General features: G+C 64.4%; 42 protein-coding genes and 6 pseudogenes (1 of these 48 running past the window's edge). 34 read left to right on the forward strand and 14 right to left on the reverse strand.

The genetic code is table 11. The features are described from left to right. The first annotated feature begins 177 nt into the window (after positions 1-177). Positions 178-1,143 (forward strand): diacylglycerol/lipid kinase family protein, encoded by a 966-nt coding sequence (locus CNO20_RS15990; RefSeq protein ID WP_101297114.1) that lies wholly within the window; start codon positions 178-180, stop codon positions 1,141-1,143. Positions 1,144-1,831: 688 nt separating this feature from the next. On the opposite strand, the gene CNO20_RS15995 is transcribed toward CNO20_RS15990, so the two are convergent. Together CNO20_RS15995 and CNO20_RS24530 are read right to left on the reverse strand one after the other, a co-directional pair. Then, positions 1,832-2,914 carry a S8 family peptidase gene (locus tag CNO20_RS15995; RefSeq protein ID WP_101297115.1) on the reverse strand — a complete coding sequence of 361 codons (1,083 nt, stop codon included), beginning with the start codon at positions 2,912-2,914 and terminating at the stop codon, positions 1,832-1,834. A 313-nt stretch (positions 2,915-3,227) separates the two neighbouring features. After that, complete coding sequence (locus tag CNO20_RS24530) at positions 3,228-3,611, reverse strand: DUF7556 family protein (protein WP_449405046.1); 384 nt, start codon at positions 3,609-3,611, stop codon at positions 3,228-3,230. Here CNO20_RS24530 and CNO20_RS23890 point away from each other — a divergent pair. The 3 genes and pseudogenes from CNO20_RS23890 to CNO20_RS16005 form a co-directional block, all read left to right on the forward strand. Continuing rightward, positions 3,598-4,083 (forward strand): annotated as a pseudogene (locus CNO20_RS23890) (hypothetical protein); the annotation flags it as partial. The gene CNO20_RS24530 and the pseudogene CNO20_RS23890 overlap by 14 nt on opposite strands. Positions 4,084-4,151: 68 nt before the next feature. Next, a pseudogene (locus CNO20_RS24425) lies at positions 4,152-4,946 on the forward strand (right-handed parallel beta-helix repeat-containing protein); the annotation flags it as partial. 146 nt (positions 4,947-5,092) lie between these two features. Then, complete coding sequence (locus CNO20_RS16005) at positions 5,093-6,748, forward strand: right-handed parallel beta-helix repeat-containing protein (RefSeq protein ID WP_101297117.1); 1,656 nt, start codon at positions 5,093-5,095, stop codon at positions 6,746-6,748. A 446-nt stretch (positions 6,749-7,194) separates the two neighbouring features. On the opposite strand, the gene CNO20_RS16010 is transcribed toward CNO20_RS16005, so the two are convergent. Beyond that, a complete protein-coding gene (locus CNO20_RS16010) occupies positions 7,195-7,497 on the reverse strand; it encodes a DUF7344 domain-containing protein (protein WP_101297118.1) in 303 nt (100 codons plus the stop codon). Between the two features lie 828 nt (positions 7,498-8,325). Then, entirely contained in the window at positions 8,326-11,958 is a 3,633-nt protein-coding gene (locus CNO20_RS16015) for a PAS domain S-box protein (protein WP_101297119.1), read from the reverse strand. A gap of 816 nt (positions 11,959-12,774) precedes the next feature. Between CNO20_RS16015 and CNO20_RS16020 the strand changes: the two genes are divergently transcribed. The 5 genes and pseudogenes from CNO20_RS16020 to CNO20_RS24535 all read left to right on the forward strand — a co-directional run. After that, entirely contained in the window at positions 12,775-14,349 is a 1,575-nt protein-coding gene (locus tag CNO20_RS16020) for an alkaline phosphatase D family protein (RefSeq protein WP_199174874.1), read from the forward strand. 221 nt (positions 14,350-14,570) lie between these two features. Then, positions 14,571-15,917, forward strand: a complete 1,347-nt coding sequence (locus tag CNO20_RS16025; protein ID WP_101297120.1) for a hemolysin family protein — start codon at positions 14,571-14,573, stop codon at positions 15,915-15,917. Positions 15,918-16,019: 102 nt separating this feature from the next. Then, entirely contained in the window at positions 16,020-17,078 is a 1,059-nt protein-coding gene (locus CNO20_RS16030; protein WP_101297121.1) for a CNNM domain-containing protein, read from the forward strand. A 107-nt stretch (positions 17,079-17,185) separates the two neighbouring features. After that, positions 17,186-17,635 carry a universal stress protein gene (locus tag CNO20_RS16035; RefSeq protein ID WP_101297178.1) on the forward strand — a complete coding sequence of 150 codons (450 nt, stop codon included), beginning with the start codon at positions 17,186-17,188 and terminating at the stop codon, positions 17,633-17,635. 54 nt (positions 17,636-17,689) lie between these two features. Further along, positions 17,690-17,797 (forward strand): annotated as a pseudogene (locus CNO20_RS24535) (transposase); the annotation flags it as partial. Positions 17,798-17,924: 127 nt separating this feature from the next. Here CNO20_RS24535 and CNO20_RS24435 read toward each other — a convergent pair. Then, positions 17,925-19,228 (reverse strand): annotated as a pseudogene (locus CNO20_RS24435) (RNA-guided endonuclease TnpB family protein). A 35-nt stretch (positions 19,229-19,263) separates the two neighbouring features. Here CNO20_RS24435 and tnpA point away from each other — a divergent pair. Continuing rightward, complete coding sequence (gene tnpA, locus CNO20_RS16050) at positions 19,264-19,722, forward strand: IS200/IS605 family transposase (protein ID WP_101297123.1); 459 nt, start codon at positions 19,264-19,266, stop codon at positions 19,720-19,722. A gap of 195 nt (positions 19,723-19,917) precedes the next feature. On the opposite strand, the gene CNO20_RS16055 is transcribed toward tnpA, so the two are convergent. Next, positions 19,918-21,576 (reverse strand): potassium channel family protein, encoded by a 1,659-nt coding sequence (locus tag CNO20_RS16055; protein WP_101297124.1) that lies wholly within the window; start codon positions 21,574-21,576, stop codon positions 19,918-19,920. Positions 21,577-22,002: 426 nt separating this feature from the next. Here CNO20_RS16055 and CNO20_RS16060 point away from each other — a divergent pair, with 426 nt between their 5' ends. From CNO20_RS16060 to CNO20_RS16090, 7 genes are all read left to right on the forward strand, one after another. Further along, on the forward strand, positions 22,003-23,766 hold the full coding sequence (locus CNO20_RS16060) for an alkaline phosphatase D family protein (RefSeq protein WP_158237436.1): 1,764 nt from the start codon (positions 22,003-22,005) through the stop codon (positions 23,764-23,766). Between the two features lie 221 nt (positions 23,767-23,987). Then, positions 23,988-25,118, forward strand: coding sequence for a Gfo/Idh/MocA family protein (locus CNO20_RS16065; RefSeq protein ID WP_101297126.1), 1,131 nt, complete (start codon positions 23,988-23,990; stop codon positions 25,116-25,118). A 714-nt stretch (positions 25,119-25,832) separates the two neighbouring features. Further along, the gene (locus CNO20_RS16070; RefSeq protein ID WP_101297127.1) at positions 25,833-26,609 is read left to right on the forward strand and encodes an NAD(P)H-hydrate dehydratase; all 777 of its coding nucleotides are present in this window, start codon (positions 25,833-25,835) and stop codon (positions 26,607-26,609) included. Between the two features lie 186 nt (positions 26,610-26,795). Then, positions 26,796-27,245: a universal stress protein gene (locus CNO20_RS16075; protein ID WP_101297128.1), complete on the forward strand. Its 450-nt coding sequence runs from the start codon at positions 26,796-26,798 to the stop codon at positions 27,243-27,245. 506 nt (positions 27,246-27,751) lie between these two features. Then, on the forward strand, positions 27,752-28,063 hold the full coding sequence (locus tag CNO20_RS16080; protein ID WP_101297129.1) for a DUF4212 domain-containing protein: 312 nt from the start codon (positions 27,752-27,754) through the stop codon (positions 28,061-28,063). A 51-nt stretch (positions 28,064-28,114) separates the two neighbouring features. Further along, positions 28,115-29,860 carry a sodium:solute symporter family protein gene (locus CNO20_RS16085; RefSeq protein ID WP_199174876.1) on the forward strand — a complete coding sequence of 582 codons (1,746 nt, stop codon included), beginning with the start codon at positions 28,115-28,117 and terminating at the stop codon, positions 29,858-29,860. A 26-nt stretch (positions 29,861-29,886) separates the two neighbouring features. After that, complete coding sequence (locus CNO20_RS16090; protein ID WP_101297130.1) at positions 29,887-30,300, forward strand: hypothetical protein; 414 nt, start codon at positions 29,887-29,889, stop codon at positions 30,298-30,300. 260 nt (positions 30,301-30,560) lie between these two features. Here CNO20_RS16090 and CNO20_RS16095 read toward each other — a convergent pair whose 3' ends face one another. From CNO20_RS16095 to CNO20_RS16105, 3 genes are all read right to left on the reverse strand, one after another. Further along, positions 30,561-31,520, reverse strand: a complete 960-nt coding sequence (locus CNO20_RS16095) for an ROK family protein (RefSeq protein ID WP_101297131.1) — start codon at positions 31,518-31,520, stop codon at positions 30,561-30,563. A gap of 365 nt (positions 31,521-31,885) precedes the next feature. Continuing rightward, positions 31,886-32,383, reverse strand: a complete 498-nt coding sequence (locus CNO20_RS16100) for an Lrp/AsnC family transcriptional regulator (RefSeq protein WP_101297180.1) — start codon at positions 32,381-32,383, stop codon at positions 31,886-31,888. A gap of 115 nt (positions 32,384-32,498) precedes the next feature. After that, positions 32,499-33,758 carry a Zn-dependent hydrolase gene (locus CNO20_RS16105; RefSeq protein WP_101297132.1) on the reverse strand — a complete coding sequence of 420 codons (1,260 nt, stop codon included), beginning with the start codon at positions 33,756-33,758 and terminating at the stop codon, positions 32,499-32,501. Between the two features lie 143 nt (positions 33,759-33,901). On the opposite strand from CNO20_RS16105, the gene CNO20_RS16110 reads away from it, so the two are divergent. From CNO20_RS16110 to CNO20_RS16170, 14 genes are all read left to right on the forward strand, one after another. After that, positions 33,902-35,197, forward strand: coding sequence for an ABC transporter substrate-binding protein (locus tag CNO20_RS16110; RefSeq protein ID WP_101297133.1), 1,296 nt, complete (start codon positions 33,902-33,904; stop codon positions 35,195-35,197). 48 nt (positions 35,198-35,245) lie between these two features. Then, on the forward strand, positions 35,246-35,671 hold the full coding sequence (locus CNO20_RS16115) for a GNAT family N-acetyltransferase (protein WP_101297134.1): 426 nt from the start codon (positions 35,246-35,248) through the stop codon (positions 35,669-35,671). A gap of 159 nt (positions 35,672-35,830) precedes the next feature. Then, positions 35,831-37,294 carry an amidase gene (locus tag CNO20_RS16120; RefSeq protein ID WP_101297135.1) on the forward strand — a complete coding sequence of 488 codons (1,464 nt, stop codon included), beginning with the start codon at positions 35,831-35,833 and terminating at the stop codon, positions 37,292-37,294. Continuing rightward, on the forward strand, positions 37,291-38,001 hold the full coding sequence (locus CNO20_RS16125) for an ABC transporter ATP-binding protein (protein WP_101297181.1): 711 nt from the start codon (positions 37,291-37,293) through the stop codon (positions 37,999-38,001). The genes CNO20_RS16120 and CNO20_RS16125 overlap by 4 nt, the downstream gene beginning before the upstream one ends. A gap of 1 nt (position 38,002) precedes the next feature. After that, a complete protein-coding gene (locus CNO20_RS16130; protein WP_101297136.1) occupies positions 38,003-38,722 on the forward strand; it encodes an ABC transporter ATP-binding protein in 720 nt (239 codons plus the stop codon). Positions 38,723-38,779: 57 nt separating this feature from the next. Then, complete coding sequence (locus CNO20_RS16135; protein ID WP_101297137.1) at positions 38,780-39,655, forward strand: branched-chain amino acid ABC transporter permease; 876 nt, start codon at positions 38,780-38,782, stop codon at positions 39,653-39,655. After that, positions 39,652-40,644 carry a branched-chain amino acid ABC transporter permease gene (locus tag CNO20_RS16140; RefSeq protein ID WP_101297138.1) on the forward strand — a complete coding sequence of 331 codons (993 nt, stop codon included), beginning with the start codon at positions 39,652-39,654 and terminating at the stop codon, positions 40,642-40,644. The genes CNO20_RS16135 and CNO20_RS16140 overlap by 4 nt, the downstream gene beginning before the upstream one ends. Positions 40,645-40,806: 162 nt before the next feature. Next, on the forward strand, positions 40,807-42,096 hold the full coding sequence (locus tag CNO20_RS16145) for an ArgE/DapE family deacylase (protein WP_101297139.1): 1,290 nt from the start codon (positions 40,807-40,809) through the stop codon (positions 42,094-42,096). 158 nt (positions 42,097-42,254) lie between these two features. Continuing rightward, complete coding sequence (locus tag CNO20_RS16150; protein ID WP_101297182.1) at positions 42,255-43,346, forward strand: arginase family protein; 1,092 nt, start codon at positions 42,255-42,257, stop codon at positions 43,344-43,346. A gap of 170 nt (positions 43,347-43,516) precedes the next feature. Next, on the forward strand, positions 43,517-43,810 hold the full coding sequence (locus CNO20_RS16155) for a PadR family transcriptional regulator (protein ID WP_101297140.1): 294 nt from the start codon (positions 43,517-43,519) through the stop codon (positions 43,808-43,810). Positions 43,811-44,056: 246 nt separating this feature from the next. Continuing rightward, positions 44,057-44,185 (forward strand): hypothetical protein, encoded by a 129-nt coding sequence (locus CNO20_RS24130; RefSeq protein WP_269844150.1) that lies wholly within the window; start codon positions 44,057-44,059, stop codon positions 44,183-44,185. 481 nt (positions 44,186-44,666) lie between these two features. Next, positions 44,667-45,983 carry an RNA-guided endonuclease InsQ/TnpB family protein gene (locus tag CNO20_RS16160; RefSeq protein ID WP_101297141.1) on the forward strand — a complete coding sequence of 439 codons (1,317 nt, stop codon included), beginning with the start codon at positions 44,667-44,669 and terminating at the stop codon, positions 45,981-45,983. Between the two features lie 96 nt (positions 45,984-46,079). Next, a complete protein-coding gene (locus CNO20_RS16165) occupies positions 46,080-46,574 on the forward strand; it encodes a YciE/YciF ferroxidase family protein (protein WP_101297142.1) in 495 nt (164 codons plus the stop codon). A gap of 155 nt (positions 46,575-46,729) precedes the next feature. After that, on the forward strand, positions 46,730-46,939 hold the full coding sequence (locus tag CNO20_RS16170; protein ID WP_101297143.1) for a hypothetical protein: 210 nt from the start codon (positions 46,730-46,732) through the stop codon (positions 46,937-46,939). Between the two features lie 36 nt (positions 46,940-46,975). On the opposite strand, the gene CNO20_RS16175 is transcribed toward CNO20_RS16170, so the two are convergent. Beyond that, positions 46,976-47,386, reverse strand: coding sequence for a helix-turn-helix domain-containing protein (locus CNO20_RS16175; protein WP_101297144.1), 411 nt, complete (start codon positions 47,384-47,386; stop codon positions 46,976-46,978). Positions 47,387-47,506: 120 nt separating this feature from the next. On the opposite strand from CNO20_RS16175, the gene CNO20_RS16180 reads away from it, so the two are divergent. Then, on the forward strand, positions 47,507-48,085 hold the full coding sequence (locus CNO20_RS16180; RefSeq protein WP_101297183.1) for a DUF8170 family protein: 579 nt from the start codon (positions 47,507-47,509) through the stop codon (positions 48,083-48,085). Positions 48,086-48,163: 78 nt separating this feature from the next. Here the strand turns inward: CNO20_RS16180 and CNO20_RS16185 are convergent, their stop codons facing one another. The 4 genes from CNO20_RS16185 to CNO20_RS16200 form a co-directional block, all read right to left on the reverse strand. Continuing rightward, positions 48,164-51,253, reverse strand: a complete 3,090-nt coding sequence (locus CNO20_RS16185; RefSeq protein ID WP_101297145.1) for an ABC transporter permease — start codon at positions 51,251-51,253, stop codon at positions 48,164-48,166. A gap of 112 nt (positions 51,254-51,365) precedes the next feature. Then, positions 51,366-52,073, reverse strand: a complete 708-nt coding sequence (locus CNO20_RS16190) for an ABC transporter ATP-binding protein (protein ID WP_101297146.1) — start codon at positions 52,071-52,073, stop codon at positions 51,366-51,368. A gap of 39 nt (positions 52,074-52,112) precedes the next feature. Further along, positions 52,113-53,825 carry a hypothetical protein gene (locus tag CNO20_RS16195; protein ID WP_199174878.1) on the reverse strand — a complete coding sequence of 571 codons (1,713 nt, stop codon included), beginning with the start codon at positions 53,823-53,825 and terminating at the stop codon, positions 52,113-52,115. Continuing rightward, on the reverse strand, positions 53,822-56,857 hold the full coding sequence (locus CNO20_RS16200; protein ID WP_101297147.1) for an FtsX-like permease family protein: 3,036 nt from the start codon (positions 56,855-56,857) through the stop codon (positions 53,822-53,824). Before CNO20_RS16200 ends, CNO20_RS16195 begins: the two co-directional genes overlap by 4 nt. A 260-nt stretch (positions 56,858-57,117) precedes the next feature. Here CNO20_RS16200 and CNO20_RS16205 point away from each other — a divergent pair. Together CNO20_RS16205 and CNO20_RS24440 are read left to right on the forward strand one after the other, a co-directional pair. Continuing rightward, positions 57,118-57,534 (forward strand): annotated as a pseudogene (locus CNO20_RS16205) (RNA-guided endonuclease TnpB family protein); the annotation flags it as partial. Between the two features lie 131 nt (positions 57,535-57,665). Continuing rightward, positions 57,666-57,671 (forward strand): annotated as a pseudogene (locus CNO20_RS24440) (RNA-guided endonuclease InsQ/TnpB family protein) (it continues 1,412 nt past the right edge of the window).

The raw sequence follows: 57,671 nt of genomic DNA on the forward strand, positions 1-57,671 counted from the left end.
GCATCGTTTCACCTGATGGCAGACAGCGCGTGATCTCTTTCTCTCCGAGCACCGAAGGCGGCGAGTGGGCCGGGGGAGGTCCCCGATCTCCACCGCTGATGATCTCGCCCCCGTAACGCGATACCATTCCAAGCGATGCGACGATAACGGTTTCCGTCGCTGCTACCACTAGTCCCCATGAGCCCTGACAGACCTCTGGTACCGCCTTCTCGAACAGATGGCGGCACCTCTTCCACCACTACACACAAACGGTTGATCCTGAACCCGACTAGTGGGACGGCCGACCACATCGAGGAGGTACGCCGGCTGGCCACCATCCTGGGATACCGAATCGAGAAGACGGAGGCGGAAGCGCACGCCGTCGAGCTCGCGAAGGCTGCCGCGGCGGAAAACGTGGAGTTGCTCGCCGTCGCCGGCGGGGACGGGACGATCCACGAAGTTGTGCAGGGACTCGTGGAGGCGGAAGCGCTGGGGGATGTGACGCTGGGCGTCATTCCGGTAGGGACGGCGAACCTCTTCGCGACGAACATCGGGATCCGGAGCATCGAGCAGGGATTCGACGCGCTCGAAACGGGTGAGCGTCGACGTATCGACGTCGGGATGGCAAAAGGCGAGCCGTTTGTGATGTCCTGTATCGCCGGACTGCCGGCGACCGCGAGCGTGGCGACGACTTCGGAGCTGAAACGACGCTTCGGGACGTTCGCGTTCGTCATCGCCGGCGTCCAGGAGGCCACGGCGTTCGTCGGTCTCCACATCGAACTCACCGCGGTCTCGAACGGAGAGGCGATCACGTGGGATGGAGAAGCCCTATGTGCGCTCGTCGGGAACGTCCGTCGGTTTACGAAGCAAGGGGGGCAGGCGAACGTCGAGGACGGCCTCTTCGAGGTGGTGATCATCGAGCAAATGCCGGCGAGCGATCTCGTCGTTGAGGCGACTGCCCAGCGGTTACTCGGCCAGGATACTGAGCACGTCCTCCACGTGCAGGCGAGTCAATTGGAAATCAAGAGCTTAGATAGCGAACCGATCGAGTTCAGCCTCGACGGCGAACGGCGCACACACGAACGACTTGCACTGCACACGCGTCCACAGGCACTCACTGTCTGTGTCGGTCCGGGATACGAGTCGGCTCCAAGCGAGGACTAGTAGTGAACTACCCTGCCCTACCGCGCTCGGGCTACTCGCCCCTCGCTTGTAGAGGACAGGGCTTCCTGTTTCTGCGTCGGCACGTGCACCCGACGTGGGCACAGTGGTTCCAGACTCCGCAAGCGACTTCCCTTTACGGGTGGTTCGGAGTGTCCCACTCCTACCAGATGGACACTCGGCCACAACCGACGGTGCGCGCTTCGTGTCGTCGTTCGAAAGGTGCGTAGCACCTTTCGTGATGACGAAACGGCGAAGCCGTTTCGAACCACGCGTGAACACCATCGGAAGCGTGGTGAGCATCGAACTATCCCTATCAACCGCACAGATAGTAACTGTAACGGAGATGGTGTCTGAGAACCGTGCGGGCGTCGCCAGAACGCGGAGCGTTCTGGCTGCCAACCAGAAGCCTGCGGCTTCTGATGACGTTGACGAGACGCTTTGCGTCTCGTTCGCGCACAAGAGCAAAGCTCTTGTGCACGCTGTCTCCCCTCCCTGCTCGCTCCCGTTGGTCGCTCAATGAGGAAGGGGGCGTAGCGCCTCACTTCAGCTAACCGGCAGACCAACTCATTTGGACTAATGGACCTCAACGAACGTGAACCACCTCTGGACTTGATTTCGAGGTACTCAGCCAGTCTGCCGCAGCGTACAGAGTGGAGCCACCAGCCCTGGTGAAATAACGTAAGTTATTTCACATGGGCGTGCTCGCAGAGTCCACTTCCCTCGTTTTGACAACGGCTCTGTAATCCACAATACCTTCCCCATCGCGAGGCTGGCATTCGATGTTTCGAGCACCGCTCTCGAATGCGGTCAGAATTGATTCGGGCGTCTGGTTACCCTGGCTGCTCAGATGCTTCGCTACCATTCCAGCGACCTCCGGAGCGGCGAACGAGGTTCCGGATGCTTTCACCCACCGACCCTCGAGCTGCTTTCCCATCACCGTCCCTGACGCTTGCGCCAATCGGTTATCCTTGCCAATGGCAGTCACGTCGGGGTTGTCATCCTGTGGATTGTACGAGGAAAATTCAGTCATCGCTCCGCGTTTCGTACAAGCACCGACACTGAACGCCCTTTTTGCTGTCGCTGGACTTCCGCCTTCCTCACCCGAATTGCCGGCGGCAACGACGTCTCGGACGCCTTTATCGATTAGCTGGGTGTGGATTCGGTCGAGTTGTTCGGACTGCCGTTGTGACCCCCAGGACATGTTCACAACGTCGTACTCCTCGACGTTTTTGTGAAGCCACTCATAGGCACGAAGGACGACGTTCATCGTCGTCTGTCCTTTGTCGCCGAATATTCGAAGCGAAACGAGTTCGGTCTCAGGAGCGAGGCGGATGACTTGACCCGCGACCGCCGTCCCATGTCCGAGGGCGTCTTCATCCCCGGTAGAGTCCGTGACGTCGACCTGCGTGATCGAGGCCTCATCGAATACTGGGTGAGCCGTATCAATTCCAGAGTCCATGATCACTACCGTTTGTCGTTCACCTGCCCCGCCCGCGCGCGGGACGGAGTGTAGTCGACGCACGTCCTCGAGCGTTGCGACGGCCGATGGTGCATCGGTCACGAAAGCGGGCTGATATCGAACTGTGGCGAGCTGATTGTCCTCGACGTTGATAACGTGATCGTCGGCGTGTAATGGGTCCTCTTCCTCGGCGTCGTACTCGACGTACGCAGCCGAGCAAAGACCCTCACCGAAGGAATACGTTTCGTGGACTGTGCACTCGGTTTCAGTCAGCGCTTCTGGCTGGTCGTTATAGAAGACGATTTTGTCCATTTTTATCAGTAGTGTTATCTGTTTTCTTCACCTGATCGCTTTTAGCACTCATTCGAGGGAATTCGAGCAGGTTCCCCGGCGTTAAACCGTGGAGTGGGGAATCCGGCAACCCCGAACGGCAGTACTTCGATACCTTCTCGATTTGGGTTCGTACCCATAAAGGAACGATTGTATCCTGTTAACTTAACCAAGACAGAGTCGTTTCCGAAAGTTCCGAAAAGGACGGGATCAGTCAGTGCTGCCCCCTCTCTGAGATGAAGCACTAGGCACCCTTCTCGATGAGACCGCGAGGTCACGCCGGAAATAACGGAGCTCACCGCCACAAAGCCAGCTCCGCAGCCACATCGGCGCACACAGAGAGCCACACGTCACCGCGTGTGATATCCGCGACGCAAGCACGAGACCCCGTTTTATCGCCGTACCCGTCGACTGCGAACGTGATTTCGGCGGTTGTCCACTCAGTGCTCTGGTTCGTATCAGATTTCGAGGTAAATGTTCGTTCATCCGTCCACAGTCCACAATCAGCGGCAGATGACATAGCCAAGACTGAGTTGATTCCGATAGTTCCGATAAGCGAGCTCGGCGTCACTTCTCCTACCATACCCGACCGGGCGTCCGCATTGAAATTCCGCAGACTTGTATGAGTGCTTAGGTATAACCGACCTGCACCCGTACACACCGCGATGCTACGTGCCATCGTTAACGGCCTACCAGTGGTTATCCTGATTTCGGTGCTTCTCGGAGGCGTAACGCCGTATACGCCCGGTGTCGACAAACCTCATCACGGCCAGCCGGAGAGAATCGACTCGTGCACCGCTATCACCGAGCCCGGTCGATACGAGTTAGTCCGCGATATCGCAGGAAACAACGCCGGCACGTGCGTCCAGGTCCGCGCGAGCAACGTGACTCTCGACGGGCGGGGATTCGAACTGCGGGGGAGATCCGCGTTCGACGGATCGACGGGAATCGCCGTGTCGGCATCCCGTTCGCTCACGAACGTCACGGTCCAAAATGTGGTGCTCACGCAGTGGACGCGCGGAGTGTACGCCGAGAACGGCACCGACGTCGTCGTCCGGGATATCGTGACGGCGTTCACCGTCGACGGTGTCGTCCTCTCCGACACCACGAACAACACGGTCCGGGACGCGCGTCTGTCGAACAGCGTCACCGGGCTCTCGCTGATCCGGACGCGGACACGACGGTCACCGAGACGACGGCCCAGTGGAGTAGTTTCGAAGGGATCTACCTCGTCAACGCGGGCCGAACGACGCTGTCGTCGGTCTCCGCGCCAGACAACGCGATCGGCATCTACGTCGCGGGCTCTTCCGGCACTCGTCTCGACGACAGCGTCGTCCGTGAGAACACGCAAGTCGGACTCTACGTCGTCGACTCCGAAACGGTCAGAGTGAATCGAACCGTTGCCAGCGGCAACACGGGCACGTACACGGCCGAACGGACACCGGGTTCGGTCACCTACGCGAATGCGACCGACATCGTCCTCGAAAACGTGCGCGACAGCCGCCTCACACGGGTAGCGACGCCGAGCGACCAGTGGTCGGTCACCTTTACGGGCGGAACGGAGAACACGACGGTTCGCGACTTCCGAACCGACGACGCGCGGCTCTCCTTTTCGGGGAGCGAGTTCACCCTCAGTTCGTCCCCGCCGGTCCGCTCCCCTCCGGACGGGTTCGACCGCGTCGACGAACCCGTCGAAGTGCGCGGAGTGCGAGACACACAGCAGGCACCTCGGGTTCGGTTGGCTGTGGCATACACGAACCGGGATGCCGAAACGGTCGACGAGAGCTCGATTCGAGCCTGGACGTATCGCGACGGACGGTGGACCGTCGCCGACGAAACCTGGGTCGACGAACGGCAAAATCGGGTCCACGTGAACGCGACCGAGTCGGGAGTAGTAGCGCCTCACGGTAGAGTCGAGGAGTGTCGGCGCGACGCAATCGTCGTCCTGTGGCCCGGCGGAGACGAACGGTGCGAGTGCACCACCGTCGCCGGAGTCGCCGTGTGTCGTCAGTGAACCCACCCGTCGGAATCGACGGGAGTCGGCAGAAACGTTAGACACACTAGAAACGACCGCCTACCGCCCGCTCGCCACGAGAAGCGACTGTCTACTAATCGGTAGGTCGCGAATAGAAATAATCGACACGCTGAAAGTGCGTTCCGATGTCAGATGACAACGGAGCCAACCTCCGGAGGCGGCAGTTCCTGAAGGGAGCCGCCGCGGCAGGCGCGGGGTCGCTCGCCGGCTGTTCGACCAGAGAAGTACCGAACCTGCTCGGTTCGAACGCCGAGTCCGCACAGCGGGATCCCGCCCCGATGGTGAAAAACGCCCCTCGGGGGAAGGGACCGCTGGCGAGCCGCCCGGAACGGGGGGAGACGGAGGGGTTCGAGTATCTCGTCGACAGGGGGCCGAAGGAGGGGGCGCTCTACGTCTGGCAGGACGGCGAGTGGAAGTTGCTCGACGTCCACACCGAACCAGGGACGGTCCGACAACTGTCGAGCGTCCAGTTCGCGTCGGCGCACGCGACCGCCGGCCGAGGGACGGCGGACGATCCGTGGGTCGTCGACGACGCGATCGTGAACGCGCCGGGGCTCGTGTTCCTCGACGAGGGCGAGTTCGTCTCGGAGGGGCTGCGGACGACCGCCGACATCGACTACGAGGAGACGTCGATCTGGCTCACCGGAGTCGGCACCCGGACCACGTCGCTCACGAAGGACCCCTCGTCGGACCGCCACCTCATCGAGTTCGACAACGACGGCGACAGCGGGAACTTCGGTGGCGTGCGGAACATGGGGGTGTACGGCGAATTCCCGCACGACGGAACCCGGTCGAAAGGCCACCTGATATACTCGTCCGGCGACATCTTCGATCTGACCTTCGAGAACCTCATCGTCCGGTACGGGTGGGAAGACGGGGTTCATATCGCCCCGTCGGCCTCGGGAACGAGGATGCACAACTGCTGGGTCGAGAACAACGGCGGCTGGGCGGTCTGGATCGACGGCGGAACCCGAGCGAAGCTCTCGGACCTCCACATCATCAACAGCAAGGACGGCGGTCTCCACTTCGAGCCGAGTCAGAGCCACGTCACCGGCCTCTCGGTATTCCACTGCTGGCCAGGCGTCGAAATCGACTGCAGCGGCACCGAAGTATCCGACTGCTGGATCGGGAGGTCCTACATCACTGAAGAGGGTGAAGGAGGCGTCGCGCTTCACGAGCTCAGCGGCGCCGGAAACAACAGGTTCGCTAACCTCGCCGTCGTCGAGGCGGACGTCGGCATTCTGGCGGAGGGGCGGAACTCCCAGTACGCGAACGTCGGCGTCCGCGACACGCAGCAGCAGGCCGTCCGCGTCGCGAGCGACGGCGTCTCCGTGACGGGCCTCCGGATCACCGACTTCGGAAAGCGCGGTCAGAATGTTCCCGCGCTCGACGTGCAGGCCGACGACTGCCAGGTAAACACCCTCGCCGTCGCCCAGCGGTCGAAGGAGTACGCGGGCGAGGTCGTCGCCAGGGTCGAGGGGCGCGGGAACGTGCTCTCGAACGTCAAGGCCGAGGGGAACCGACCGTGGAGGATCCGCGTGAGCGGGAAGGAGAACGTCCTCCAGAACGTCCACGGAGTCGCCCGGTCGAACGTCGTCGACGACGGCGTGCGGACGATCGTGAACGGCGAGGGGACGAACCGGGGGAACCCGAACTCGACGGGCGAGTGGGCCGGACACGGCGATTACGCGCGCGACACCGGCGCGACCGTGTGGGACACCACGACCGCGCCCTGGACGCCCTACAAGGCCGATGGGCAGGGAAACTGGCGCGAACTCTGACCGTCCGATGAAGCCGTCGAACGTGACCGTGTCTATACCGCCTTTGAGAACGTGCTGGACGTCTACGAACAGACGGCGAACGCGCGTAAGGTCTACGGACGGACGTTCCGGCGTCTGTTCGACTGTCCAGCATACACGGCCGGCGAGCGCGGCAGGGCGTGAAACGTAGCGATAGACGGCATGCTTCGTACTGTCGGTGTACCGACGGGATATTAAAACGGAATACCCACGAGACGCAGAAGAGAAGGAGCATCCGACGGCATCCAAGTCTCCGAATCAGTCCCGACGGAACGTCTCGGCGAGGACGGTTCGACAGATCTCGAAGAGCGCGTTACGGGCGTTCTCCCTCCGTAGATTCACTCGACGGCTTGCCGAGCGAACTACCGAACGGTCACGAGTGTGGGTGGACCGGCGAGTTCCTTGGGTAATCAACGATGAAGAATGGACTACGGATCGACGAGTTCATCCTCATACTCGTTAAGTGAGCGGAGGACCGAATCGATCTCGTCGAAATTGGGTCCTTTGGTGATTGTCCCCGTCTCTCGGTCGTAACGAATGTAGCCGCGTTTCTCTAATTTCGGGAGGTGAACGTGGTGAAGTTGAAGACAGAGGTCCTCTGCGTGCCCCTCTGCGAGTTCCTCGCGCTCGCTGAGGCTCGAAATGTCGTGCGGCGCGTTTTCACTCACTTGGCGGAGAACAGCCCTGCGGGCAGGTTTGGCAAGCGACAGCAGGTGTTCACTGAGCGTCACGTGGCGACCTCCTCAAACCCGAACAGATGGGCACCTGTATCGTGTCCGTCAGCTCGACCGTTTTCAGTTCGAAGCCGCCCTTGATCATTCCGGCGTCTCCATCGAGAATAAGCGCGTATGGCGTGCTTCACGGCTGTCACCGGTCCAAGGATGGGCTGATGAGCTCGTCTGAGAGTACGGAAAAGGGGGTATCCATCGAGGCACCAGTCGGTCTCTCGGGGTTTGTCATCCATTGCGCCCGAGCGTACTGGGTCGACGAGCAAAGTTTGGATGCCTAAAGTATTTTTACTGGCTGGATCGGTACTGCGGGCGACTCCCGCTGACACCGAATCGAGGGAATCAGGCGGCGATCGTCGAAAATCCACCTAAGTGGATCTTCCTATATGACGTCGCGGAAGACGGTGAACCACATCCCGGGAAAACCGGACCGTGCTCGTACCGGGACGAAACCGATAGATATTGGGTTCGAGTTACCGATTATCGGCGTCAGTTTAGGCGGTCGACGGCGGGCGGGGTCTGCGGACCGAAAGCGGTTGAAAGGCCGAATAACGGGTTCACAGGGTCTTTTTCCGACGAGGGGAGCGACGATGCCGCCGGAACACCGGCAGAAATTAGTGGCGCCTTGAATGAGCCATCGAGTTTGGACCCGATAGAATTTGGGTCAGCCGCTAACCGCCTGGTCGTTCGATCAGCGCCGGCCGAACTATCCAAATATGATGGGAGACGAGAGAGATGCTACGTTTGCAAGCACTCGGTGGTCGGAGTAGCTTTCACGCTGGAGTACTCCGGGCGAACCGTCGAAGACGAAAGGAAATACTCCGAAATGGCTCATGCGATATCGGCGTCCTCGACGAGGATTTCGACGAGCTTCTGTAGACCCGTACGGACGTGTTGATGGAACGTAGCCGGTGCAATGCCGAGCGATTCTGCCATGTCTTCGCCTGAACTATCACGAGGCCATTCGAAGAACCCAGCGTAGTACGCGGTCTCGAGGGTTGCTCTCTGACGTTCCGTGAGCGCCTCTTCGAGTTCCAACTTGAACTCTCGATCCGTTTGGACTGGTCGCTCGCGCTCGCGCTTACCGACGAATTCGGAGCGGGTGAATGTTGACTGAACCGCTTCGACGGCGACCCTGACATCGGCCCGCTGAGACACGGCCGCTTCGACCGTCCCCCTTCCATCCGCGAACGCGGCTTCACGAACGGTTGCACCGTACTCTGCGAGGAGCGTGGCTGGTGACGCCTCGGAGATGATGAACTCGATTAGCGCCTCGTTCTCGTGATCGTTGATGAGTCGTGCGCGCTCGATGGAGTCGTCAGCGGCGGCACGTTCGAGCACCCGCTTCGGAGATACGTCGGTTACGGTGAAGTATTGGAGGTACGATCCGTCGGACTGCGAGACGATGCTCTCCATCTCGAACACGGCGCCGGTCTCGGCCGACGCGGTCACGAAGAACACGTCCGGATCCGCAATTTCGAATTCGATCTCTACGACCGTGTCGGTGAGAAGCGCCTTCTTCCGCTCGACCGCGTTAATCGCCAGCCCGATGGTCTTTCCCAGTTCGTGGAGAACGGCTTGCTCTCGAACGCCGAACGCGTTTGCCCGTGACGAGTAGGCAACGAGTACGCTGTAAACCGTATCTTTGTAGACGAGCGGAATCACCGCGGCGAACGACCGACCGCTTACGAACTCACTTCGGTCGGTAGGGCGATCAATAGCGATCCCCGCCGGAAGGTCATCGAAGTCACGCATGATCTGCACATCACCGGATTCGACGGCCATAGCGATCGGAGGTACCTTTTCGGCGTTAACTGACGTGTCGAGGATATCTGCCCCGATTCCGGTTTCGGTCTTCGGCTCGACTCTGTGGACGCCACTTGTAACCTCGCCGATCCACGCGGCGTGGTACAGCTTCGAATCGGTCAGTTTCTGACACACCTGGGTTTCGATCTCTCTACGGGTCGTCGCCTGCACTAAGCCCTGGTTCACCTGCCGGATGACTGTATTGATCTGGTTGAGCGTCTCGAGCTCGTCACGCTGACGGCCGAGTTCGAGTTGCTGTTCTTTCACTTCCGTGATATCGTCGATGACACCGACGAACCGATAGATGTCGCCGTCGTCGTTTCGCAACGGAAACGCGAAGCTATTGACCCACCGAATTGAACCGTCGGGCCGGATGATACGATACTTTTCCTGGAATCTCCGTGCTCCAGTTTCGTTCTGCGACGCCTGCGGGGCCTGTTTCATCGCCTCCGTGACTCGTTGCTGGTCCTGGGGATGGACAGCGTCAAGGTGGTTCAGGAGATTATCGTACACCGAATCGCGTGATCGGCCCGTGATGGCCTCGTACGCGGGATTAATGTACAGTATCTCGCTCATGTCGGCGTCGGCCATCCAGATGGCGCTGTTGATATTTTCGGCGATCTGGCGGAGTCGAGCTTCGCTCTCGCGCATCCGCCGCTCGCGCTCTTTGCGGTCGGAGATGTCCGTCGCGATAACGACCGCTTTTTCGATGTCGCCTGCCTGGCCCCGGATGGGTGCGATACTAATTGCCACCCAGACGCGATCGCCATCGGGGCGCTCGAGAGTGAACTCGGAGTTGAGCACCTGCTCACCGTGGTCGAACACGCGACGCAGCAAGTCCTCGGGCGGAACCCGTTGCCCTCCGGCGCTGTAGAACTGACGTTGGGAGACATCAAGCGTCCGGCTGGTGATCTCCTCGATAGTCAGACCCAGGAGTTCCTCGGCCTGGTCGTTGACCCGCGAGATGTCACCGTTGGAACTTATCACCCCGATACCGACGGGGCTGGTTTCGAGAATGTGTTCGATGACGTCCCGTTCTTCCTGGAGAGTTCTCTCGCGCCCTTTGCGGTCGGTGATGTCCGTCGCGATGACGACCGCTTTTTCGACGCTGCCCGCCTGGCTTCGGATGGGTGCGATGCTGATTGAAAGCCAGACGCGGCTGCCATCTGGTTGACCGAGTTCGAATTCCGTGTCGAGGACGCGATCCCCGTGGTCGAACACCCGCTCCAGCAGGTCTTCGGGGGAGAGTTGGTACCCGGCCGAGTCGTAGAGTTTTCGCTGTGAGACGTCGAGCGTCTGGTTCGTCAGTTCGTAGTCGGTGAGACCGAACAGTTCCTCCGCGCGGTCGTTCACCCGGGAGATGTCCCCGTCGGGTGTGATGACACCGATACCGACGGGGCTGGTTTCGAGGATGTGTTCGATGACGTCCCGTTCTTCTCTGAGTGTCTCCTCGCGCTCCTTGCGATTGGTGATGTCTGTCGCGATGATGACCGCTTTCTCAACCGTCCCGTTGTCGTCTGTCATCGGTGCGATGCTGATGGCAGCCCAGACGCGATCGCCATCGGGGTGTTCGAGGGTGAACTCGGAGTTGAGCACCTGCTCACCGTGGTCGAACACCTTGCACAGTAAATTCTCGGGCGGAATCGACTCGCCATCGGAATCGTATAGTTTGCGCCGGGAGACGTCGAAGGTCTGATTGCTAATCTCCTCCATGGTGAGACCCAAAAGCTCTTCGGCGCGGTCGTTCACCCGGGAGATGTCCCCGTCAGGCGTGATGACGCCGATACCGACGGGACTGGTTTCGAGAACGTGTTCGATCAACCCGCGCTCTCGCCGAAGCTCCTCGACCCGTTCTCTCCGCTTCGAAACATCACGGGCGACACCGACCATCCCTCGTATTTCGCCGCCGGCCTCTAGAAGAGCCATTTGAACTTCGCAGGGTATCGTCTCGCCCTCGGCGGTGTTGAAATCGAACTCGGCGATCCCTACCTCTTCGTCCTCGTCCGGAAGCAATTCAGCGAGTGCGTTCGTGTTCCGGGTACCTATCTCCTCGTCGAGGAGCATCGATACGTGTTCGCCTACCAGTTCGTCGCGCGAGTACCCGGTCAGTTCAACAGTGGAATCGCTGACCCGTTCGAAGTACCCTCCACTATCTAACTGATAAACCGCATCACCGGCCAGTTCGGCGAGTGCCTCGTAGCGCTCGGTCGACCGTTCGGTCTTCCCGCGGTGGGCCCGGTTACGAATGAATCCAACGAGCAATCGGCGATCGTCCAGCGTGAGTTCGCGTACGTCGATGCCGAGCCGAACCTCGTGGCCGTTCGCGTGCCGCGCTCGGAGGCTGAGTCGGTCAGTAGCCTCTTCGCTACACTGAGCATCCACGGATGGTATTTTCGTGTGGTGGTCGTCGACGACGAATGCTGCAAACGGTTCGCCCACGAGTTCGCTCGGGGAGTAACCGAGAACGTCCGTGATTGCCGCGTTAGCGAACACGACGGTTCCATCTTCGTCGATGGCGATCGTACCGTCCGGCGCGAGCGCAACGAGGCGCTGAAAAAACGACGTACCACGCAACTCATCGCGGAGGACCACCGGGATGTCGCTCTCGGATTCTGTCTCACCGGAGTGCGTGCCGGTTTGCTCTCGATTCCCCGTCATAGATTAGCAGCCGTATGCGCCGGAGCTGGATATAGCGAACGGCCGTAGACGTGTTACAGGGCGCGAAATTTGGGCTGGGTGAACTACTCCGACCTACCGCACTCGGGCCTACCCGGCCCTCGCTTGTTGAGGTCGGAGCTTCCTGTTTCTGTGTCGAAACTTGCACCCGACGTGGGCACAGCGGTTCCAGACTCCACAGGCGACTTCCCTTTACGGGTGGTTCGGAGTGTCCCACTCCTACCAAATGGACACTCGGCCACACCCGACGGTTCGCGCTTCTTGTCACGCTTGAACACCGTCGGAGACGTGGTGAGCATCGTACTACCTGCTTCGACCGCGCGGGGAGTAAAGATGCCGTAGACAGTGAAAGTAACCCGTACGGGCGCTGTCTCCCCTCCCTGCTCGCGGCTTCGCCGCTCGCTGAGGAAGGGGGCTTAGCACCCTCGATTACAGCTAACGAATGAAATGGGGATCGAGTAACGAATGAAAACCAGAGCCGAGATGGTATTGGACACCGCGACGTAGAGCCGGTTGCAGCGCGGGCAGCAATCGACGTTGTACAATCGCGTGGGCAAACGAGGCGGGGAGAGGCCACCGTGCAATCGGCACGAGCCGTCGCCCTGACAACTTGTCGATGAAACAGTCGACAGTCAGACCACCGTTCACCAAGTATTTTCGAGGGGAGCGATCGTGGACCGTACCGGTCGCAGTCGGCGCAGGCGTTGGGTTACTCTACGACTCATCTAGTAACTATCGGGAGTACAAAATAGATATATTATAAACCTTGATCAATTTACCCGATAAGTTGAGGTATCGATGCTCGAAAACGTCACCAGGCGGGACGTGATGCGGACGGCGGCGGCCGCGGCGCTCGCCGAACCGGCGGTAACTGGGTCGGTAGCGGCCGAACGCACCGTCTCCGAATCCGCCGACAGTGAGATGATTTCGGCGCCCTACGGCGCGCAAGTGGGCGACGTGAGGGAGGATCGTGCACTCATCTGGAGTCGCGCGGACGGCCCGGCGCGGATGTACGTTCACCTCTCCACCGACGACGACTTCTCGGACGCCAAGCTAATCCGAGGACCGGCGGCGCTCGCGGCGACGGACTACACTGCGACCGTCGACCTCGTCGGCTTCCCGTCCGGCGAGGAGATCCACTACCGCGTGGTGTTCGAGAGCCTCCGGAACCCGGGAAAGCGAAGTGCGCCGGTCGGCGGGTCGTTCCGCACGCCGCCGAGCGAGCGGCGCGACGTCCGCTTCGTGTGGGGCGGCGACGTCGCCGGCCAAGGCTGGGGCATCAACCCCGAGTTCGGCGGGATGAAGACGTTCGAGGCGATGCTCGCGACGGACCCCGACTTCTTCGTCCACTCCGGCGACGCCGTCTACGCCGACGGGCCGCTCCCCGAGTGCGTCGAGCTGGACGACGGCGGCGTCTGGAGAAACGTCGTGACGGAGGCGAAATCCGACGTGGCGGACACGCCGGACGAGTTCCGCGGCAACTACCGGTACAATCTGCTGGACGACCACTACCGGCGGTTCGTCTCCGAGGTGCCGATGATCCCCCAGTGGGACGACCACGAGGTGACGAACAACTGGTACCCGGACGAGATCCTGCCGGCGGACGACCCGCACGACGTGCGGAGCGTGAATCTGCTCGCGGCGCGCGGCCAGCGGGCCTTCCTCGAATACATGCCGATCCGGCCCCGCGAGGACGCCGCCGACGCCGTTTATGAGAACTTCCCGTACGGCCCGTCGCTCGAAGTGTTCCGCCTCGACATGCGGAGCTACCGCGGCCCCAACACCGAGAATACGCAGACCGATCCGGGGCCGAACACGGCGCTCCTCGGCGAAGAGCAGCTGACGTGGCTCAAAGAATCGCTCGCCGCCTCGGAGGCGACGTGGAAGGTCATCGCGTCCGACATGCCGATCGGCCTCGTCGTCCCCGACGGCGACAGGTACGAAGCCGTCGCGAACGCCGACGACGGGACGCCGAAGGGGCGGGAACTGGAGATCAAAGAGCTGCTCTCGTTCATGCAGTCGGCGGGCGTCCGGAACGTCGTCTGGGTGACCGCGGACGTCCACTACACCGCCGCGCACCACTACCATCCCGATCGAGCCGAGTTCTCGGAATTCGACCCCTTCTGGGAGTTCGTCTCCGGCCCGCTGCACGCGGGCACGTTCGGGCCGAACGATCTCGACGACACGTTCGGTCCCGAGGTGGTCTTCGAGAGGACGCCGCCGGAGGGTGAGGCTAATCTCCCGCCGAGCGAGGGGCTCCAGTTCTTCGGCCAGGTCGACGTCGACGCCGACACGGAGGCGCTGACGGTGACGCTGAAGGATCTCCACGGCGACGCGCTCTACACCGAGGACCTCGCGCCGGCGGGGCGCTGAGACCGATCCGGTGGCTCGACGTTCGTCGACGGTCCTCCCGCAACACTCGGGATCGAAGTGATCGGCATTCGATGAACGCGTTTATCAACTCTACTCTTCTATACAGGTTGTTCGATGGAGAAAGACGCAGTATCGGTGCGGATCAGCGCGGTTGACAGCAGTTTCGGTCTCGCTGCGACGGGGAGGCCAGCCCGTGCGCACGCGCTGCGACGGGAGAGACGATGGTAGACGTACTCTCCGTCGGCGGACTGCTCCTCGCGTTCTTTCTCGTGCTCATGAACGGGCTGTTCGTGGCCGCGGAGTTCGCGTTCGTCAGGATCAGACCGACGCAGGTGAACGCGCTCGTCGAGCGAGGAAAGCCCGGCGCGGCGCTGGTAGAGAACGCGATCCAGAATCTGGACGACTACCTCGCGGTTTGCCAACTCGGCATCACCCTCTCCTCGCTCGGACTCGGCTGGATCGGAGAGCCTGCCGTCGCGGACCTCATCGAGCCCGTCCTCGGTCCGCTGGTCCCCGCCGGGACGCTTCACCTCGTCGCGTTCGCGCTCGGCTTCGGCTTCATCACGTTCCTCCACGTCGTGTTCGGCGAACTCGCCCCCAAGACGTTCGCCATCCAGGAGGCGACGCGCATCTCGCTCATCGTCGCCCCGCCGATGAAGTTCTTCTACTACGCGTTCCTGCCCGGGATCGTCGTCTTCAACGGGACCGCCAACTACTTCACCCGACTGGTCGGCGTCTCCCCGGCCTCCGAGAGCGAGGAAACCCACACCGAAGAGGAGATCTTGATGATCCTGACGCAGTCACAGGAGAGAGGAGACCTCGACATCGACGAAGTCGAGATGATAGAGAGCGTGTTCGAACTCGGGGACACGATCGCCCGCGAGATCATGGTTCCGCGTCCGGACGTGGAAACCGTGCCCGCCTCCATGTCGCTCGACGATCTCCGATCGGTCGCCGCCGAAGGGACCTACACGCGGTATCTCGTGCTGGACGAGGACGGAGAGCAGCCGGTCGGATTCGTCCACGTGAAGGACGTGCTCCGAGCGACCGAATCGAACGCGGAACGGGACGTCGCGCTCGCGGCCCGTGACCTCGCACGGGAGGTGCTCGTCATCCCGGAGACGCGGCGCATCGACGAGATCCTCGCCGATTTCCAAACGCGGGAAGAGCAGATGGCGGTGGTCGTCGACGAGTGGGGTGTCTTCGAGGGGATCGTGACCGTCGAGGACATCGTCGAAGAGATCGTCGGGGAGATCCGCGACGAGTTCGACACGGCGGCCCAGGAACCGACCATCGAGCGGTGCGACGACGGAACCTACGCCGTCGACGGCCGCGTCCCCGTCCGAGAGGTGAACGACGCCCTGGACGCGGACTTCGAAAACGACACCGTCGAAACCATCGGCGGTCTCGTGTTCAGCCGGCTGGGGCGGGTGCCGGAGGTCGGCGATCAGGTCGAAGTTGACGGATACACCTTCCGCATCGAGGAAGTGGAGGATGCGCGGATCGTGCGGCTCGTCGTGCGAAAAGGGCGACCGGAACGGAAGACGAACGGGGATCAGCCTGGATAGCCGGCTTTGAAAAGTCCGGGTCGGTCTCCGTGCGCCCGTGCGAGTGCGATCAGGGACCTGCGAGCGCCAGAGACTTGTTCCGTCGTCGAGAAGCGCCGAGTGATGAACGGTCTGGAGATCGCATTTCGACTCGTAGCGGGGCTTCTCTTGATTCTGGCGAACGGGTTCTTCGTCGCGATCGAATTCGCGTTGACGCGCGTTCGACAGTATCCGGAGTCGGAGTTCGACACTCGCGGACTCCGGCGGGCGTGGGAGATGACCGACGACCTCGAGATCTATCTCACGAGCTGTCAGGTCGGCATCACGGCGTCAAGTATCGCGGTCGGAATCGTCGCGGAGCCGGCTCTCGCCGCGATATTCGAGCCGTTCTTCGAGAACACAATCTTAGCGTCGATCGGGGGCGGAGCGCTCCTCGGCTTCCTCATCATCAACCTGCTGCACCTCACCCACGGCGAACAGACGCCGACATATCTCGGCGTCGAACGAACGAAGATGGTCTGTCGGTACGGGGCGACGCCGCTGGCCTGGTTCGCCTGGTTGATCTCGCCCGTGATGCGAATCGGCGACAGCGTCGCGAAGTGGACGCTCCGCCTGTTCGGCATCGAGATGACGCAAGCGTGGCTCGAAACCGAAGAGGAGGTCATCGAAAACCGAGCCCAACTCCGAAATCGAATCGACTCGATCCTCGGGCGAGGTGACCTTTCCGAAGAACGGCGCGAGGAGGTTCTCAGCGCCCTGACCGTCGGCGAACGGCCAGTGAGCGAGATCGCGGTCGGTATCGACGACGTCACGGCGCTTTCGACGGCCAGGTCACCGGGGGAAAACCTCGACCGAATAGCGAGAACGCGCTACACGCGGTATCCGCTCGTCGGAGACGGATACGACGACTTCGTAGGGATCGTCTACGTTCCGGCGATCGTCGACCGGATAGAGGAGCTGCGCGAAGGGACCGTAGACTTCGCCGATCTCGCCGCCCCGCCGATGACGATCGAAGCCGACACCGACGTCAGTGACGCGATCGATCAGTTTCAGGCGGAGGGGCAGGAACTCGCGCTCGTTCTCTCGGACGATGAAGTCGTCGGTCTCCTCACCGCGACAGACGCTCTCGAGGCCGTGATGGGTCAAATCGAAGACCCGCTCGATCGAGAACAGGCCGCATGAAACGGCGAAGTAGAGACGCTAGCGCGGTTCTCACACGCTCGATCATCATCCGGACAGTGATCGTATATTTCCGTCCGCTTTAGGCCGTGGAACACGAACGGGAAGCCGTGTACACCAACCTGCTCGTTCCAACGGACGGGAGTGACGCGAGCGCCGCCGCAATCGACCAGGCGCTCGCGATCGCGGAGGGAGTCGGAGCGACAGTCCATTTTCTGTACGTTGTCGACGTCGGGACAGAGATGTCCGCGTCGGGGACCGGCACGATCGCAGACGAACTGACTGAGACACTCAGCGAAGAGGCCGAGCGGGCGCTCGATGAGGCGGCCGCGCGGGCTGACGAAGAGGGGGTGGCGTACGAACGAGAAACGCTCGAGGGCGTTCCCCACGAAGCTATCGTCGATTACAGTACAACGCACGACATCGATTTGATCTCCGTGGGAGCGAGCGGCCGCTCGGGGATCAAAGAGCACCTTCTCGGAAGTACGACCGATCGTGTCGTTCGATCGTCCGACACGTCCGTCCTGGTAGCGCGCCCTGAGGGGGATTCTTCCAACTAAACTAGCGATTGACATGAGTCAACGCCTCGCGGGTACAGCAGAGAACGGACCTCAATCCACAACCTGCACTATCACTTCATCTGGCGTCCGAAGTACCGCAAGGCAGTGCTCACTGACGAGGTGGCAGGGGCGATGGCATGCCCCGTGCGCCTTAAGTGGGACGCCCACAACTGGGCAGAGCCACCACACGCTCAAGAAAGTCCCAGCGAGGTTCGCACGCACCGGCAAAAGACCTTCGTCGGTGCGTAAACAGCCTCGGGCGCGGTGGCCCAAGGCTTTTGTAGTTCCCTCAGCCTTGCGCTAGCACTCCCTGTTCCGCGAGGGAACGGGATGAGGTTGGGCGGCTTACGCGCCCCGACCCGGACAGACGCACCAACCGAACTTGCGGCTGGGTTTTGTGAGTCCGGTAATTCGTCGTGTTACCGTCGAGTTTCGCCTTCTCACGCCATGCGATGTTCACCGACGCGTTCCGGTCAGCGTGGTCTTGCACCACGTCACACTCGTCGTTCGTACACCCGAACCGCCGTCCCTGACGATGCCCACGCTCACCACAGCACGAACACGTCTGCGAGTTGTGGTAGGCGTCCACCTTGTCCGTGGGGATCTCTCGCTACGTCGCCTTGTACGAGACAAACTTCTCGAATTTGTGGAACAGGAGTTTGTGCAACCGTCGGTTCATGTACGACCCGTACTGTATTTCGTCGCGGATACCGCCCATATCCTCGAACACGATGACCGGGTTCGAGAACTGTTCTGCGAACTCCACGACAGTACGGGAGAGTCGATGCAACACCCATTCGGTGAATCGTTCTTCCTTGTCACCGAGTTTCTGGTGAATGCTCGTCTTGCCGTGTTCCTAACAGCGAGTGGTGATAGTGTGGTAGCGTTGGCGTTCCTGTTTGACTCGTCCGTAGTCGAGGACGAGCGTGCCCTTCGTCCGCATCGTCTCGCGGTCAAGGGCGGTGAGTGCGACGTCGCGTTCGTTGATGTCCACGCCAACCAGCGTATCGGTGGTGTCGGGGTCGGGCACGTCGAACTCGCGTGTGACCGTGACGTGGAGGTAGTACACGCCATCGCGGTACAGGAGTTCAGCCTGCCCCACATCCACCTCGTCTGACGTGATGGCGTCCCGAAGTTCGTCCATCGCGACCGGTTCACCGCGCAGATGGCCTTTCACCTTCTTGTAGGGTTTCGGGCTGATGCGAAACTGGACGCGCTCGGTGTCATCGTCCACGGTGAGTCTGTAGCCTTCCGTGTGTGCCATCACAAGCGGGTACGCACCGGATTTGTCCGTACTCGGTGGCGTTGGTTTCCCTCCATCTGGGTCGCCTTGTTCGTACCACCACTCAAGGAGGGATTGGTAGGAGTCCCATGTTTGGAGGCTTTGCCGACGACCGCGCACTTGTTGTTCCGCAAAAAGTCGTCGCGGTCAACTTCCTTCTGTATCTCGGTGCGGGTGTACCCTTGTTGTTTGAGGCGGATGGTATCGTTGAATATCTCTCGTGACGCGAGGCGGGCATCGTGAAGCCACGACCGCTTACCAGACGCTACGTGAAGACGCGTCTGAATCGTCTTCGTGGCTTCCTCACCCATACTTTGACAGTCATTTCAGACTGTCATAAATGTAGGTGTTAGGGACGGAGGAGCACCGCAGTCACGCGAATTCTGTTAGTTCCTGCAAGTATCACTTCGTGTGGTGTTCGAAGTCAAGCAAAGCGAAGCTTTGCGTACCTCGCGGGATCGAAGATCCCGCTCAGTACCGCCACCCGGTTCTCAACGTGGTTGAAGACGATGTACGAGAGTTGTTTGGGGAGACTGCTGACCACTTCGGGCACGATATTCTGGCGTTGGAGATTGCGGACGATCACGTTCACCTGTTCGTGCAAACTGACTCGAAGCACAGCCCTGCGAACATCGCTCGGCAGTTCAAGTCGTACTCTGGCAAGCACTTGCTGGAGCGGTATCCCGATATTCGGGAGTCGTATTTCTGGGGTGGCGGGTTTTGGAAGGTCGGGTACTACGTGGGGACGACGGGCGCGGTGTCTGAGGAGGTGGTTGAACGGTATCTCGAAGAGACGGAACACTAGGCTGAGTGTCGGGCTTCACCCCCGACCCCGGTGGTCGGGGAACTCGCCCTCGCAGGTTGTTTAGACCCCGGCCGAAGGAATCCCACGGCTGTAGCCGTGGGAGGATGTCAAGCCGTATCCTCGGTCGGACGATCAGAGACGAACAGTCCTGCCCCGCAGCCGGACAGAGAGGACGCCCCTCGGACTTCGGGCCGGTCATGACGAATCGACCGTCCGCTCGAACTCCTGTATCGCGTCGTCGCTTCCGGCGACGATCACCTCGTCGCCGGCCTCGATCGTGGCGCGTTCGTCAGTGTGAACGGCCCCGTTGCGCGCGAATCCGACCACCGTCCAGCCGCGCTCAGCGTTGCGACGCGCGGCCATCAGCGACTCGCCGGCGAACGGCGCGGCGTCGGCCCGGACGAGGCGGATCTGGCTCACGGGGTCCACGACTCGTTCGCCGTGGACCTCCGCCGCGACCAACCGTGCGCACACGCGTTGAATGGAGAGAACGTAATCGGCGCCGGCTCTGAACGCCGCCGCCGACTTCTCGGCGTCGGTCACGCGCGCCAGGATCTCCACGGTGTCGGAGAGCGAGCGAGCCATCGCCACCGTCAACAGGGCGGTCGCGTCGTCGTCGACGGTGACGATCAGGGCCGAGGCGTCCTCGACGCCGGCCGCGTCGAGCGTCTCCGGTTCGGTGACGTCGCCGACGACGTCGGGCGTGGCGTCCTCCGATTCGTCGACAGTCGTGACTCGGACACCCTCCGGGAGCGCGTCGACGGCCGCGTTTCCGCCCTCGCCGAGGCCCGCCACGAGGACGCGCGATTGCGCCGAGCCGCGCGGCGTCCGGACGTTCGACACCTCGCTCGCGACCTCGTCGATCGCGCTCTCCGGACCGGCGACGACCAACACGGCGTTGGGCGTGAGTCGGGTTTCGGGCGATGGAGGGAGGCGCAGCTCGCCGTCGAACCATCCTGCGACCAGTGTCAGCTTCGGATGGGCCGCGAACGGCGAGTCGCGCACCCGGACGCCGTGGAGCGGGCTGTTTCGCCGGACGAGTATCTCGCGGATGGCGACCGCCTCTCCGTCGGCCAGGTCGTCGATCGCGACGGAGGTCGTCGCTTTCTCGGCGAGTCGCCGGCCGATGAGGGCGTGCGGCGCGACGCTCCGGTCGACGCCGATCTCGGCCAGCGCGGCCTGCCGACGCATCGAGGCCGTGAAGCTGATCACCCGCAGGTCCTCGTTGGCTTCGAGCGCCGTCAGGACGACGCTCGCGGTGCGGTCACCGGCGTCGGTGATGAGCAGCGACGCCTTCTCGATGTCGGCCCGGTCGAGGTCGGCCCGGTCCTCGGGGTCGCCGTGGATCGCCTGGTAGCCCTCGTCCGAGAGGCGCTTTGCCTCCTCCCGATCGGATTCGAGGAGGACGTAGTCCACGTCGAGTTCCTCGAGTTCGGCGAGCAGGATGTCGGTGTCGCGCTGGTACTCCGCGACGACGACGTGGTCGTTTTTTATCGTGAGTCGATCGTCGAGGTTGAGCGGCGTCCGCTCGAAAAGCGGGATGACGAGGACGCGAAGCGTGATGAACCCGATCGCGACGCCGGTCAACTGCATCGTCACGACCAGCAAGTTCATCGCCGGCGTCGCCCACGGCGAATCCGCGCCGTACCCCGTCGTCGTCATCGTCTCGGTGACCGTCTGGAACGAACGGAAGATCGACTGCGGACGGCCTTCGAGCGTCTGCATCCCGACGTTGTAGACGACCGTGTAAAAGAGGACGACCGAGGTGAGACTGGCCACGTAGACGAGCAGCAGCCGCTGACGCCGCGAAAGGTCCCGCGGGCGCAGCCCGTTCAGGTTCTGAAGTTCGCGCATTCGATAGCTCCCTGTCCTGCCGTCGGTATAGCCGCGGACCCTCCAAAAGCTCGTCGCAGCGGCGGGTCGTCAGTCGGATACGGTGTTCGACTTTTTCGGCGAGTCGAACACTCTCCGTGGCGTGTCACCGAAGATCACGTCGAATCCGATTCTAACGAGTAGGCCGAAAATCCCTTGACAGGGGTACCCTCGATCGCGGTGGCCACGACGCGACGAGCACGCTTAGAACCGTAAGGGGGATTCAATAGCCCTAGAAACGGTCTCACCACCCTCGCCAACTCAATATCGTTACTATCGCCTCTGCATGTGACTCATTATTTCTGTTGTTCCATTATGAAAAGTAACGATGGATTAAATGGACCGCACACTCGTCCAATGTCGAACGATACACATCCGGGCGAACAGGGCATCGATCGACGAACGGCGATGAAATCACTGGGAGCCGCGGCTATCGGTGGGATGTCGTTGGCGGCGCTCGACCCCGACATCGTGACGGGGATCGTACCGCAGTCGGGCGAAAGTGAGGCGGTCGACTGGAAGGGCGGCGAGAAGAGCGAGAGGATGTTCCCCCTCTCGGTCGCGAGCGGGGGTCCGACCCCGTCGGGGATCATTCTCTGGACGAAGCTCTCCTCGGAGCGGTGTCAGTCGTCGGAGCCCGTCCACGTCCAGGTGGCGACCGACGAGGCCTTCACGGATCCCGTGTACGAAGGGAAGGTGGCCGCCGAGCGCGTCAAAGCCGACAACAACTACGTCGTGAAGGTGGATCTCGACGGGGAGCTCCCGGCGGACAGCCACCTCTTCTACCGGTTCCACCACGCCGGGGTCACGAGTCCGACGGGACGCGCTCGGACGCTCCCGAAGCCGGACGCCAGCCCGGAGTCGGTTCGGCTCGCGGTCGTCACCTGCCAGTCCTACCAGAGCGGCTACTACCCCGCCTACAACTACATCGCCGACGAGGACGTCGATTACATCGTCCACCTCGGCGACCAGATCTACGAGTACGCCGGTGATTCGCCGTTCGAGGGGCGATCGATCGAACTGCCGAGTGGTCACGACCTCGCGTGGACCCTCGAAGACTTCCGGCACCTCTGGGAGACGTACCGGGAGGACGCGTTCTTCCGGCGCGCGCTCGAACGGCACCCGCTGATTCCGACGTGGGACGACCACGAGATCGTCAACAACCGCTACTGGGACTACGAGAACGAGCGCCCGTGGACGGAGGATCACCCCCTGAAGGACGACCCGGAGGCGCTCACGCGACTGTTCGCCGACGGGATCAAAGCGTGGTGGGAGTACAACCCGGCCCGCGTCGAATACGACCCTTCGGCGGATTCGCTGCTCGACTCGCTCCGCCTGTGGCGCAGCGTCAGATTCGGCGATCTCCTCGAACTCCCCGTGACTGACGAGCGCCTCTTCCGGTCGCTGCCGCCGGCCGGGGACGCCGCCGGTCGGCGTCAGCGGGGCGTTCCGCCTCACGCCCCCGAGCGCGACAACGGCGACCGAACCATGCTCGGGTTCGAACAGCGCGAGTGGCTCCTCGACACGCTCAAAGAGACCGACGCAACCTGGAAGGCATGGGCGAACGAAGTGGCGATCTCGGAGTTCGTCATGTCGTTCACCGACGACGGGCAGTTCTGGCGCAACTACGACTCGTGGGACGGATACGAACACGAGCGCGAGGAGATCATGGGCCAGCTCGAGCACTTCGGGGTGGAGAATTTCCTCGCGTTCACCGGGGACTGGCACACGAGCTTCGTCTCCTACCTGATGCTCGATTACGAGGACGCGTTCCAGCGAACGCCGATCCCCTCGGAGGAAGACGTCGTCGGAATCGAATTCATGACGCCGGGCCTTTCGAGCAACGGGTGGGCGTCCGACTTCTGGGGCAAAGAGAATCGTACGGACGTCGAGTCGGAGTCGCCGGAGCTCACCAACGAGACGTGGCAGGAGGTCGTCCTCGAAGAGAATCCCCACTTCGAGTTCATCGACGTGAAGTACAACGGCTACTCGGTCGCCGAGTTCACCCCCGAGGAGTTCACCTGGACGACGTACGCGGTCGACGACACCGTCGACGAGCCGGGCGTGGCCCGCGGGGTGCTGCGGAAGTACCGAGTTCCGGAAGGAACGGTCGAACTCGAGGAACTGGAAGCCGACGATTCGCCCCTCCCGGAGAACGAGGCGGACATCTAGACCCGCGGCTGACGTGACTCCGATCCGATCGGAGTTTCTCTTCCGGAACACGGCGCTTCTCGGACTGCTCTCTCCGGATCTTCGCCTCTAGCGCCTCCCCCGCGATGACCCGGGTCGACAGACGTGACAAGTGACGAGCGCCCCGCCGTCCTGCCGGTAGAAACGCGGTGCCGGCGTGTCGCGGCCTAAAATATATCAGGCCGTTCGGCGGACGGGCTTCCATGGTGAATCGAGTGGCCGTCGTGGGTACCGGTCCGGGTCGCGGCACCGACATCAGCGGGCGAAGCCACGCGTGGGCGTACCGTCACGCCGACGCGTACGCGGCGCGCGAGGACTGCGAGATCGTCGCCTGCGCCGACGTGGTTCCCGAGTACGCGTCGCGGTTCGCCGCGGAGTTCGACGTCTCGGAAGAGCGCGTCTACGAGAACCACGGGGCGTTGCTTCAGGACGCCGACCCCGACGTCGTCAGCGTGTGTACGCCGATCCCCACGCACGCCGACATCGTCGTCGACTGCGCCCGCGCGGACTCGGTCAACGCCGTCCACTGCGAGAAGCCGATGGCGTCGACGTGGGGCGAGGCGCGGGGGATGGCCCACGTCTGCGACCGCCACGGCGTTCAGCTGACGTTCGGCCACCAGCGTCGGTTCGGAGAGCCGTTCCGCGAGGCGAAGCGCCTCCTCGACGACGGGGAGATCGGCGAGCTGAAGCGCATCGAGATCTCGTGGGGCAACTTCTTCGACAACGGGACCCACGCGCTCGACCTCGCGGCGATGTTCAACGACGAACACCGCGGCGCCTGGGTTCTCGGACAGGTCGACTACACGAAAGAGCACGTCCGGTACGGGGTCCACACCGCCGATCACGCCTTCGTGTCCTGGCAGTACGAGAACGGCGTGCACGGGATCGCCGCGACCGGGGACGACGTCGAACTCGCCGGCGGTCCGTACGACTTCTACGACTGCTGGCACCGCCTCGTCGGCGCCGACGGGGTGGTCGAGATCGGCCGCCGAGACGGGCCGGCGCTGCGCTCGCGTCGTGACGGGGAGGGGTGGCGAACCCACGACGTCGCGGACGAGTTCGAAGGTCGAGTCGACCTCGCCATCGACGAGGTCGTCGAAGCGCACAACGAGGGGCGCGAGTCGGAACTCCGAGCCGAGCGCGCGCTCGCCACGACGGAGATCCTGTTCGCCGGCCACGAGTCCTCGCGCCGTCGCGGTCGCGTCGAACTCCCCCTCACGGGCGTGTACGACCACCCGCTCGAATCGATGGTCGAATCCGGCGACCTTCGGCCGTCGATCGGGGACGATCGACCGCCCCACCCCGCCGAGGAAGAGCAGCAGGTCGAAGACTGAGAGGAGAACGGTCCAAACGTAGCCATTCCCATCCCACTAGACCCCGATCTTTCGTTGTGAGGTTCAAAGTGACGGCTGTGCTCCTGTTGAGGCAACCAACAGGTCGTACGCTGTGGTAGGCGCAAAGAGACTCAGAACCCGATCAAAACGAAGCGCGGAGCGCTCAGTCACGCCGACAAGTCGAGCACCGAACTGAAGCACTCCGTAGGGGACGTACTTGTCGACCGGCGTCGAAACAAGCGAAGCGGAGACGAGCGATAATCGACCAGGGGATCGTTCTCGGTGTGTGCGATCTTCGGCGCCTACTTTAACGACGACGCACCGGAGGAGATACAGGACTTCGTCTACTCGGTGGCGGCGTCGGACGGATTCAAACTCTATCGGCTCACTTTCGGCGATAAGATAGCGACTGTGATCTGCAGCGGAAAACGAGGCTAGATTTCGATGACGCAACATTTGTTCATGCCTCCGACGTTCTCGATCGAGATGTCGTCGTCAGCATCGACGCGCACCTCGAACACGAAGGGGAGTTCGAGTACGAGCGCTCAACCCGAAAGACTACTGAACGCTCTCCTCGTTCGCAGTCCCGTGACCGGCGCTCCAGAGAATCCGTGACCGGGTCGCACTCTCCCAGAAACGCGAACCGCCGTACTCCCACCGTCGAGCGAACCGGGCAGCAGAACTAACCGCGCTACCCCCGAACGACGAGACGCCATGGACCGTCTCATCCAGACGCTCCCGAACCATTTAGACGAATCCGACGTGGGCGACGGAAAAGTGGGCGTCGTCGCCGGCAGCGTCGAGTTCACGGGACAGCCGTCGATAACCGGGATGGCGGCCCTGCGGACCGGGTCGGACCACGTTCGGGCGCTCGCGCCGGCGGAGATACACCCGATTGTCGCGGGGCACTCGCCGAACCTGCTCGTCGGACGCTACCCCGGCGAGGGGTTCTCCGACGAAGCGGTCGACAGAGCGGTCGAACTCGGTCGGTGGGCCGACGCGCTCGTCGTGGGTCCCGGTCTCACCCGATCGGACGGACGGGCGGTTCGCGAGACGCTCGCGGCGGTCGACCCGCCGGTCGTCGTCGACGCGGTCGCCATCGAACCGGCGCTGGACGGGGATTTCTCGAACGCGGTCTTCACGCCGGACGATTCGGAGGAGAGGACCATCGTCGAGGAGTACGGGTCGCTGGAGGCATTCTCCGAGTCGACGGACGCGGTCGTCGTGGTGACCGGCGACGTCGACACGATCGTCGTCGAAGGCGAGCGGACGACAAACGAGACCGGCACGGCGGCGCTGACGGTCGCCGGAACGGGAGACACGCTGGCGGGCGTCGTCGCCTCCCTGCTCGGCCAGGGTCTGAACCGCGCCGAGGCGGCCGAACTCGGCGCGTGGATCGTCGGGAAGGCCGGCGAACTCGCGACGGCCGACCGCGGCGCCGGTCTCGTGGCCACCGACGTCATCGATCGAATTCCCGACACCATTCGCTGACATCGGGCGTTCGAGCGTACTGCCAGTCGGACAGGACGTGCGTCCGACCCCGTCCGACCCGTTCGGACGGTCAGATTCGACGGGAGTGAACCGTTCTCCGGCCGTGAGAGAACGTCATGATTCGCCCGCTGAATTTGTACGCTGCGGTTAATTATCTATAAATATAGAGGAGTCGAAGTATATATCATGTACCAGAAGATCCTTCTCCCGACCGACGGGAGCGAACACACCGAGAAGGCACTCGAACACGCGCTCGACATCGCCGCGGAGTACGGCGCGGAGCTCCACGCGCTGTACGTGGTCAACACGTCCGCTCTCCCGTCACCGGACGTCGACTTTCGCGACGAGTTCGTCACTACGGGCGAGAGTATCGGGCGGAAGGCCGTCGACGCAGTCGCGAGCAGGGCCGAGAAAGAGGGAATCGAAACCGTCACCGAGCTCGCCCAGGGCGCGCCGTCCAAGGAAATCCTCGAGTACGTGAGGGACAACGACATCGACCTCATCGTCATGGGGACGCACGGGCGCGCGGGGCTCCGGCACGTGCTCCTCGGAAGCGTCGCGGAGCGGGTGGTTCGGCACACGGAGGTCCCGGTGATGCTGGTCCGGATGCAGCAAGGGGGTGCGGAACGCAGCTAACGGATCCTTCGGATCCCTCCCTTCTCGGCCTTCGTTTTCGCCGTCGCCCGCCCCACCTGAGTCGTCTGCGCGTCAGCGCGGGGTCGGACTCAAGAGCACGGAGGGCGAACGGACGCTTCTCGCCGGCCGTCGGAGACGCGACGGAGAGAGCCGGAGTTCGCCGGCGAGCCCCTGCCCCGAGCCGAGAGCGTCAGCCCGAGGTCGGAAGCGGCCGTTGCTAAGCGCCGATACCGAAGGCGGCGCGAGGAAAAACGCGAGGTCGATTAATTTCCGCTCAGTTTCGGTTTCGCTAGTGCTTCGGAAGAAATCACTTCTAACTATATATAATGAATATTAATAAAGATATGTGTCCGTTCGTATCGCTCAGGAATACTGTACAAAAAATTTATTGATATCGGTCGCATGGCCCGGATTATGGTAGAGGGTAACACAACACACAATGGTCGGACTGAGCCGCCCGTGATCGAGTCGACGCCGACAGCGACGTCCGGAGGAGGGCGGTGAGAATGGGCGAAGCGGAATCGGCGACCGAAACGAGAACGGAGCCGGAAACGGACGCCGCCCCCGCTCAACCGGACGTGAAGGAGTACTGGCGACGGAACCTGAGACTCATCGCCGGACTGTTCGTCGTCTGGTTCGCCGTCTCGTTCCTGGCCGCGATCATCTTGGCCGAGCCGCTCACCGCCGTCACCATCGGCGAGTTGCCGCTCGCGTTCTGGTTTGCACAGCAGGGGGCGATCATCGTGTTCGTCCTCCTGATTTTCGTCTACGCGTGGCGAATGAACAAGCTCGACCGCGAGTTCGGGGTGGAGGATTAGATGCTGTCCACGTCGTCCGTTGCGCCGATTTTCGCCCAGCTGGGGTTGGGTGTGAATACGTGGAGCTTGATTCTCATCGTGGGGACGTTGCTGATCTACTTCACCATCGCCATCGTGATGCACGTCGCAGACCCGGACGATTTCTACGTCGCGGGACGAACGATCCCGGCGACGGTTAACGGCGCCGCGGTGGCGGCCGACTGGATGTCCGCCGCCTCGTTCATCTCGCTCGCGGGACTGATTTCGATCCTGGGATTCGACGGCGCGATATACCTTCTCGGCTGGACCGGCGGGTACGTCGTCCTCGCCCTGTTGATCGCGCCGTACCTCCGGAAGTACGGCCAGTACACGATTCCCGACTTCATCGGCGATCGGTACTACTCGAACACGGCGCGCGGTGTCGCCGCCCTCGCAACGCTTTTCGTCTCTCTCACCTACATCGCCGGGCAGATGCGCGGCGTCGGGATCGTCCTCAGTCGATTCCTCGGGGTCAACATTACGCTCGGCATCATCGTCGCACTCGGCCTCGTCGCTCTCATCGGCGTGATCGGCGGGATGAAGGCGATCACCTGGACCCAGGCGGTCCAGTACACGGTCCTGATCACGGCCTTCCTGATCGTGACGGTCGCGATTTCGCTGAACCTCACGGGGAACCCCTTCCCCCAGGCGGCGCTCGTCACGAGCGACATCGCGACGCGGCTCAGCCAGCTCCAGGCGGACATCCAGATGGGTCGGTACATCGTGCCGTTCCGCGAGTACACCCAGTGGCAGGTCTTTGCGATCGCGCTGACGCTCATGATCGGCACGGCCGGACTCCCGCACGTGATCATGCGCTTTTACACGGTGCCGAGCGCGTCCGACGCGCGCCTCTCGGCGGGGTACGCGTTGTTCTTCATCGCGCTTCTCTATCTGAGCGCGCCCGTGCTCGCCATCTTCGCGAAATTCAACCTGATCCAGACGCTCAACGGCACGCCGGTCTCTCAAGCGAGGAGCATTCCCTGGGTGCAGCGGTGGTCCGAAACCGGGTTGCTCACCATCCAGGACAAGAACGGCGACGGCGTCATTCAGATGACTCAGGGCCTCACCTCCCAGGCCAGCGAAGTCGTTTTGGATCCGGACATCATCGTGCTTTCGACGCCGGAGGTCGCCGGGCTCGCACCTATCGTCATCGGCCTGGTCGCCGCAGGTGGGCTGGCCGCGGCTCTCTCGACCGCCGACGGACTGCTCATTGCGATGTCGAGCGCGGTTTCGCACGACATCTACTACAAGATTTTCCGCCAGGACGCCACCGAGCGCGAGCGGCTCATCGTCGCTCGGATCGTCATCCTGATCGCAGCCGTCGTCGCGGCGTACCTCGGGATCAACCCGCCGGGATTCGTCGCGGAAGTCGTCGCGATCGCCTTCGGCATCGCCGCGGCGAGTCTCTTTCCGCCGATCCTGTTGGGCGTCTTCGATCAGCGGATGAACAAGGAAGGCGCCATCGCGGGCCTGCTCGTTGGCCTGAGCTTCACGCTGATCATGGTAATCCTGATGACCGCGGACGCGGTGCTCGGATTCCAAGAACCGATCGTCACCACTTTCCTCGGTCTCGAAAAGCAGAGCGTCGGGCTCATCGGCGCGGTGCTCAACTTCGCCGTCGCGCTGACCGTCTCGCGGGTGACTCCCGCGCCGCCAGAGGAGATCGCCGAGATGGTGGAGGAGATTCGGCTCCCGCGCGGATCAGCCGACGTTGCCACTACCGCGGTCGACGGGGGTTTCGAAACCGACGGCGGTGAGAGGCGGAGGGAGACGAACTGACGGCTGTCGCCTTCCCAGCGTCATCTATGTACCGACCGCCTCTACCGGAACTCGCGTTGCTCTCGATTCGGAGAACGCTGGGCGTCTCGCTCGTCCTCTACGCCTTCTACCTCGGCTTACACTACCTGAGCGGCTATCCCTTTCTTACGCCTACCGACGTAGTCACCGTACTCGCGCTCGTGTTCGCCGGCACGTGGCTCGGAATCGGATTTAGCCTGGTAGCGCCGCTCCCCGAAGAGCGGGGGTTGCCGCGAGTCGTTCGGACGATCCTCTTGACAGTCCCCGCACTGGGTATCGGCGTCGCGTTGCAGATCTTTCTCAAAGGCGCTCGCTCCGACATGGCCTTGTACGCGATCTTCGCCCTGGCCGCGTGGCTCGGTTCGACATTCGTTCGGGAAGAAGGGTCGGATGAATCTCATGGGGGAACCCTGAGAGTGTGAGAGCCGCGTCTGTCAAGCGCAGCGGGTCCACTCCAGCAGTAGGCTGAAGGACTATCTTCAGACACTCTTCTCACAACTTTCCGGAGTTCCGTAGTAGAGGAGAGGGGGAGCCAGAAAGGGTGCCTAAGCGGCCAAGTGCTATCCCCCTCTATCTGCTCGGGTAGAGGTTTGAGATCGGCATCCACCCCGTCAAGGACGAGGCTTTGGCCTTGAGAATCACGTAGTGGCCGAAGGCACAGAAGCGTACTTTCGAAATCTGATCAACGAGAGATGCGCTCGCCGGCACCAGTTCGACCGTGAGTACAGACCGCGAGCGCACCAAGGAGACCGGCCTTTGAGCCGAGTTCGCTGAGTTGAATTGGTGGAACGGGGACGAGTGCCTTTTCTCGTACGTGATCTTCGAGGGGATCGAGTATCTCTGACGGATTATTAATTGGAACGCTTCCGCCAAAGGTGACAGTACCGGGGTTTAGAACGTTAAGTAACGAGCTGAGAGCAACTGCATTGTATCGGCCAATTTCGTCGAGATAATCCTGCGCAACCGCGTCCCCGGTACGAGCTACCTCGAAGAGATCATTCGCCGTAAATCGAGTGAGTTGGTCCAATCCTGTCTCGCGTTTCTCATCTTTGAGCTTTTGAATGACAAATTGCTCGATTCCTTCTCCGGAACAGTATGCTTCCCACGCGCCGGGGACTCCGGACGCGGACAGAGAAGCGTCTTCGGAAACCGTGATCATGCCAACTTCACCAGCAAATCCGTCTTCACCACGAAGGAGTTGGGCACGGTCGACGATTCCTGCGCCGATTCCGGACCCGATGTTGACGTGAAGGAGAGACGTGTACTCGCGTCCTGCTCCGAAATAGTACTCCGCCAGCGCTGCGGCGTTGACGTCGTTCTCGAGGTAGACGTCGATAGCAAATCGGTCTACTAGCTCGTCTCGAACGTCGAGATTCGTTAAATCTCGGACACCCATTCTCGTGTCGAAGCGAGCGATGATACCTCTCTTTTGATCGACTAACCCCGTAGTCGCGATACAAATACTTTCGATCGAACCGTCAGCTTGATCGATTAATTCAGCCGTGCTAGCGAGGAGTCGATCAACTACTCCTTCACACGGCGTTTTCCGGGTATAGATCGGCGTCGCGAACTCACCGCCGGACGTAGCGAGAGCGTACCTGAAATTCGTACTTCCAATATCGAAGACCGCATGCTGAGTCATTAAACGGGTTTTCACGACGGTTTGTTAATAAATTCATAGAAACTCGTATAGAAAAAGGTTGGGTTTGTGATGCTTACAGACTACGTTCCCGTTCTGAAGAAGCACCGCAGCGAACAGAGTGAACGAGGAACGCATTAGGAGGGGGGAATACAGCCGTACGCAATATCAATCTAAACGTGTCTCTTCGAGTTCGTTCACGGTTCCCGTGAAAGGGAAGAGGGAAATCACGCGTTAAGCATTGTCAAGTACGTTGTACCCGCTGCGTCAAGAGATGTGGACCAACTCGGCTCGCGTCAACCTGTTCTCAAATGAGTTTGTTCCGATAAGTGCGGGTTCCTGACCGTTTGGAGTCACGAGTGCCAGAGTTACTCCGTGTTCGACTGCAGGTCGAGTTCGAGCAGGGTGTCGAAGTGGTACGCGTGTATCGGATTCTGCTCCTCTTTAATCGTCGCAATGACGAACTTCGAACTCGTCCGTTCGACACCGTCGATGGCCTCATACTCCTCGATCAATCGCTGGACGAACGCGCCGTTCGGGAGGTGCGCAACGACGATGAAGTCGGTGTCGCCCATCGTGAAGTAGACGTCCGAAACGCCGTCTATCTCGCCGAGTCTCGATCCGACGCTCTCGTGGTACCCCTCGGCGAACTCGGCCAATACTTCAGTTATGACGGTGACGTCGAGACCGATTGCGGCGGCGTCAAGTTCGTACAGGTCGTTCTTGAGGACTCCCGCCTCCCGGAGTTTATTCAACCGGTAGTGGATAGTCGATTTCGGAATCCCAGTCTCGCTCTCGATGTGCTTCGGGCTCGGAGTACCGAGCCCGTACACCGCCTTGAGGATCGCGAGGTCGCGTGCGTCCACGGTCACGACACCTCGTAACCCCGGGTGGCGTACGGCGCTACAGGTCCGTCTGGACAGGTCGACCTCGGAGCGCGCTCGCGTACCCCACGGCGGGGCGACGGCGAAACGGCGGCCATCACGCGGTCTCCCGCCCGTCGGACGCCGCGGGCGCACCGGCGAGTCGCCGAACCGCCTCCGCGAACGCGTCTGCCCCTGCAACGGCGTCTGTCCACTTGGTGAACTCCCGTTCGTTGTGGGTCTTCCCGTCGACGCTCGGCACGAAGACGAGTCCTGCGTCGGTCAGATCCGCCAGGTACGACGCGTCGTGTCCCGCGCCGCCGATCATGCGCACGGACGATCGACCGACCGCCTCCGCGGCCGCCTCGATCGCGTCGCAGACCCACGGGGAGAACTCGGTGTGGGGGATCCGCCACAGTTCGTCGAGCTCGTAGGTCGTCCCCTCGCGCTCGCACGCGGCCGCCAGTTCGGCGTCGACCCGCTCGACGCCGGCGGCGACGACGTCCTCGTCGTACGACCGGAGGTCGACGGTGAACGTCGCCCGGTCGGGGATCACGTTGACGGAGTTCGGTTCGACGCGGAACTCGCCGACGGTCGTCACGGCGTCGTCCGCGAGGCGGCCGGCCAGGCGGCGGACGCCCGTGACCACGTCCGCGGCCGCGACGAGGGCGTCAGACCGCGTGTGCATGGGCGACGGGCCCGCGTGGTCGGCGTCGCCGCGGACGGTCGCCTCCAGCCACGCCATCCCGAGGATGCCCTCGACGACGCCGATCTCCCGCTCCCGTTCTTCGAGAACCGGCCCCTGCTCGACGTGCAGTTCGAGGTAGGCGTGCGGCGTCTCGGTCGGGCCGCAGGGCGACTCGCCTCGGTATCCGATCTCCGAGAGCGCCTCCGCGACGGTCGTCCCGTCGGCGTCGGCCGTTTCGAGGACCACGTCGACGTCGTGGGTGCCGACGTAGGCGCCGCTCCCCATCAGCGCGGGTTTGAAACGCGCGCCCTCCTCGTTCGTCCAGTTGACGATCTCGATCGGTCGCTCGGTCACAAGGTTGGCGTCCTCGAACGATCGAAGGGTCTCCAGCGCGGTGAGCACGCCGAGCTGGCCGTCGAACCGCCCTCCGTACGGCTGTGAGTCCAAGTGCGACCCCACGAGGATCGGCGCCGCGTCCGGATCCGCTCCCTCCCGCCGGCCGAAGACGTTGCCGACCTCGTCGATACGAACCGACAGGCCGAGCGATTCGAGGTCGGCGACGAACCGGTCTCTCGCTTCGCCGTCCGCGGCCGAGAGAGCCAGACGGTGGAGTCCGCCGTTGTCGGTCGCGCCGATCGCCGAGTACCGTTCGAACGCCGCTCTGAATCGCTCCCGATCAATGCGTACCATGATACTGGTCGGGGAACCAGCGTATTTATTTTTTGTTCAAAATGTTTATTATCTGCTGAACAGAGTTCCGATAGCGCTCGTTGATTGGAGCTGTGGCCAACAATGTACGATAGTTTTATAACCGTTCTGTCGCATCTGCTGCCATGGTGGATGATAACAACACGTCCGGAACGGGGAGGCGCGAGTTCCTCCGCGTTGGCGGAGCAGCAGTCGGGCTCGGCTCGCTCGCCGGGTGCCTCGAAGGAGCGATCAGCGGCGGTGGTGGCGGCGACGGCGGCCTCACCATCGGATTCTACGGCCCGTTCTCCGGCCCGGCGTCGAACATCGGCGAGCAGAAGCGGATGGCCGCCAGGCTCTCGAAGGATCTGATAAACGAGGACGGCGGGGTCCACGGCCAGGACGTCGAATTGATCTTTGGCGATTCGGAGTCCCAACCGTCGGCGGGACGGAACGAGGTGAACCGCCTCATCCAGGGAGAGGGTGCCGACGTCATCGGCGGCGGCTTTCATAGCGACGTCGCGCTGGCCACGGTTGAGGTGACGAGCCAGCAGGAGACACCCCAGATAATCGACGAGGCCGTGTCGAACGAAATCGTGCAGAAAATCAACGACCGAGATATGTGGAACGTGTTTAAGACGGCGCCCCCGTCGGAAGCGTACGCCGTTGGTTGGAAGCAGCTCATCACGGAGTTCCAGGAGCGGGAGATCGGCTACTTCCCGTACGAAAACAAGACCATCGCGCTCATCGGTGAGGACACGTCCTACGGGCTCTCCATCATGGATCTCATGCAGGACGAACTCGACCAGATCGGGTGGAACGTCGTCTCGCAGGACGAGGTGAGCCTCGACGAGACCGACTTCACCTCACTGCTCTCGCGCATCAAGTCGAACGATCCCGACGTGGTGTGGGCCGTCCAGACCTCTTCGACCGGCGCCGGCAACCTCGCGAACCAGTTCGCGGGGACGGGCTTCGAGGGAGTACACTTCTTCCATAACTACGGGCTCACCATCGACGAAGCGCGCAACACCGCGGGCGACAGCGCCGACGGCGCGGTGACGCTTCTGAACGCGGGACGCGTCGACAAACTGCTCGAAGAGCAGGGCGTCCTCCAGGCGTGGAACGACCGGTACGACGCCGACATGACGGGGAGCGCCGCGCTCTCGTACCAGAACGTGAAGGTCATCGCAGAGTACGTCAAGGCGTTCGACGGCCTCGACGCCTTTCGCTCGGCCAGCGTCGAGGAGTGGCAACGGACGGTCATCGACCACGACCCCATCAAGGGCGGAACGGGGTACATCGACTTCCAGGACAATCACCAGGCGGCCTGGGGCGGTTCGGACACGCAGCCGGCGCTCGGCTACCAGGTGCTCGGCGGCGAACTCGCGTTCGTCTGGCCGTTCGACCTCGCCGCCGAGGAGTTCGACGAGAGCGTCTACTGAACGCGGTGACGGGCGGCCGACGCCGACCCAGCTACGGATCAAAACACCATGGAAATCAGGGAAGTCGACACCGACGCCGCTCGCCGGGAGGCGTTTCCGGTCCTCCGGGAGCTCCGGGATCACCTCGACCGCGAGCGCTTCGAGGAACTGTACGCCGAGATGGAGGCGGAGGGCTACCGCCTCTTCGCCCGCTACGACGGCGACGACCCCGTCGCGGTCGCGGGCGTCAAGATCTCGACGAACTTCTACCTCGGCCGACACGCATACGTGTACGACCTCGTCACGACGGCCGACCGCCGATCCGAGGGACACGGCGAGGCCCTCCTCCGGTTCGTCCACGAGTGGGCGCGCGATCGGGGGTGCGACGCCGTCGAACTCGAATCCGGCCTCTGGCGCGACGACGCTCACCGGTTCTACACCGAGCGGATGGGCTACGACACCTACTGTTACTCGTTCAAATATGATCTCGATTGAGAACGCGCCGCCCGCGAGGGCGGCACCGGACACCGACGCACAGAACGCCAACGTTCCCGACGCGGATCCAGCGCGCGGACGTCGGCGTCGACGACCGACGCACCCGCCGCTTCCGCGTTTCAGCCGGTCGCGGCGCGCCGAGGAGGAGCCCGTCGGCGAATGACGGAAGACGTCTGCTTCGCCTCCGCGAGGTCGATCGCGGCGAGGATTCGCGCCGGCGCGCTCTCGCCGGTCGACGTCGTCGACGAGCACCTCGACCGCATCAAGCGGGTCGACCCGCTGATAAACGCCTACGTCACGGTGTGCGCCGAGGAAGCGCGGGAGGCGGCCCGCGACGCGGAGCGCGCCGTCGAGCGCGGCGACGACCTCGGCCCGCTGCACGGGGTGCCCGTGGCGATCAAGGACCTCACCCGCGTCGCGGGGGTGCGCACCACGTTCGGGTCGGCGGCGTTCGCCGACCACGTCCCCGATCGGGACGACACGGTCGTCGCCCGCCTCCGCGAGGCGGGGGCGGTCGTCCTCGGGAAGACGAACACGCCGGAGTTCGGACGGAAGACGGTCACGGAGAACGCGGTCGCCGGCACCACCGGCAACCCGTGGGATCCGACGAAGACGACAGGCGGCTCCTCGGGCGGGAGCGCCGCCGCCGTTGCCGCGGGGCTGGCGCCGCTCGCGCTCGGCTCGGACGCCGCCGGCTCGATCCGGATTCCGTCGAGCGCCTGCGGCGTCTTCGGGCTCGTGCCGGACTTCGGTCGGGTCCCCGAGGGACCGACCCGGGCGGACGCGTTCGAGAGCGCGCTCCCGTACACGTTCCGCGGCCCGATCGCGCGAAGCGTCGGCGACGCGGCGCTCGCGCTGGACGTGCTGGCCGGTCCCGACGCGGCGGACCCCTACAGCCTCCCTGCGACGACGGCCGCGTACACCGACGCGCTCGGAGGTGCCGTCTCCGACCTTCGGATCGGCTACTCGCCCGATTTCGGCGGGTTCGCGGTCGCCGAGGAGGTGGGAGAACTCGTCGAGACGGCCCTGGATCGGCTGGCCGGGGCAGGGGCGACGGTCGAGGCGGTCGACTTCGAGTTCGACGGCTCGTGGGAGGAGCAACACGACGCGCTCGAACGCATCCTCCAGGCGCGCTACGTCGGGCTCTACGAGAACCTGAAGCGCGACGCCGGCGTCGACCTGCTCGACGACGACCTCCCGGTCACGCCCGAGGTGCGCTCGCGGATCCGTGCGGGGCTCGACCTCGACGCGCGCGCGATCGCGGCGGCCCGACGCCGCCGAACGGCCGTCTACGACGAGATACGGCGCGCGCTCGCCGAGTACGACGTGCTGGCGACGCCGACGCTGAGTCGGACGGCATTCGACCACGACGCCGACGCGCCGACCGTCGATGGGCGGCCCGTCCACGCGATGCATGGGTGGACGCTGACGTGGCCGCTGAACCTCAGCGGAAATCCGGCGGGGACCGTCCCGGTCGGCTTCGTCGACGGGCTCCCGGTCGGGATGCAGCTCGTCGGGCCGCGGCTCGGCGACCGCGACGTCGTCGCGGCGTGCGCGGCGGTCGAACGAGAACTCCCGTGGGACGACGCCTACCCGCCGACCGGCGTCGCGGAGGCGACGTGAGCGCCCTCCTCGCCACCGACGGCCTGACGAAGACCTTCGGCGGCATCGTCGCCGTCGACGGCCTCGACATCGCCGTCGACGAGAGCGAGCTCGTCGGCCTCATCGGACCGAACGGCTCGGGGAAGACGACGACGCTCAACCTCGTCACGGGCTTTCACGCGCCGACCGGCGGCGCGGTCCTGTTCGACGGCGACGACGTCACGGGGATGAAGCCCTACCAGGTGTCCAAGCGCGGCATCGGGCGCACCTTCCAGATCTCGAAGCCGTTCGGTCGGATGACCGTCTTCGAGAACATGCTCGTTCCGAACGTCCCGTACGGGCCGAAGGAGCGCGAAGAGCGCATCTGGAAGCTCCTCGAAGAGCTCCACCTCGACCACGTCGCGGAGCACCGCGCCGACGCGCTCAGCGGCGGCCAGAAGAAGCTGCTCGAACTGGCTCGCGTGCTCATGCTCGAACCGAAGCTCGTCCTCCTGGACGAACCGGCCGCCGGCGTCAACCCGGCGCTGATGGACGAGATCATCGCGGACATCAAACAAATAAACGAGCGCGGGACGGCCATCCTGGTCATCGAACACGACATGTCCGTGATAAGTGAGCTCTGCGAGCGGGTCATCGTGATGAACGCGGGCAGGCAGGTCACGACCGGGACGTTCGAGGAGATACGGAACGACGAGCGCGTCCGGGAAGCGTACCTCGGGGGGGCCTGAGATGAGCCTCGTCGAACTCGACGCGGTCGACGCGGGGTACGGGGAGAACCAGGTGCTGCACGACCTGACTCTCTCGATCCAGCCCGGCCGCGTCAACTGCATCATCGGGCCGAACGGTTCGGGCAAGTCGACGACGCTCAAAGCCGTCTGCGGGCTCGTCGACGTCTGGGACGGGACGATCCGCGTGCGGGGCGACGACGTCACCAACGCCCACCCGCGCGACGTCGTCGAGCGAGGGGTCGTCATGCTGCCCCAGGGCGGCAACGTCTTCCCGGAGATGACCGTCAAGGAGAACCTCCGCATCGGCGCGTTCCTCGTCGACGACAGGGACGTTCTCGAACGCCGGTACCGGGAGGTGTACGAGATGTTCCCGGTGCTCGAAGAGAAGAAGCGCCAGCGCGCCGGCGAACTCAGCGGCGGCCAGCAGATGATGGTCGCCTTCGGCCGGGCGCTGATGCCCGACCCGGAGATCCTCCTGCTCGACGAACCGAGCGCGGGACTCGCTCCGGACCTCGTCGACGACGTGTTCGACCAGGTCGAGCGGCTGAAGGAGCGCGGTCGGGACATGATCATCATCGAACAGAACGTGCGACGGGTGCTGGACGTCGCCGAGTACGTCTACGTCCTCGATCAGGGCGAGCGGATGTACGAAGGCGAGACCGAGGCGCTCCGCGACGAGGACGAGATCATGCGGATGTACATCGGAGAGCGACACGGATGACGACCGAGTATCGACCGAAAGACGACCGTACGCACCGCCTCGGGCGGGAGGGACGGCATGGTTAGCCTCGGCCTCCTCGCCCAGCAGATCGTCAACGGCCTCTTCTTCGGGGGGCAGCTCGCGCTCATCGCCATCGGCCTCACGCTCATCTGGGGCGTGGCGCGCGTCCTGAACTTCTCGCACGGCGCGATGTTCATGGTCGGCGGCTACGTCGGCTTCTTCGCGCTCGGCTTCACCGGCAGCGTCGCCGCGGCGATCCTCGCCTCGATCGTCGTCGTGTTCGCCCTCGGGTGGGTGACGGAGTTCGCGCTCCTCGAACCGATGCGCGACCGCGAGGAGTTCGACATCGCCTCGATGGTCGTCACGCTCGGACTGGCGATCTTCCTCGAGAACGCCATTCTGGTGGGCGTCGGCTCGCGCCGGCGGGCGTTTCCCGCACTCACCGAGGAGGTGTGGCGCGTCGCGGGTCTGACGATCAGCGTCCAGCGGTTCGTCATCTTCCTCATCTCCGTGTTCGCGCTGGCGGCGCTCTTTCTCGTCATCTCGCGGACGAAGCTCGGTCTCGCGATCCGGGCGGTGTCGCAGGACGACCAGACGGCGCTCCTCATGGGCGTCCGGCCCAGGCGCGTCTACGCCATCACGCTCGGCTGCAGCGCCGCGCTCGCCGGGCTGGCCGGCGTGCTCCTCGCGCCGCTTTTCACCGTCTACCCGTCCGTCGGGTGGTACCCGTTCCTGCTCGCGTTCGTCGTCGTGATGGTCGGCGGCCTGGGGAGCGTCCGCGGGACGCTCATCGCGGCCATGGGGCTCGCGATCGTCAGGAGCGTCAGCACCATCTGGGTGGCGGCCGAATCGGCGATGGTTCTCCTCTTCGCCATCATGATCGCGGTGCTCCTGATCAATCCGGACGGCATCGGGGGGTGGATCGACGGATGACCGTCGAAGCCGTGCGTCTCGCCGTGGACAGAGTTCGGTCCCGGCTGCGTGAGGACGCTCGAACCCGGAACGGTAAGCTGTTCGCGGCGATCACGGCGCTGGCGGTGTTCGCCCCGGTGATGTTCTCACCGTACCGGCTCGAGATCGTGATGCAGCTGCTCATCGTCATCCTCGCGGTGGCGAGCTGGGTGTTCGTCGCCGGCTACTTCGGGATGTTCACGTTCGCCCACGCCGCGCTCTACGGCGTCGGCGGCTACGCCGCGGTCATCCTGGCCGCCGAGATGGGGGTCCACCCGCTCGCCTCCATCCTCCTCGGCGGCGTCGTCGCGGGGCTGTTCAGCCTCCCGATCTCCTACCCGGTCCTCCGGCTCTCGGGCGCCTACGTTGGCATGGTCACGCTCGCCTACGCCGAGATCATCTACTACGGCACCATCATCCTCCGCGACGTCACCGGCGGACCGACCGGCTACACCGGATTCCCGCAGCTCTTCGGCGGCGACCGCGTCGTGATGTACTACTTCGTGCTCGCTCTCGTCGTGGCGCTCATGCTCGCCATGTACGCGCTGCTTGTGAACCGCTTCGGACTCGTCGCCCGCGCGATACGCGAGTCGTCCGACGCGGCGCAGATGCTCGGCAACAACGTCCCGCGCTACAAGCTCACGGGCTTTCTCGTCGGGTCGTCCATCGCCGGCGTCGCGGGGGCGCTGCAGGCGTACAACATCCTCATCATCTCGCCGCCGATGCTCGAAATCGACCAGATGATCGAGTTCATGGCGATGGGGATCATCGGCGGCCTCCGCACCTTCGGCGGCGCCGTCTTCGGCGGTATCATCGTCTTCGGGTTCTCCGAGGTGCTTCGGGACATCGGCGAACTCCGACTCGTCGTGTGGGGGGCGCTCCTCATCGTGGTGACGCTGTACTTCCCCGACGGCATCGCCGGCAGCAGTTTCGACGTTCGAAAGCGCTTCCAGGAGTGGTTCGATCGATGAGGCACTCCGGGCGGACGAGCGACGACGGCTGGCGAAACCGCGGCGACTGGCGGAGCGTCGAAAGCGGTCGCCGCCGGAACGACGACCGGCCGGACCCACTGCGGCGAAACACCGCGCAACGAGACGGCAACGGACGATCCGACGAACGCAACGGACACACCGATGAAATACGAAGACGCGATAACCGAGACGGTAGCATCGAAAGAAGACGACCTCGTCGACCTCGTCGCGAGACTGGTCGAAGCGAAGAGCGTGACCGGCCGCGAGAAGCCGGCCCAGGACGTCGTGGTCGACCACCTCGAATCGATGGGGCTCGATCCCGACGTCTTCGAGCCCTCGCCGGAGGAGCTGTCGGATCACGAGGGCTACTTCGAGACCTCGTCGTACGAGGCGGTCGGCTACGAGGGGCGGCCGAACGTGGTCGCCCGCGTCGAGGGCGGCGACGGCCCGACGCTCGCGGTCGGGGGTCACATCGACGTGGTCGACGTGACCGAAAGCGAGTGGGAGCGCGAGCCGTGGACGCTCACCCGCGAGGGCGAGACGCTGTACGGCCGCGGCGTCGCGGACATGAAGGGCGGGCTCGCGGCCGTCCTCGTCGCCATCGAGGCGCTCGACGAGGCGGGCGTCGACCTCGGCGGCGACCTCGTCTTCCAGAGCGTCATCGAGGAGGAGGACGGCGGCGTCGGCGGCACCCTCTCCGTGCTCGAACGGGGGTACGTCCCCGACGCGGCGGTCATCGCGGAGCCGTTCAACCTCCCGAACGTCGGCATCGCGAGCGCGGGCGTGATGTACTTCCGCGTCCGCGTACCGGGAAAGAGCGTCCACGCGGCGTGGGGCCACCAGGGCGTCAACGCCATCGGCAACGCCGCGACCGTCTACGAGGCGCTAGAGCGGCTCGACCGCGAACGGAAGGCGCGGATCGACTACGAGCCGGCGTACCGGGGGGAACCGGAGCTCGAAGGGAACGTGACGAACATCAACGTCGGCACCATCGAAGCCGGCGACTGGCCGTCGACGCTCCCCAGCGAGGCCGTCCTCCAGGGTCGCGTCGGCTGGCCGCCGGGGGAGACGAGGGCGGAGGTGCGGGCGCAGATCGAAGACGCCGTCGCCGAGGCCGCGGCGAACGACGAGTGGCTCAGGGACCACCCGCCGGAGGTCGAGTGGTTCGGCTGGCAGGCGGCGCCCCACGAGATCGACCCCGAGGGCGAACTCGCCCGGCTCGCAAAGCGGCACGCGGAGGCCGTCACCGGCCGGTCGGGATCGTTCGTCGGCGGGAACGCCGGCCTCGACGAGCGCTTCTACGCGCTGTACTACGGCGTCGACGCCGTCTCCGTCGGGCCGACCGGCGCGAACCTCCACGGCGCGGACGAGCACACGACGGTGACTTCGCTGCTCGAAACCGCGACCGCCGTCGCCCGAATCGCGGTCGACTACTGCGGCGTCGAGGAGTGACGCGGACCCGGCGGGCACCGCCCGACGAACGTTTCATATCACCGACTCACAACATCGAACGCATGGACGACACCGAACTCACGGACGACACCGGACCCGCTGACGAAATCGAATTCACGGACGACGATTCGACGCTCAGCGCGTACTGGCACGACCGGATGCTCGACCACGAACCGCCCGCGGGGGCGTTCAAGTTCCCGCGGACGCCCATCGTGGCCGTCGACGAGCCGCACCCCGATCGGCGCGAGCGGGTCGAGAACCTAAAACGGATGCTCGAACGCGCCTTTCCGGAGCGCGCCCGCTTCGAAACGGCGACGCGGGCGACGCGCGGGGAGATCGAGCGGGTCCACGATCCCGACTACGTCGGCTGGTTGGAATCGTTCTGCGCTGACGGCGGCGGCCGGATCGGGGACACCACGACCGGCGCGAACGAGGCGACGTTCGACGCGGCCCGGTACGCCGCGGGTACTGCGGTTCGAGCCGCCCGCGACGCCGTCGACGGGTCCGACGCCATCCCGTACGCGCTCTGTCGCCCGAGCGGCCACCACGCCCAGTCGGACCGGGCCGACGGGTTCTGCTTTCTGAACAACGTCGCCGTCGCGGCCGCCGCCGCGGTCGCCGGCGGCGTAGAGCGGGTGGCCATCGTCGACTGGGATGTCCACCACTGCAACGGAACCCAGGAGATATTCGAGGCCCGCGAGGACGTGCTCGTCGTGAGCGCCCACCACGATCACGGGTCGTGGCACCCCGAGTACCACCCCCAGGAGGGCACCCTCGACGAAGTCGGAACCGGCGACGGCGAGGGGTACAACGTGAACGTGCCGCTCCCGCCTGGGACGGGCGACCGCGGCTACGAGCGCCTCTTCGAGCGGATCGTCGAGCCGGTCGTCCGCGAGTACGATCCCGAGTTGATCCTCGTCAGCGCTGGTCAGGACGCCGGCGCGGCCGATCCCAACGGGCGAAACCTCGTCACCCGCGCCGGGTTCCGGACGCTCGGCCATCGGATCCGGCGACTCGCCGCGGACGTCGCAGACGACCGGCTCGCGCTCGTCCAGGAGGGCGGCTACCAGCAGTCGCACCTGTCGTTCGCGACGCTCGGCGTCTTCGAGGGCGTGCTCGGACATACCGTCGACCTCGAACGCTACGGCACCGACGACCCCTTCGACTGGCTCGACGAGCCGACGGATCTCGTCAACTCCTGGATCGACGACGCGGTCGAGTACCACAGCGACTACTGGCCTCTCGACTGACGCGGCCGAAACGGTGTGACGAGATGGCCGCGTGGGAGGTCTCCCATGAATCGCATGCGGTCACTTCGTCTGCCTGACGCCGAACGGCGCCGACGAGGACGTACCATTAGGCCGACATCGTGAAACTCGGCCAAAAGATATAATTAATCTTGATACGATGCATTGGTGAGATGTACGATTTAACGGGCTTCCAGCGCGACCTCATCTACGTGATTGCCGGGCTCGACGACCCGCACGGGCTCGCGATCAAAGACGAGCTCGAAGAGTACTACGAAAAGGAGATCCACCACGGGCGGCTGTACCCGAACCTCGACACCCTCGTCGACAAGGGGCTCGTGGAAAAGGGGGAGATCGACAGACGGACGAATTACTACGCGATAACCGCCCGCGGGCGCAGGGAAATCGAAGCGCGTGCGGAGTGGAAGGCGAACTACGACAGCGAATCGGAGTTGACCTCCGCGTAGACGACCGCACTCGAACCCAAACTGGGCGCACGGAGGCCGGCGGCATCCCCTCTCCGTCGCGGGTTCGAACCGGTCGACGATGGCCCCCCTCACCGGAACCGTTTTCGCTTCGATGCGGTGAGTCGGATTCGTCGGAGTCATCCCGCACCTAAAGGCACGGGTATTCGAGGAGAACCCCCATACTAGAATGGAAAATGATTATGGATCTGGGGTGAGATTGGTAGGGCGCACCAGGAGGTGTACCACATGCCTTCAGTCCCGTACGATCCCACGGAAGACGCCGAACCCGACGAACAGCTGGTAGACGTCGACGAGATCATCAATCAGATTCTCGGCGGCGGCGATAGCGCATCGCCTCGCACGAAGAGCGCGTAGACCACACGGTCGCGTCGCCATCTTTGCCCACTTACGCCGCTCGTTCGAGCGAATCGGCGACGATAGCTTCGTGTAATTGACTGGCTAAAGCGGGGCTTCGCGCTCCCGTGAGATGACCGCCCCGAGAGTAGGCGGCCCTTACGATGCGTCGGGACACTCACTTCGCGATGAATGTAACGAACGGTGGCCGAATCGGAGGGGCTAGAAAAGCTCCGCGACGATCCCGAGAGTACGTCCCGTTCGAAACGGCGCTCTGCGGGGTCAGAGCGCCGTTTTCGGTTCCCGGTCGAGGCCGAAGCACGGCCCTGTATATACAGCGATGGCTGTTATAAAAACAAGGAGAATACCCGCGCCTTCAGGTGCGGGATGAATCCGACAACTCTTCCACAGGCCACCGAGCAAACGCTCGGCAGGATATGACACGCTCAATCACAAGGTTCACAATACACGTTATCATAACCCGTTATGGAAGCGTTCCACGATGCATATCCACCGTACCTACCGAGCGAAAATCCTCAACCACGGCCAAGTGGCTGAGATGCTCGACCGGCACGGCTGGAGTACATCCAAACTGTGGAACGTTGCGAACTATCACTCCAGAGAGCAGTGGAACGAAACGGGCGAGATTCCTGATGATTCGGACTTGAAACGCAAGTTGAAGACACATCCAACGTACAAGGGACTGCATTCGCAATCCAGTCAGCGCGTTCTGGAAGAACTCGCTGAAGCCTTCAACTCGTGGTACGGCAAACGCAAGTCCGATGATCGTGCGAATCCGCCCGGCTACCGCAAGAAAAACTACTACGACAACGACGGCAACCGCGTCCACGAAGAACACCCGCGTGCCACCGTGACGTGGAAGCAGAAAGGCATCCGTCACGACACCAAACACAACCGAGTGCGCCTTTCCAAAGGCGCGAATCACAAGGAACACCCACGAGCGTGGGAATACATCCTCTGTGAGTACGAGACGCGCCCCTGTGTCACCGTTGAGAACCTACAACAGGTTCGCGCCGTCTACGAGAAGGCGAAAGGGCGTTGGGAACTGCACCTCGTGTGCAAACACGAAATTGAACCTCCTGACGCTCCCGGTAACGAGTCGGCGGGTGTTGACCTCGGTGTCTGTAACTTCGCCACCGTCGCCTACAGCACCGAAGAAGCAGACTTGTACCCCGGCAACCGTCTGAAACAGGACGGGTACTACTTCCCGAAGGAAATCGCTAAATGTGACGACTCCTGTGGTGAACGAGCCACGCGACTGCACCACACGTGGTCGGAGCGCCGCACACACTTTTTCCACTCCTTAGCGAAGCATATCGTTGAACGGTGTGTGGAGCGTAGAGTTGGTCGCATCAACGTCGGGAAACTCGCTGGCGTTCGAGAGGACGAGAACGGTGAGTCAAAGAACTGGGGTAAGCACGGGAACTTGGACTTGCATGGGTGGGCGTTCGACCGCTTCACCTCGATTCTCACCTACAAGGCGAAAGTCGAAGGTATCGAAGTCGTAGAAGTGTCCGAACGCGACACGAGCAAGACGTGTTGCGTCTGCGGTAGGGAAGACGATAGGCAGCGTGTCGAACGCGGCTTGTATGTCTGTGATGACTGTGACGCCGCGTTCAACGCTGATGTGAATGGGGCGGAGAACATCCGTCTCGACTTGAACCAAAGTAACTCCGAGTCTTCCGGGCAGTTGTCCGGGGATAGGAGTACCGGCTGGTTGGCACAGCCCGGAGTCTACCTTCACGACTTGTCTCACGGATTCTCACCGAGGGAACAAGTGGTAGACTGCAAACCGTAATATCCCAATCCAGCGGCACGGTGCCGTGGGATTCCGCGTCTTCAGGCGCGGGAGGATGTCAATGACGAATCGGACGTCGTTTTGAACGAAGACACTATGACCGCGCAAACGCTCAACGAGCTGTTCGCACAGGGGCTGAAAGAGATGTACTTCGTCGAGCAGGAGCTCACCGACGCGCTCGACGCGCTCGCTCAGGAGGTCAGCGAAGACGATCTCGCGCAAGCGTTCGAAGAGCACCGGGAGGAGACGGAGGGCCACATCGATCGGCTCGAAGAGGTGTTCGAGATGATCGACGAGTCGCCGGAGGGTAAAAAGGTGCAGGCGGTTCAGGGGCTCATCAGCGATCACGAGGAGTTCTCCGAGGGGGATCCGGACCAGCACGTTCTGAACCTGTTCGACCTCGCGGCCGCCGAAAAGAGCGAGCACCTCGAGATCGCGGCGTACGGCAACCTCACGTTCTTCGCCGATCAGCTGGGGCTCGACGACGCGGCGGACCTGCTCGAAGAGAATCTCCGCGAAGAGCAGGAGACGCTGGACGAGCTCAAGCAGCTCACCGAAGCCTACGACGTGAGCTCCGTCCCGACCGCGTAGAGAGCGGGAGCCGAACGGCGCCGTCGGCCCCGTTAACGGGGAGTATTTGCGGAATCCGCGCGGCGGATGGGCGTCCCCCCTCGGGGGAACGTGGGCCAACGGTGACGCGCCCGTTTGCCAAACAATTAGGTTCGGCCGTCCCTATTCGTACATCCATGTCCGACGCGCGAGAGCAACTCCTGAAGCAGGTGAACGAAAAGCAAGCCGTGGGCGGACTGGATCCCGAAACGAGAATGCTCATCGGCTTGCTCGGCGAGACGATTCTGGCCTTCGGCGAGGAGATCGACGACCTCCGCCAGCGGGTCGCGGAGTTGGAGGACGACGCCGAAGAGCGCGATAAGCGGGCGTGGTACTCGGAGCAGTAGTCGTCGCTGACCGGGTTCCTCGTGCGTTCGCACTCGCTACCGATCCGGGCGCGGCGCCGCCTCGTACCGTTCGATCACGTCGGTCTTTTCCACCCGGTCGTAGATCGTTCGCAGGGTGTTCTCGGCCCGGAGAAGCCCGTGTTCCTCCAGAAACGTTCGCCCCTCGTCGCTGACGCCGTAGAATTTGTACGGCAGGTCGTTTCGTCGACGGTCCTTCGGGAGCAGGACCTCCTCGACGATCCCGGCGTCGACGAGCCGCTGGAGGTGCTGGCGGATCGTCGTCTGGCTCTTGCTCGGGTTGAGGTAGTCGAGCTCTTTCAGCGTCGGAAGCTGCGCGGGATGACCGAGGATGTCCTGCACGAGCGAAAAGCGCGTCTCCTGGGTGACGACGTTCAGCCGTTCGCGAACGCGGTCGAGATCGGTCGGCGTGTGACCGGACGTGCTCATCGTCGGTACCTACGTGTAGTGCGTGCAAAAGCGTTTCGCCGAAATGCGAATCGGTCGAATACGATGCGGTCGACGTTGAAGTCGCCACATTGAAACGTCGGGCGGGTGATCGCGGACGCGATGGGCGAGAGGGAACTGACCGCGGAGGATCTCGCGGAAAAGGCCGAGGAATACCTCCACGAAGCGTCGCTCACCCCCGAGGAATACGAAGCGTTAAAACGCGGCGTGGCTGAACTGTCCCCGATCTTCGCGACCGGAAGCGCCTACTTTATTCTCGGCAGCTACGGGCGACCGGAGATCCATCGGCTCCAGCTCGTCAAGGATCGGCTGAACCGACGGGCCGACACCTACGCCTTCCTGATGGTGGATATTCGGAAGGAGTGGGTCAACACGTACCTCAAGTTCCGTCTCCTCGCGGACTACACAGACCACATCGTCGGCGTGAGCGAGCACGACAGGGGCGGCTTCCTCGTCGAGCAGGGGTACTTCACCGCGCTGGAGGAGTACTTCGCGAAGACCCACGTTCTCAAACGCGAGTACGGGGAGACGGCATTGGCGGACGTCGACACGGGGGTTGATCCCGAAAACCCGTACAGCGGGATGCAGACGGCGATCTTCGACATGCTTGCCGACGCCGGGCGATTGTGCGTCTGGCGGACCGAGGATGATCTCCTCGAGTGTACTGAAGCGTTGCCGTGACGAACTCGCCCGATTCTCGCCGTAGCGGAGACCGTCGTTTTGAACCGCCGATCCGTCGCTCATCGGAGGTTCAAACCGTCACTCGCGAACGCGATCGGACGCCGCGGGAACGTCGCTCCCGGCGGTCCGCTCCGTCGTCGGCGGTTCGACGTTCGAGTCGGTCAACAGCCGCGTCGGCGCGGTCCCCAGCGCGGGGAGCAGCGCGATCAGGGCGCTCACGAGCGCCAGCAGAATCGATCCGACGACGATCCCGAGGACGACGGTCGGCGAGACGACGAGCGAGACGCGGATCCCGAAGACCGTGAGGAGGTCCGTCGCGGCCAACGCCCGGGTCAGGAGAAGCGTCGCCGCGGTGGCGATAATCGCGGCCGGAACCGAGAGCCGACAGACGTCCAGGAGGACGGTTTTGAGGATCCACGCCGGGTCCGCACCCGTCGCCCGGTAGATGCCGATGGCCCGGCGACGGGCGTGGACGGCCTGGGCGAACGTCGCCGTCGTGCTCCCGACCGTCGTCAGCCCCGCGAGGACGACCATCGCTGCCAGCAGGACCTGGACGTTGCCGAAGACGCTCTCGATCGCGCGCCCCATGCCGGTCCCCGGCGAGTACTCGGCGTTGCCCGCCATCGTCGAGAAGACCCGATCGTCGCCGACGACCGTGTACTGCTCCCGCGCGATGGTTTCGCCGTCCGAGACGACCCGAACCGTGTACTCGCCGGGCGACGCTCTGTCGTCGGAGTTCCCGCCGAGCGTCTTCTCCGTGGAGACCGCGTCGGTCGCGTTGAGCGTGACGGTCCGCGTCTCCGCCTCCGTCGGCGAGACGACGCTCACGTTCCGCGTGAGCTCTTCCGCCCACGGGTTCACGAGCGTGACGTTCACCCGCGGGCGCGTGATGACGCTCGCCTCTTTCGGGGAGATCCGAACCCGCGAGGCGAACTGCCGGGTCGCGCCGTCGACCACGCGCATCCGGTGCGTCGCTTCCGACCGATCACCCTTGCTCGCGGTGATCGCGTACTCGCCCTCCTCCTCGGGAAGGGTCACGAGCGCCGCGCCCCGCCCGTTGGTCTCGAACGTCCGATCGCCCACCGCGACGGTAGCACCTCGAACCGGCTCTCCGGTCGCCGACTCCACGAGAACGACCAGCCTCGCGCCCGGCGGGCCGCGGTTCGGGTACTCCTCCGGGATGACGAGCGCGTCGGCCGGGAGGACGGTGACGTTCTCCGAGTAGGAACCCGCCGACACCTTCCGCTCGCCCGGCGCGGGCGCGGGAACCTGCACCGTGACGCTCTTTTCCTCGTTCGGCCCGACGGTCACCCGCCTCGTGTGCGTTTCGTCCCCGACGCGGACGGCGATCTCCTCGCTCCCGCGGCGCGGTTCGAAGTTCTGCACGTCGACCGTGACGTTGAGCGTCTCGTTTTCGGCGACCGGCGAGGAGGCCGAAACGCCGGTCACGGCGATCCCCTCGTCGGATCCGGCGCTCGCCGTCTCGTCGAGCGCCCCGCCGGACGTCCTGATGAGGTGGACCGTGCCGGGTTCGAGCGAGAGGTGGTGGGCGGTGTCGAGGGGGACGACGAGCTGGTCGTCGAGCGTGTCGGGCGCGTCGAACCGCCCGACGACGGTTACCTGCGCGACGCTCGGGCTCGTGCTGCCGCCGAGCGTCACCGTGTCGCCGACCTCCACACCCAGCGTCTTCGCGAGATCCGACCCGATGACGGCTTCGCCCGGATGTCTCGGTTGCCGACCCTCGACGAGCCTGGCGTCCGTGACCGACGCGAAGGCGGAGTAGTTCGCCCCGCGAACCATGTACGGGCGGCCGTCCCTGACCTGCGCGACGATGATCTCGGGGCTCGCCTCGATCCCCTGCGACCGCAGAACGGACGCGTAGCCGGCGTCGACGCGGCTGTTTATCGGGTGGGCCGCCCCCGCCTCCGTGACCGTCCCGGTGTCGGCCGTCGCGAGCGGCGCGATCGTCCCGCTGATCGAGGCGGACAGCACGACGATGAGCGCGAACACCGCGAGCGTCGTCGTCGTCGGGACCAGCGTCCGCCAGCCGAGCAGACGCGGCGTGAACGCCGCCCGGAGTCCCGACTCGCCCTCCCGTTTTCGCCCGCGCGATGCCGGGGTGTTCAGGCTCCCGAGGGTCGCCGGCGGGCGAGTCGTCGCCGGGTACGCCGCCAGCGCGCCCGCGAGCGCCCCGACCGCGACGAGCGAGGCGAGCATCGGCAGCACCACCCGGAGAACCCTGGGCGTCACCGTCGCGTCCATCGAGATCGGGAACCCCGCGTAGATCGCGGCGTTGATCGTCGCGCTCGTGACGATGACGCCGAACGCGTAGCCGAGCACGACGCCGACGAGGGCGAGCAGCCCGGCCCGGAGTCCGAACAGCGCCAGGACCGTCCGCGGCGACGCGCCCGTCGACCGGACGACCTTGATCGTCCGGAGCCGCTCTCTGACGCTCATGCGCGTGACGTTGTAGACGACGACGAGGACGAGCACCGCCCCGCCGGCGGCGGCGAGAAGCAGCAACCGGAGCACCTGGTTCAGCCCCGCCAGGAGGAACAGGAGGGCGGAGACGAGCGGTACGCCGGAGCCGGGGACCTGCCCGAGCGGGCCGCCCGAACCGCCGTCCGCCGAGACGACGAGCGCGCCCGTCGGTCCGAGATCCTCGACCGCGCCGGCGTTCGCCGCGTACCACGGCGACGGGAACAGCGAGCCGTTCGTCGCGTGCGGGTGAACGGTGACGGTCGTCTCCCCGTCCGGACCGGCGAGCCGCTGGCGCGTCGGCTGAGAGACCGGTCCCTGGACGCTCCGGTCCGCGGTCGGGTTCGGCAGTTTCGCCTCGTCCCACGGGACGGAGGCGTCGGCGACGGCGGGCGGGGCGTCGGGCGGAACGCCGACGACGCGGTGCGTTCGGCCGTCGCCGTCCGTCACGGTCGTGACCGGGAAGACGAGCGCGTCCTCGGGGGCCGCCGCCTGCGCCTCGGCGTAGGAGTCGTACTCGGTGACGGTCGTGGAGACGGCGAGGTCGTCGCCGATCGTCGTCGTGTACGCGCCGGCCGTGAGGAGAAGCAGCGCCGTCCCGACGAGAAACGCCGTCGTCACCGCGACGACGACGACGGTGAGCCGATCGCGCCGCGACCACTGCGTGAGGATGGACCGCCGGTAGCTCACCGTCGATCACCTCGGGTCGGCGAGCGTTCGGACGGGTCGGCGAGACGCCTCGGCGAACGGCGGGAGGAACCGGAGGACCGGGGCGGGAGGCGGTTCGCTGGCAAGTGTGGAGTCAGGGGAGTTTCTGCGGGGAATCGACGCCCTCGGCGGTCGCGTACGCGGGGCCCTCGACGATCTTCCCGTCGGCGAGGGAGACGACCTCGTCGAAGCGGGAGGCGAGCTGGTGGTCGTGGCTGATGACGACGAGCGCCGTCTCGGCCGCCTCGCGCATGCTGAACAGGAGGTCGATCACGCGGTCCGTGGTTTCGGGGTCGAGCTGGCCGGTCGGTTCGTCCGCGAGGATCAACTCGGGCCGGTTGGCGAGCGCCCGGGCGATGGCGACCCGCTGTTTCTCCCCGCCGCTGAGCGTCGCCGGGTACTGCCCCGCGAGGTCGACGATGTCGAGCGCCTCGAAGAGCGTGTCCAGCCACTCGTCGTCCCGCTCGCCCGCGTGCTCCTGGGGCATGGCGGCGTTCTCGCGCGCGGTGAGGTCTTCGATCAGCTGGAAGTTCTGAAACACGAACCCGATCGTGTCGCGCCTGAGCCGGGCGCGCTCGCGTTCGGAGAGTCGACTTGCGTCCTTCCCGGCGACGAAGAGTGATCCGCTCGCCGGGGCCTCGAGCAGGCCCAGCACGTTGAAAAGCGTCGTCTTCCCGGCGCCGCTCGGTCCCTGAACGAGCATGCGAGCGTCCGCCGGAACGGCGAGCGAGAGGCCGTCGAGGATGGGGCGGCCGCCCCGCTCGACCGTGAGGTCCGTCCCCCGAAGTACGGGCTCCGTCATTGGTTATCGCGTGTAAGTTTTACAGGTGGAAAAGTAAGACTATCGGCGAACTGGTTGACACATTTTTCCGTCGTGCTCCGGGGAGGCGCTGATCGAAAGGGGATCCCGACCGGTCGTGCTGTAGATGAGATTCCGCTCGGTGGTCCACCCGCGGTAGGTCCCGGCGGTGACGGTCTCCGGCGCCGCCGGGAAGAGGTGCGCGCCGGTCGTCGTCCACGACCGCTGTGAGATCGTCGGACACGAGGGGCTGGGCCCCCCGCTGAGCCACGTGGCGGCGGGTTCGATCGTCCGCTCCGTCCGCGTCGGGTAGTAATTTTTCCCGAGCGTGGTGAGCGAGTGATCCGCGGTCCACTGGTCGTCGAGGTGGGACGCGGCGAACGACACGGCCGCGAACTCCGATTCGTTCGTCGTGCTCGGGAACGAGAGCGTGTCCAGGTTGACGAACGCGATCGGCGCGGTCAGGACGAGGCTCACCACGAGCAGGACGAGGAGACCCCGCCTGACCGCGGGTCGGCCGGCGAACCCCATCGCGGTCGGCGGCGACAGGCGGGGGCTGACGTACCGGACCGTCGCCAGCGCGGCCAGCGCGAGCACCGGGAAGTGCGCGAACGTCTGGGTCCGCATCACGGTTCCGAAGAACTCCGGCGTCAGCGCCGCCGTCAGCGAGTAGAACGTCATCACGATCGGGGCGGCGAGCAGCGCCAGGAGCACGACGCCCGTCGCCGGCTCCCGAGAGAGCACCGGGAGCGACCGGCTGGCGAGCGCGACCGGGACGAGCAACAGGAGGACGAGCCCGAGAAGCGGCAGGGGGGTTCTGACCGTCCCGGGGAAGATCGTCTGGAAGACGTTCGCCACGAGGACCGCGAATCCGATCGCCACCGGGGCGAGGAAGGCGGCGCGCTTGAGGCGGTCGCTCGTCCGCAGGAACCAGGCGATCCCGATCACGAGGAGGATCAGCCAGGCGACGAACAGCCCCGGGTACGAGAGGACCCGTCCGGTGTACGGCACCGTGAGCGGGGTCCGCTCTGCGACCCAGTAGTAGGCGGCGAAGTACCCCCAGAAACCGCCGACGAACCCGAGCCCGACGACGGCGGTCCGCGTCGCGGGCGTCCGGAACAGGTGCGCCGCCAGCACCCCGATCACGACGATGCCGGCCATCAGCGTGCTGAACGTGTGGGTCACGGGATAGAGGAGCATGAACAGCGCGACGAGGCCGAGCCAGCGCCGGTCGGACGACGCCAGCGCCCGGTGCAGCGCCAGCGCGAGCAGCGGCAGGTACAGGAGCCCGATCACCTCCTCGTCGGGGATGCCCGTCCGCCGCAGGTACAGCCCCTCGACCGCGAGCGAGAACCCGACGAGCGCGGCGACCCACCTGATCTCACGGCCGGGCCACCGGAGGTTCTGACCCGCCCGGCGGACGAGAGCGATCGCGACGAGACACGTGGCCGCGCCGACGAACGCGATCAGCGGCTGGACGACGCGGACCGGAACGCCGTCGAGCACGACGCTCGCCGCCGCGAGGAAGCTCGCGAAGCCGAGGTGGTCCGCGCGGAGGTGGGACAGGGGGAAGTGACCCGTCGCGAGCGCGTCGCGGGCGTACGCGGCGTACTCGAACCCGTCCAGCGTCGACGGGAGCGGGCTCCAGTAGAGCGTGAGCGTCCGCATGGCGACGGCGACGGCGAACACGGCGAGGCAGACGAGCGCGTAGTCGCGGGGGCCCATCCCGACGCGCTCGGATCGGCGGCCGGTCATCGCTGCGGTCGGGACGACGGACGGTCGTCGGGGCGGTCGTCCGGGCGGTCCGGGGTCGGTCGCTGCCGGGTTCCGCCGAGCAGCGCCGCCGGCGCGGGCTTGAACAGCGAGGCGGCGGCGAGACCGGCGCTGAGGACGGCGAGCGCGAGCGCTCCCGCGCCGACCGCGGCGAGCAGCGCAGCGGAGAGCGCCGGGCGCAGAGTCACGCCGAAGAGCGTGAGCCGCCCCGCCGAAAGCAGCGCGGTCGTCAGGCCGACCGAGAGGACGAGCGCCAGGCCGGTCGCGACGACGCCGATCTTGAACGCGTCCAGGAGGACGGTACCGACGACCGCCGCGGGCGTCGCGCCCGTCGCGCGGCGGATTCCGACAGTGCGGCGGCGGGCGTGGACGGCCTGGGCGAACGTCGCGGTCGTCCCGCCGACGGTCATGAGTCCGGTCAAGCCGACCACCACGCCCAGCAGCAGCCGGATGTTTCCGAACGCCGTCTCGATCCCCTGGCCGAGCCCGGTGCCGCCCAGCTCCCGGCCGCTGGTCGCCACCGCGGAGCCGAGCCGGTCGTCGCCGCGAACGGTGTACTCACTATTTGCGATCACATCGTCGTTTACAATAACGCTGACGGTGTACGTACCCGCCGGACGACGAGCGAGTCCCGCGGCGAGCTGCCGCGTCTCGCCGGGGTCGAGCGTGACGGAGCGGGAGACGCCGCCGCCGGGGCCGTCAACGCGAACCCGCTGGGTGAGCGTCTCGTTCCACGGGTTGGTCAGCTCGACCGCCGCCACCGGTTCCACGATGACCGTCGGCGCGGACGGCTTCACGCGCAGGGACGCCTCGAACCGCCTGTCGGCGGACTCGCCCACGCTGACCTCCTCCGACGCGGTCCGACCGTCGGCGTCGACGGCGACCGTGTAGTTCCCCGGCACCTCGGGAAGCGGGAGCCGCGCGACGCCGTTCGATCCCGTCGTCGCGGTCCGGCCGTCGACCGAGACGGTCGCGTTCGCCACGGGGCCGGAGGCGTCGGTGACGCGGACCTGCGGCGTCGAACCGGGCGGGGCGGTCGACGGGAGCCGCTCGACGCTGATCGCGTCGGCGGGCGGGACGGAGACGTTCCGGCGGACGTTCCCCGCCGCGAGTTCGTACGTCCCGGGTTCGACGTCGCCGAACGAGACGTTCTCCGCCGCGCTCTCTCCGGGACCGAGCGTCAGTCGAACCCGTTCGGTTCGGTCCCCGAGGGACACGGTCACCGTCCGTTCGCTCCGTTCGAGCCCCGCGTTCCGCGCGGTGACGGTGACGGTCGCGGAGCCGTTTTCGGCTCGGCGGACCGGAGAGACGTCGACGACGGTGATCGTGGAGGCGTCGCCGCCGTCGTGCGCCGCTGACGGGGACTCGGTCGTGCGGACGAACTGGACCATCCCCGGCTCGGCCGACGAGAGGTGCCGCGCGGTCGGGAGGCTCACCAGGAGCTGATCGTCGGTCGGGCCGGGTGCGTCGAACGTCCCCACGACGGTGACCTCCGTGAATCCGGGGTCCGTGCTGCCGCCGAGCGTCACCGTGTCGCCGACCCCGACGCCGAGCGTCGCCGCGAGGTCGGACCCGACGACCGCTTCGTCGTCCGCCGCGGGCGGCCTCCCGCGAACGAGTTCAGCGTCGCTCAGCGACGCGTAGGCGGAGTAGTTCACGCCGCGGGCGAGAAACGGCTCGCCCCCGTTGACCTCGAACAGGAGGATCTCCGGGCTCGCCGGGCGGCCGTCCGCGCGGAGCGCCCCCGCGTAGCTCTCGGGGACTTTGCTGGCGACGGGGTGCTTTGCGCCCGGTTCGGTGATCGTGACGCCCTCCGAGGCGGTGAGCGGCGCGGCGAGGCCGCCGATCGTCGCCACGAGGAGCGCGAACGTGACGAACACGGTCAGCGTCGCCGTCGTCGGGACGAGCGCCCGCCAGTCGAGCAGGCGAGTGCGCAGGCGGCGGCGGAGGAACGCGGGGATCGGCCCGGGGTGCTCGTCGCTCCCGGACGGACGGCGGGACGCCGAAATCGCGCCCGGTTCGCAGCGCGCGACGGACAGCGCCGCGACGAGACCGGCGAGGCCGCCGGCGAGGACGAGTCCGACCACCGCCGGGACCAGCACGGTCAGCGTGTCCGCGGTCACCTGCACGTTCAGCGACGTCGGGAGGCCGGTGAAGAGCGCGAGGTTGACCGCGGCGCGGGTCAGGATGGCGCCCGCGGCGTAGCCGGCCGCCGCCCCGACGAGCGACAGGAGGGCCGCGCGGCCGGCGAACAGCGCCAGAATCCGCCCCGGCGACGCGCCGGTCGCCCGGAGGACCCTGATCGTCCGGAGGCGGTCTCTGACCATCATCCGGGTGACGCTGTAGACGGTCACGGCGACGAGGATCCCGCCGGCGATCGTCGCGAGGCGCAGCAGGCTGACGAGTTGCGTCGTCCCGGCGACGAAGAACGGGAACGCCGAGACGAACGGGACGCCGGTGTCGGCGACGGCGCGATCCGTCGCCGAACCGCTGACGACGAACGCGCCGGTCGGTCCGAGCCGGTCGACGGTGTCGACCGAGGCGACGTACCAGGAGGGGTCGATCACGGACGCGCCGTCCCGGGGGACGACCCGCACCCGCTCCGTCGCCTCGGTCCCGGAGATCCGGCGGATCCGAGCGTCGGTGACGTCTCCTCGGCTCAGCCCGTCCTCGGGCGGCTCGGGGAAGCGAACCTGCTCCCCGCGCGCCAGTTCCGGGGGCGGATCGCTCGGGACGCCGACGACCGTGTGCGTCGTCCCGTCCCCGATCTCGACGCGCGCGGAGGGCAGCACCACCCCGTCCGGGCCGGCCGCGGCTCGCGCCTCCTCGACCGACGCGTACCGCGTCACCGTCCCGTCCGAGTCGTACTCCTCGGCGATCGCCGACGTCTGTGCGCCCGCGGCGAAAACGACGAGCGTGGTGCCCGTGAGGAAGGCGACGGTGGCCGCGATCACGAGGACGGCGAGCCGATCGCGGCGGGACCAGCGAAACAGAATCGAGCGTCGGTAACCCATTGATCAGTGTTTGCTGCGATTGTCCCGAACGTTGAAATACGTATCGTTGGAGTATATTTTCATTTTTTACGTTCGGTCGTTAAGACGGGGAAGGTGTCGATTTCGCGAATTCAGCGTAATTCAAGATGGAGCCTCCGGCCTCAAGGAGCGACCGAAGGGAGCGAGTAGGCCGGAGAGGAAACCGACATGGTACGACAAACCGGCATACTGCGACCGACCGACTCCCGATCGTATAAATACCGTCGGCCCCCCTCTGAAGTATGGACGTGCGCCGAACCGCCGTCGTGAAACTCGCCGTTTCCGACGAGCAACGTGACGCACTCCACCGAACCGCCGAGCAATACCTGTACTGTGCGAACCGCACCGCCGACTACTGTTGGTCGGACACGTCGTTCACCAAGTGCAAGACCAACAAACGAAAGGTGAGGGACGCGCTCTACTCCGAACTTCGAGAGAAGACAGACCTACAGGCACAACTCGTCCAAGCCGCCATCCGGCGAGCCGTCGAAGCCGTCAAAGGCGTTGTCGAACGATGGAAGAAGGGACGGCGCGTCTCTTGCCCGACGTTCACCGCCGAGACGATGGACTACGACACGCGGAGCGCGACCTTCTACCGACGCAAGGTGTCGCTGGCAACTGTTGAGGGCCGGGCCGAACCGTCGTTCATAATGAATGCAAGGTGGAAACCCGCGTCTTTAGGCGCGGGAGGAAGCCGACAACCCATTACACAATCCACGTACGTTGGCAGGCCGACTCCCCACGCCAATCCAAACTAATATAAATACAGGATATTACACATGAAGTACGGATGGTG

The sequence above is a fragment of the Halegenticoccus soli genome (genome assembly GCF_002844195.1).
In the GTDB taxonomy this organism is placed as follows: domain Archaea; phylum Halobacteriota; class Halobacteria; order Halobacteriales; family Haloferacaceae; genus Halegenticoccus; species Halegenticoccus soli.

What these genes read in the sequence shown, in the direction of transcription:
- CNO20_RS16020 (WP_199174874.1), top strand. Translation starts at nt 12,775, where the DNA reads ATGCTCGAAAACGTCACCAGGCGGGACGTGATGCGGACGGCGGCGGCC.
- CNO20_RS16105 (WP_101297132.1), bottom strand. Translation starts at nt 33,758, where the DNA reads ATGGTACGCATTGATCGGGAGCGATTCAGAGCGGCGTTCGAACGGTAC.
- CNO20_RS15995 (WP_101297115.1), bottom strand. Translation starts at nt 2,914, where the DNA reads ATGGACAAAATCGTCTTCTATAACGACCAGCCAGAAGCGCTGACTGAA.
- CNO20_RS24130 (WP_269844150.1), top strand. Translation starts at nt 44,057, where the DNA reads ATGCCTTCAGTCCCGTACGATCCCACGGAAGACGCCGAACCCGACGAA.
- CNO20_RS16170 (WP_101297143.1), top strand. Translation starts at nt 46,730, where the DNA reads ATGTCCGACGCGCGAGAGCAACTCCTGAAGCAGGTGAACGAAAAGCAA.
- CNO20_RS16075 (WP_101297128.1), top strand. Translation starts at nt 26,796, where the DNA reads ATGTACCAGAAGATCCTTCTCCCGACCGACGGGAGCGAACACACCGAG.
- CNO20_RS16065 (WP_101297126.1), top strand. Translation starts at nt 23,988, where the DNA reads ATGGTGAATCGAGTGGCCGTCGTGGGTACCGGTCCGGGTCGCGGCACC.
- CNO20_RS16030 (WP_101297121.1), top strand. Translation starts at nt 16,020, where the DNA reads ATGAACGGTCTGGAGATCGCATTTCGACTCGTAGCGGGGCTTCTCTTG.
- CNO20_RS16175 (WP_101297144.1), bottom strand. Translation starts at nt 47,386, where the DNA reads ATGAGCACGTCCGGTCACACGCCGACCGATCTCGACCGCGTTCGCGAA.
- CNO20_RS16155 (WP_101297140.1), top strand. Translation starts at nt 43,517, where the DNA reads ATGTACGATTTAACGGGCTTCCAGCGCGACCTCATCTACGTGATTGCC.
- CNO20_RS15990 (WP_101297114.1), top strand. Translation starts at nt 178, where the DNA reads ATGAGCCCTGACAGACCTCTGGTACCGCCTTCTCGAACAGATGGCGGC.
- CNO20_RS16145 (WP_101297139.1), top strand. Translation starts at nt 40,807, where the DNA reads ATGAAATACGAAGACGCGATAACCGAGACGGTAGCATCGAAAGAAGAC.
- CNO20_RS16130 (WP_101297136.1), top strand. Translation starts at nt 38,003, where the DNA reads ATGAGCCTCGTCGAACTCGACGCGGTCGACGCGGGGTACGGGGAGAAC.
- CNO20_RS16190 (WP_101297146.1), bottom strand. Translation starts at nt 52,073, where the DNA reads ATGACGGAGCCCGTACTTCGGGGGACGGACCTCACGGTCGAGCGGGGC.
- CNO20_RS16120 (WP_101297135.1), top strand. Translation starts at nt 35,831, where the DNA reads ATGACGGAAGACGTCTGCTTCGCCTCCGCGAGGTCGATCGCGGCGAGG.
- CNO20_RS16195 (WP_199174878.1), bottom strand. Translation starts at nt 53,825, where the DNA reads ATGACCGGCCGCCGATCCGAGCGCGTCGGGATGGGCCCCCGCGACTAC.
- CNO20_RS16160 (WP_101297141.1), top strand. Translation starts at nt 44,667, where the DNA reads ATGCATATCCACCGTACCTACCGAGCGAAAATCCTCAACCACGGCCAA.
- CNO20_RS16070 (WP_101297127.1), top strand. Translation starts at nt 25,833, where the DNA reads ATGGACCGTCTCATCCAGACGCTCCCGAACCATTTAGACGAATCCGAC.
- CNO20_RS16005 (WP_101297117.1), top strand. Translation starts at nt 5,093, where the DNA reads ATGTCAGATGACAACGGAGCCAACCTCCGGAGGCGGCAGTTCCTGAAG.
- CNO20_RS16115 (WP_101297134.1), top strand. Translation starts at nt 35,246, where the DNA reads ATGGAAATCAGGGAAGTCGACACCGACGCCGCTCGCCGGGAGGCGTTT.
- CNO20_RS24530 (WP_449405046.1), bottom strand. Translation starts at nt 3,611, where the DNA reads ATGGCACGTAGCATCGCGGTGTGTACGGGTGCAGGTCGGTTATACCTA.
- CNO20_RS16165 (WP_101297142.1), top strand. Translation starts at nt 46,080, where the DNA reads ATGACCGCGCAAACGCTCAACGAGCTGTTCGCACAGGGGCTGAAAGAG.
- CNO20_RS16110 (WP_101297133.1), top strand. Translation starts at nt 33,902, where the DNA reads ATGGTGGATGATAACAACACGTCCGGAACGGGGAGGCGCGAGTTCCTC.
- CNO20_RS16140 (WP_101297138.1), top strand. Translation starts at nt 39,652, where the DNA reads ATGACCGTCGAAGCCGTGCGTCTCGCCGTGGACAGAGTTCGGTCCCGG.
- CNO20_RS16180 (WP_101297183.1), top strand. Translation starts at nt 47,507, where the DNA reads ATGGGCGAGAGGGAACTGACCGCGGAGGATCTCGCGGAAAAGGCCGAG.
- CNO20_RS16080 (WP_101297129.1), top strand. Translation starts at nt 27,752, where the DNA reads ATGGGCGAAGCGGAATCGGCGACCGAAACGAGAACGGAGCCGGAAACG.
- CNO20_RS16135 (WP_101297137.1), top strand. Translation starts at nt 38,780, where the DNA reads ATGGTTAGCCTCGGCCTCCTCGCCCAGCAGATCGTCAACGGCCTCTTC.
- CNO20_RS16055 (WP_101297124.1), bottom strand. Translation starts at nt 21,576, where the DNA reads ATGCGCGAACTTCAGAACCTGAACGGGCTGCGCCCGCGGGACCTTTCG.
- CNO20_RS16150 (WP_101297182.1), top strand. Translation starts at nt 42,255, where the DNA reads ATGCTCGACCACGAACCGCCCGCGGGGGCGTTCAAGTTCCCGCGGACG.
- CNO20_RS16060 (WP_158237436.1), top strand. Translation starts at nt 22,003, where the DNA reads ATGAAATCACTGGGAGCCGCGGCTATCGGTGGGATGTCGTTGGCGGCG.
- CNO20_RS16025 (WP_101297120.1), top strand. Translation starts at nt 14,571, where the DNA reads ATGGTAGACGTACTCTCCGTCGGCGGACTGCTCCTCGCGTTCTTTCTC.
- CNO20_RS16090 (WP_101297130.1), top strand. Translation starts at nt 29,887, where the DNA reads ATGTACCGACCGCCTCTACCGGAACTCGCGTTGCTCTCGATTCGGAGA.
- CNO20_RS16015 (WP_101297119.1), bottom strand. Translation starts at nt 11,958, where the DNA reads ATGACGGGGAATCGAGAGCAAACCGGCACGCACTCCGGTGAGACAGAA.
- CNO20_RS16200 (WP_101297147.1), bottom strand. Translation starts at nt 56,857, where the DNA reads ATGGGTTACCGACGCTCGATTCTGTTTCGCTGGTCCCGCCGCGATCGG.
- CNO20_RS16095 (WP_101297131.1), bottom strand. Translation starts at nt 31,520, where the DNA reads ATGACTCAGCATGCGGTCTTCGATATTGGAAGTACGAATTTCAGGTAC.